At 39.7% G+C, this 57671-nt stretch carries 56 protein-coding genes, 2 tRNA genes and 3 rRNA genes (1 of these 61 cut by a window edge); 5 read left to right on the top strand and 56 right to left on the bottom strand.

Translation table 11 applies throughout. The features are described 5' to 3' along the window. Window positions 1-35: 35 nt before the first annotated feature. The 18 genes from MHH44_RS01130 to MHH44_RS01045 all read right to left on the bottom strand — a co-directional run bounded on the left by MHH44_RS01130 (window position 36) and on the right by MHH44_RS01045 (window position 20387). Window positions 36-1592 (bottom strand): 16S ribosomal RNA (locus tag MHH44_RS01130). Between the two features lie 567 nt (window positions 1593-2159). After that, window positions 2160-3662, bottom strand: a complete 1503-nt coding sequence (gene lysS / locus MHH44_RS01125; protein WP_173364511.1) for a lysine--tRNA ligase — start codon at window positions 3660-3662, stop codon at window positions 2160-2162. A gap of 174 nt (window positions 3663-3836) precedes the next feature. Continuing rightward, window positions 3837-4847, bottom strand: a complete 1011-nt coding sequence (gene dusB, locus MHH44_RS01120) for a tRNA dihydrouridine synthase DusB (RefSeq protein WP_008408243.1) — start codon at window positions 4845-4847, stop codon at window positions 3837-3839. A 22-nt stretch (window positions 4848-4869) separates the two neighbouring features. After that, a complete protein-coding gene (locus MHH44_RS01115; protein ID WP_008408244.1) occupies window positions 4870-5073 on the bottom strand; it encodes a helix-turn-helix domain-containing protein in 204 nt (67 codons plus the stop codon). Then, entirely contained in the window at window positions 5025-5549 is a 525-nt protein-coding gene (folK, locus tag MHH44_RS01110) for a 2-amino-4-hydroxy-6-hydroxymethyldihydropteridine diphosphokinase (protein WP_340797563.1), read from the bottom strand. The genes MHH44_RS01115 and folK overlap by 49 nt, the downstream gene beginning before the upstream one ends. After that, a complete protein-coding gene (gene folB, locus MHH44_RS01105; protein ID WP_008408246.1) occupies window positions 5546-5914 on the bottom strand; it encodes a dihydroneopterin aldolase in 369 nt (122 codons plus the stop codon). Before folB ends, folK begins: the two co-directional genes overlap by 4 nt. 10 nt (window positions 5915-5924) lie before the next feature. Continuing rightward, window positions 5925-6785: a dihydropteroate synthase gene (gene folP / locus MHH44_RS01100; protein ID WP_340797562.1), complete on the bottom strand. Its 861-nt coding sequence runs from the start codon at window positions 6783-6785 to the stop codon at window positions 5925-5927. After that, window positions 6769-7632, bottom strand: coding sequence for an aminodeoxychorismate lyase (gene pabC / locus MHH44_RS01095; protein ID WP_008408248.1), 864 nt, complete (start codon window positions 7630-7632; stop codon window positions 6769-6771). Before pabC ends, folP begins: the two co-directional genes overlap by 17 nt. Before the next feature lie 11 nt (window positions 7633-7643). Beyond that, a complete protein-coding gene (pabA, locus tag MHH44_RS01090) occupies window positions 7644-8213 on the bottom strand; it encodes an aminodeoxychorismate/anthranilate synthase component II (protein WP_340797561.1) in 570 nt (189 codons plus the stop codon). Beyond that, window positions 8210-9619: an anthranilate synthase component I family protein gene (locus MHH44_RS01085; protein WP_340797560.1), complete on the bottom strand. Its 1410-nt coding sequence runs from the start codon at window positions 9617-9619 to the stop codon at window positions 8210-8212. Before MHH44_RS01085 ends, pabA begins: the two co-directional genes overlap by 4 nt. Before the next feature lie 147 nt (window positions 9620-9766). Continuing rightward, window positions 9767-10702, bottom strand: coding sequence for a cysteine synthase A (cysK, locus tag MHH44_RS01080; protein ID WP_008408251.1), 936 nt, complete (start codon window positions 10700-10702; stop codon window positions 9767-9769). A gap of 219 nt (window positions 10703-10921) precedes the next feature. After that, entirely contained in the window at window positions 10922-11896 is a 975-nt protein-coding gene (locus MHH44_RS01075) for a peptidyl-prolyl cis-trans isomerase (protein ID WP_008408252.1), read from the bottom strand. Further along, complete coding sequence (hslO, locus tag MHH44_RS01070) at window positions 11880-12761, bottom strand: Hsp33 family molecular chaperone HslO (RefSeq protein ID WP_008408253.1); 882 nt, start codon at window positions 12759-12761, stop codon at window positions 11880-11882. The genes MHH44_RS01075 and hslO overlap by 17 nt, the downstream gene beginning before the upstream one ends. 17 nt (window positions 12762-12778) lie before the next feature. After that, the gene (locus MHH44_RS01065) at window positions 12779-13546 is read right to left on the bottom strand and encodes a type III pantothenate kinase (RefSeq protein ID WP_340797559.1); all 768 of its coding nucleotides are present in this window, start codon (window positions 13544-13546) and stop codon (window positions 12779-12781) included. 258 nt (window positions 13547-13804) lie between these two features. Then, a complete protein-coding gene (gene ftsH, locus MHH44_RS01060; RefSeq protein WP_008408256.1) occupies window positions 13805-15844 on the bottom strand; it encodes an ATP-dependent zinc metalloprotease FtsH in 2040 nt (679 codons plus the stop codon). Between the two features lie 185 nt (window positions 15845-16029). Beyond that, window positions 16030-16572, bottom strand: coding sequence for a hypoxanthine phosphoribosyltransferase (gene hpt, locus MHH44_RS01055; protein WP_008408259.1), 543 nt, complete (start codon window positions 16570-16572; stop codon window positions 16030-16032). 32 nt (window positions 16573-16604) lie between these two features. Then, entirely contained in the window at window positions 16605-18011 is a 1407-nt protein-coding gene (gene tilS, locus MHH44_RS01050) for a tRNA lysidine(34) synthetase TilS (protein WP_340797558.1), read from the bottom strand. A gap of 21 nt (window positions 18012-18032) precedes the next feature. Next, entirely contained in the window at window positions 18033-20387 is a 2355-nt protein-coding gene (locus tag MHH44_RS01045; RefSeq protein ID WP_339263462.1) for a SpoIIE family protein phosphatase, read from the bottom strand. Window positions 20388-20642: 255 nt separating this feature from the next. Here MHH44_RS01045 and MHH44_RS01040 point away from each other — a divergent pair. The 3 genes from MHH44_RS01040 (at window position 20643) to MHH44_RS01030 (ending at window position 21119) form a co-directional block, all read left to right on the top strand. Next, window positions 20643-20719, top strand: a tRNA-Met gene (locus tag MHH44_RS01040). A 6-nt stretch (window positions 20720-20725) separates the two neighbouring features. Continuing rightward, window positions 20726-20797, top strand: a tRNA-Glu gene (locus MHH44_RS01035). Window positions 20798-20927: 130 nt separating this feature from the next. After that, entirely contained in the window at window positions 20928-21119 is a 192-nt protein-coding gene (locus MHH44_RS01030) for a hypothetical protein (RefSeq protein WP_008408263.1), read from the top strand. A 127-nt stretch (window positions 21120-21246) separates the two neighbouring features. Here the strand turns inward: MHH44_RS01030 and MHH44_RS01025 are convergent, their stop codons facing one another. The 8 genes from MHH44_RS01025 to spoVT all read right to left on the bottom strand — a co-directional run bounded on the left by MHH44_RS01025 (window position 21247) and on the right by spoVT (window position 27262). Further along, entirely contained in the window at window positions 21247-21675 is a 429-nt protein-coding gene (locus MHH44_RS01025; RefSeq protein ID WP_008408265.1) for a S1 domain-containing RNA-binding protein, read from the bottom strand. Window positions 21676-21915: 240 nt separating this feature from the next. Then, a complete protein-coding gene (locus tag MHH44_RS01020) occupies window positions 21916-22350 on the bottom strand; it encodes an FtsB family cell division protein (RefSeq protein ID WP_008408267.1) in 435 nt (144 codons plus the stop codon). Between the two features lie 47 nt (window positions 22351-22397). Further along, on the bottom strand, window positions 22398-22853 hold the full coding sequence (gene yabQ, locus MHH44_RS01015) for a spore cortex biosynthesis protein YabQ (RefSeq protein ID WP_051127965.1): 456 nt from the start codon (window positions 22851-22853) through the stop codon (window positions 22398-22400). Window positions 22854-22855: 2 nt separating this feature from the next. Then, window positions 22856-23197: a sporulation protein YabP gene (gene yabP / locus MHH44_RS01010; RefSeq protein ID WP_051032350.1), complete on the bottom strand. Its 342-nt coding sequence runs from the start codon at window positions 23195-23197 to the stop codon at window positions 22856-22858. A 37-nt stretch (window positions 23198-23234) separates the two neighbouring features. Next, a complete protein-coding gene (locus tag MHH44_RS01005; protein ID WP_014822291.1) occupies window positions 23235-23525 on the bottom strand; it encodes an RNA-binding S4 domain-containing protein in 291 nt (96 codons plus the stop codon). A gap of 5 nt (window positions 23526-23530) precedes the next feature. Continuing rightward, the gene (gene mazG, locus MHH44_RS01000) at window positions 23531-24997 is read right to left on the bottom strand and encodes a nucleoside triphosphate pyrophosphohydrolase (protein WP_340797557.1); all 1467 of its coding nucleotides are present in this window, start codon (window positions 24995-24997) and stop codon (window positions 23531-23533) included. Window positions 24998-25006: 9 nt separating this feature from the next. Next, window positions 25007-26611 (bottom strand): putative polysaccharide biosynthesis protein, encoded by a 1605-nt coding sequence (locus tag MHH44_RS00995; protein WP_039967423.1) that lies wholly within the window; start codon window positions 26609-26611, stop codon window positions 25007-25009. A 114-nt stretch (window positions 26612-26725) separates the two neighbouring features. Further along, window positions 26726-27262 carry a stage V sporulation protein T gene (gene spoVT / locus MHH44_RS00990; RefSeq protein WP_008408278.1) on the bottom strand — a complete coding sequence of 179 codons (537 nt, stop codon included), beginning with the start codon at window positions 27260-27262 and terminating at the stop codon, window positions 26726-26728. Window positions 27263-27498: 236 nt separating this feature from the next. Here spoVT and MHH44_RS00985 point away from each other — a divergent pair, with 236 nt between their 5' ends. Continuing rightward, entirely contained in the window at window positions 27499-27810 is a 312-nt protein-coding gene (locus MHH44_RS00985) for a hypothetical protein (protein ID WP_008408280.1), read from the top strand. 73 nt (window positions 27811-27883) lie between these two features. Here the strand turns inward: MHH44_RS00985 and mfd are convergent, their stop codons facing one another. The 18 genes from mfd to metG all read right to left on the bottom strand — a co-directional run bounded on the left by mfd (window position 27884) and on the right by metG (window position 47316). After that, complete coding sequence (gene mfd / locus MHH44_RS00980) at window positions 27884-31396, bottom strand: transcription-repair coupling factor (RefSeq protein WP_340797556.1); 3513 nt, start codon at window positions 31394-31396, stop codon at window positions 27884-27886. Window positions 31397-31480: 84 nt separating this feature from the next. Further along, entirely contained in the window at window positions 31481-31708 is a 228-nt protein-coding gene (locus tag MHH44_RS00975; protein WP_008408283.1) for an anti-sigma-F factor Fin family protein, read from the bottom strand. A 59-nt stretch (window positions 31709-31767) separates the two neighbouring features. Next, window positions 31768-32331: an aminoacyl-tRNA hydrolase gene (gene pth / locus MHH44_RS00970; protein WP_340797555.1), complete on the bottom strand. Its 564-nt coding sequence runs from the start codon at window positions 32329-32331 to the stop codon at window positions 31768-31770. Between the two features lie 72 nt (window positions 32332-32403). Next, window positions 32404-33615 carry an MFS transporter gene (locus MHH44_RS00965; protein WP_008408285.1) on the bottom strand — a complete coding sequence of 404 codons (1212 nt, stop codon included), beginning with the start codon at window positions 33613-33615 and terminating at the stop codon, window positions 32404-32406. A 127-nt stretch (window positions 33616-33742) separates the two neighbouring features. After that, complete coding sequence (locus MHH44_RS00960; RefSeq protein ID WP_008408286.1) at window positions 33743-34396, bottom strand: 50S ribosomal protein L25/general stress protein Ctc; 654 nt, start codon at window positions 34394-34396, stop codon at window positions 33743-33745. 432 nt (window positions 34397-34828) lie between these two features. Next, complete coding sequence (locus MHH44_RS00955; RefSeq protein WP_008408287.1) at window positions 34829-35788, bottom strand: ribose-phosphate diphosphokinase; 960 nt, start codon at window positions 35786-35788, stop codon at window positions 34829-34831. Window positions 35789-35814: 26 nt separating this feature from the next. Continuing rightward, window positions 35815-37185, bottom strand: coding sequence for a bifunctional UDP-N-acetylglucosamine diphosphorylase/glucosamine-1-phosphate N-acetyltransferase GlmU (gene glmU, locus MHH44_RS00950; protein WP_014822299.1), 1371 nt, complete (start codon window positions 37183-37185; stop codon window positions 35815-35817). A 285-nt stretch (window positions 37186-37470) separates the two neighbouring features. Then, window positions 37471-37770, bottom strand: coding sequence for a septation regulator SpoVG (gene spoVG, locus MHH44_RS00945; RefSeq protein ID WP_008408289.1), 300 nt, complete (start codon window positions 37768-37770; stop codon window positions 37471-37473). Window positions 37771-38093: 323 nt separating this feature from the next. Next, window positions 38094-38468 carry a RidA family protein gene (locus tag MHH44_RS00940; protein ID WP_008408291.1) on the bottom strand — a complete coding sequence of 125 codons (375 nt, stop codon included), beginning with the start codon at window positions 38466-38468 and terminating at the stop codon, window positions 38094-38096. Beyond that, complete coding sequence (gene purR, locus MHH44_RS00935) at window positions 38465-39298, bottom strand: pur operon repressor (protein WP_008408293.1); 834 nt, start codon at window positions 39296-39298, stop codon at window positions 38465-38467. The genes MHH44_RS00940 and purR overlap by 4 nt, the downstream gene beginning before the upstream one ends. Window positions 39299-39369: 71 nt before the next feature. Further along, window positions 39370-40236: a 4-(cytidine 5'-diphospho)-2-C-methyl-D-erythritol kinase gene (ispE, locus tag MHH44_RS00930; RefSeq protein WP_340797554.1), complete on the bottom strand. Its 867-nt coding sequence runs from the start codon at window positions 40234-40236 to the stop codon at window positions 39370-39372. 257 nt (window positions 40237-40493) lie between these two features. Then, window positions 40494-40682: a small, acid-soluble spore protein, alpha/beta type gene (locus tag MHH44_RS00925; RefSeq protein WP_008408295.1), complete on the bottom strand. Its 189-nt coding sequence runs from the start codon at window positions 40680-40682 to the stop codon at window positions 40494-40496. A gap of 108 nt (window positions 40683-40790) precedes the next feature. After that, window positions 40791-41048, bottom strand: coding sequence for a biofilm formation stimulator Veg (veg, locus tag MHH44_RS00920; protein ID WP_008408296.1), 258 nt, complete (start codon window positions 41046-41048; stop codon window positions 40791-40793). A 138-nt stretch (window positions 41049-41186) separates the two neighbouring features. After that, a complete protein-coding gene (gene rsmA, locus MHH44_RS00915) occupies window positions 41187-42074 on the bottom strand; it encodes a 16S rRNA (adenine(1518)-N(6)/adenine(1519)-N(6))-dimethyltransferase RsmA (RefSeq protein WP_340734493.1) in 888 nt (295 codons plus the stop codon). Then, window positions 42067-42630 (bottom strand): ribonuclease M5, encoded by a 564-nt coding sequence (gene rnmV / locus MHH44_RS00910; RefSeq protein WP_340799473.1) that lies wholly within the window; start codon window positions 42628-42630, stop codon window positions 42067-42069. The genes rsmA and rnmV overlap by 8 nt, the downstream gene beginning before the upstream one ends. A 285-nt stretch (window positions 42631-42915) precedes the next feature. After that, the gene (locus tag MHH44_RS00905) at window positions 42916-44115 is read right to left on the bottom strand and encodes a ubiquitin-like domain-containing protein (protein ID WP_340797553.1); all 1200 of its coding nucleotides are present in this window, start codon (window positions 44113-44115) and stop codon (window positions 42916-42918) included. 213 nt (window positions 44116-44328) lie between these two features. Further along, window positions 44329-45102: a TatD family hydrolase gene (locus MHH44_RS00900; RefSeq protein ID WP_340797552.1), complete on the bottom strand. Its 774-nt coding sequence runs from the start codon at window positions 45100-45102 to the stop codon at window positions 44329-44331. A 252-nt stretch (window positions 45103-45354) separates the two neighbouring features. Continuing rightward, a complete protein-coding gene (gene metG, locus MHH44_RS00895; RefSeq protein WP_340797551.1) occupies window positions 45355-47316 on the bottom strand; it encodes a methionine--tRNA ligase in 1962 nt (653 codons plus the stop codon). A 344-nt stretch (window positions 47317-47660) separates the two neighbouring features. Between metG and MHH44_RS00890 the strand changes: the two genes are divergently transcribed. After that, entirely contained in the window at window positions 47661-47939 is a 279-nt protein-coding gene (locus tag MHH44_RS00890) for an AbrB/MazE/SpoVT family DNA-binding domain-containing protein (protein WP_008408305.1), read from the top strand. Between the two features lie 226 nt (window positions 47940-48165). On the opposite strand, the gene rsmI is transcribed toward MHH44_RS00890, so the two are convergent. The 12 genes from rsmI to MHH44_RS00830 form a co-directional block, all read right to left on the bottom strand. After that, window positions 48166-49038: a 16S rRNA (cytidine(1402)-2'-O)-methyltransferase gene (gene rsmI / locus MHH44_RS00885; RefSeq protein ID WP_008408306.1), complete on the bottom strand. Its 873-nt coding sequence runs from the start codon at window positions 49036-49038 to the stop codon at window positions 48166-48168. Further along, the gene (locus tag MHH44_RS00880; RefSeq protein ID WP_014822307.1) at window positions 49019-49297 is read right to left on the bottom strand and encodes a GIY-YIG nuclease family protein; all 279 of its coding nucleotides are present in this window, start codon (window positions 49295-49297) and stop codon (window positions 49019-49021) included. The genes rsmI and MHH44_RS00880 overlap by 20 nt, the downstream gene beginning before the upstream one ends. Beyond that, the gene (locus MHH44_RS00875) at window positions 49281-50030 is read right to left on the bottom strand and encodes a tRNA1(Val) (adenine(37)-N6)-methyltransferase (protein ID WP_340797550.1); all 750 of its coding nucleotides are present in this window, start codon (window positions 50028-50030) and stop codon (window positions 49281-49283) included. The genes MHH44_RS00880 and MHH44_RS00875 overlap by 17 nt, the downstream gene beginning before the upstream one ends. Window positions 50031-50118: 88 nt before the next feature. Next, window positions 50119-50478, bottom strand: coding sequence for a DNA replication initiation control protein YabA (yabA, locus tag MHH44_RS00870; protein WP_008408310.1), 360 nt, complete (start codon window positions 50476-50478; stop codon window positions 50119-50121). A gap of 24 nt (window positions 50479-50502) precedes the next feature. Continuing rightward, complete coding sequence (locus MHH44_RS00865) at window positions 50503-51318, bottom strand: PSP1 domain-containing protein (RefSeq protein ID WP_008408311.1); 816 nt, start codon at window positions 51316-51318, stop codon at window positions 50503-50505. Continuing rightward, a complete protein-coding gene (gene holB, locus MHH44_RS00860; RefSeq protein ID WP_430289941.1) occupies window positions 51311-52333 on the bottom strand; it encodes a DNA polymerase III subunit delta' in 1023 nt (340 codons plus the stop codon). The genes MHH44_RS00865 and holB overlap by 8 nt, the downstream gene beginning before the upstream one ends. Window positions 52334-52437: 104 nt before the next feature. Further along, on the bottom strand, window positions 52438-52878 hold the full coding sequence (locus tag MHH44_RS00855) for a YaaR family protein (RefSeq protein ID WP_008408313.1): 441 nt from the start codon (window positions 52876-52878) through the stop codon (window positions 52438-52440). A 136-nt stretch (window positions 52879-53014) separates the two neighbouring features. Further along, window positions 53015-53344: a cyclic-di-AMP receptor gene (locus tag MHH44_RS00850; protein WP_008408314.1), complete on the bottom strand. Its 330-nt coding sequence runs from the start codon at window positions 53342-53344 to the stop codon at window positions 53015-53017. A gap of 199 nt (window positions 53345-53543) precedes the next feature. Then, the gene (tmk, locus tag MHH44_RS00845) at window positions 53544-54173 is read right to left on the bottom strand and encodes a dTMP kinase (protein ID WP_340797549.1); all 630 of its coding nucleotides are present in this window, start codon (window positions 54171-54173) and stop codon (window positions 53544-53546) included. A gap of 19 nt (window positions 54174-54192) precedes the next feature. Next, complete coding sequence (locus MHH44_RS00840) at window positions 54193-55617, bottom strand: aminotransferase class I/II-fold pyridoxal phosphate-dependent enzyme (protein ID WP_340797548.1); 1425 nt, start codon at window positions 55615-55617, stop codon at window positions 54193-54195. Window positions 55618-55958: 341 nt separating this feature from the next. Further along, window positions 55959-56074, bottom strand: a 5S ribosomal RNA gene (gene rrf / locus MHH44_RS00835). 184 nt (window positions 56075-56258) lie between these two features. Continuing rightward, window positions 56259-57671, bottom strand: a 23S ribosomal RNA gene (locus MHH44_RS00830); it runs 1516 nt beyond the window's last position.

Genomic DNA, 57671 nt, shown 5'->3' with positions numbered 1-57671 from the left:
CATTCCCCGAAGGAATGATTCCGAAAAATCCTTAGAAAGGAGGTGATCCAGCCGCACCTTCCGATACGGCTACCTTGTTACGACTTCACCCCAATCATCTATCCCACCTTCGGCGGCTGGCTCCATAAAGGTTACCTCACCGACTTCGGGTGTTACAAACTCTCGTGGTGTGACGGGCGGTGTGTACAAGGCCCGGGAACGTATTCACCGCGGCATGCTGATCCGCGATTACTAGCGATTCCGGCTTCATGTAGGCGAGTTGCAGCCTACAATCCGAACTGAGAACGGTTTTATCGGATTAGCTCCCCCTCGCGGGTTGGCAACCGTTTGTACCGTCCATTGTAGCACGTGTGTAGCCCAGGTCATAAGGGGCATGATGATTTGACGTCATCCCCACCTTCCTCCGGTTTATCACCGGCAGTCTCCTTAGAGTGCCCAACTGAATGATGGCAACTAAGAATAAGGGTTGCGCTCGTTGCGGGACTTAACCCAACATCTCACGACACGAGCTGACGACAACCATGCACCACCTGTCACCGTTGCCCCCGAAGGGGAAACTATGTCTCCATAGTGGTCACCGGGATGTCAAGACCTGGTAAGGTTCTTCGCGTTGCTTCGAATTAAACCACATGCTCCACCGCTTGTGCGGGCCCCCGTCAATTCCTTTGAGTTTCAGTCTTGCGACCGTACTCCCCAGGCGGAGTGCTTAATGCGTTAGCTGCAGCACTGAGGGGCGGAAACCCCCCAACACTTAGCACTCATCGTTTACGGCGTGGACTACCAGGGTATCTAATCCTGTTTGCTCCCCACGCTTTCGCGCCTCAGTGTCAGTTACAGACCAGACAGTCGCCTTCGCCACTGGTGTTCCTCCAAATCTCTACGCATTTCACCGCTACACTTGGAATTCCACTATCCTCTTCTGCACTCAAGTTCCCCAGTTTCCAATGACCCTCCCCGGTTGAGCCGGGGGCTTTCACATCAGACTTAAGGAACCACCTGCGCGCGCTTTACGCCCAATAATTCCGGACAACGCTTGCCACCTACGTATTACCGCGGCTGCTGGCACGTAGTTAGCCGTGGCTTTCTAACAAGGTACCGTCAAGGTAGCGCCAGTTACTACGCTACTTGTTCTTCCCTTGCAACAGAGTTTTACGAACCGAAATCCTTCTTCACTCACGCGGCGTTGCTCCATCAGACTTTCGTCCATTGTGGAAGATTCCCTACTGCTGCCTCCCGTAGGAGTCTGGGCCGTGTCTCAGTCCCAGTGTGGCCGATCACCCTCTCAGGTCGGCTACGCATCGTTGCCTTGGTGAGCCGTTACCTCACCAACTAGCTAATGCGCCGCGGGTCCATCTTATAGTGACAGCCGAAACCGTCTTTCAACTTTCAAACATGTGTTAAAAAGTATTATTCGGTATTAGCCCCGGTTTCCCGGAGTTATCCCAATCTATAAGGTAGGTTACCCACGTGTTACTCACCCGTCCGCCGCTAAAATTTTAAAGGTGCAAGCACCAATAAAATTTCCGCTCGACTTGCATGTATTAGGCACGCCGCCAGCGTTCGTCCTGAGCCAGGATCAAACTCTCCATAAAAGTAGTTTGAAAGCTCATTTGCTTTGCTAGCGATCCAACTTCGTTAGAAGTTGAAATCTATTGTTTGCTTCATTTAAGAAGCTTGTTTCATTAACGTTGCTTGTTCAGTTTTCAAGGTTCATTGCGTTGTCGTTGTGACAACTTTTATATCTTACCATTTTCACGAATCATTTGTCAACAACTTTTTCAAAAAAAGTTTCAAACTCATAATCACTGTAAATTCGGTAACTCTTATACTTTACCACTCTAAAGTCGAAAAGTAAAGAACTTTGTAGTTTAGTGCGCCGCGTTTTAGCGACAAGAGATAATATACCACCCCTACAATTATATTGCAATAGTTATTTTAAAAAATATTATATTTTTTTATAATGTTTATTGTTTCTCCTATATCCACTCCAATATATAGAAAGGAATGACCATTCTTCCCACAATACATCTGTATAATCCCCCAGGAATAATTTATACGCCGAGACTCCCATCGTTCACCTCTGCCAAGCAGCCACTCTCATCTTCCTATAATAAAGAAAAGAGCCTTGCGAATAGCGCAAGGCCCTAATTAAACTAAACTTATTTTGTTGTATGGCGCATTGTCGGGAATAACAATACATCACGAATTGATGGTGAGTTCGTTAATAACATTACTAAGCGGTCGATACCGATACCTAAACCACCTGTTGGCGGCATACCGTATTCTAATGCTTCAATGAAGTCATTATCCATTTCATGTGCTTCGTCATTTCCTGCCTCTTTTTCGGCCATTTGAGCTTCAAAGCGCTCGCGTTGATCGATTGGATCATTTAATTCTGTAAATGCATTAGCGTGCTCACGGCGAACAATGAATAGCTCAAAACGATCTGTGAAGCGTGGATCTTCAGGATTTTTCTTCGCTAACGGAGAAATTTCCACAGGGTGACCTGTTACGAATGTAGGTTGTACTAATGTTTCTTCTACTTTTTGCTCAAAGAATTCATTGATGATGTGACCTACTTCATGTGCATCTTTAATTTCCACGCCGTGTTCAGCAGCAAGTTTACGTGCTTCTTCTACAGTCATCGGAGCCCAGAAGTCTACACCCGTTGCTTCTTTAACTGCATCTACCATATGCACACGTTTCCAGCCAACACCTAGTTCAATTGTATCTTCACCATATTGTACAGATGTCGTACCAAGAACATCTTGGGCTACATGTGCAATAAGGTTTTCTGTTAAGTCCATAATATCGTTGTAGTCTGCATACGCTTCATATAATTCAATCATTGTGAATTCCGGGTTGTGACGAGTTGAAATTCCTTCATTACGGAATACACGGCCGATTTCATATACTTTTTCCAAGCCACCAACGATTAAACGTTTTAAATGCAGCTCGATTGCGATACGCATATATAATTCCATATCCAATGCATTGTGGTGTGTAATGAACGGGCGAGCCGCAGCACCACCTGCAATTGTATGCAGCATTGGTGTTTCCACTTCCAAATAACCATTGTTATCTAAATAGTTGCGGATTGCTCGGATGATTTTTGAACGTTGGATAAATGTTGTTTTTGATTCGTCGTTTGTCATTAAGTCTACATAGCGTTGACGGTAACGTTGTTCTACGTCTGTCAGACCGTGGAATTTATCAGGTAACGGGCGTAATGCTTTTGTTAGGAAAGTGAACTCTGTCGCTTTAACAGACAGCTCTCCAACTTGCGTACGGAATACGTTTCCTTTTACCCCTACGATATCACCAAGATCTGCTTTGTTGAACAATTCATATGCTTCTTCACCAATTGCATCTTTACGTACATAAATTTGGATTTGGCCTGCTAAGTCCTGGATATGCGCAAAACCTGCTTTACCTTTACCGCGCTTTGTCATAATACGTCCGGCGATTACTACTTCACGTGGATTTTCTTCTAACTGTTCTTTATTAAATTGCTCATTTTCTGCAATAACTTCGTTCGATAAATGTGTGCGTTCAAAACGGCTGCCGAATGGGTCCATACCGTTTTCACGAATATCTGTCATCTTCTGGCGTCTCACCAAAAGTTGGTCGTTTAATTCTTCGATATTTGACACGTATTTCACTCCTTAATGTTTTTGCGCTCCAAAACGGCACAATAGTCCATAATGTTTCTATTGTACAGTATTTCTTTTGTTGATTCACCTGTTTCGAATTAATTTTAAATATCAGATAATTATGACAAGTGATTTTTCTTTACATAAGAAAAAGGCACCATCGTCTGATGCCTTCAATGATTTTTATACAATTACTGCTTCTTCTTCGTATTCATCTGCAACACTGTTTAGAAGAATACGTAATTCTTGCTCGGTCTCCGTTAAATTGATGGCATTACGGATCTTTCCGTTTCCACGAATACCTTTTAAGTACCATGATGCATGTTTACGCATTTCTCTAACCGCCACTTTTTCACCTTTAAGTGCTTTTAGACGTTCAAAATGCAATAAACAAACATCCATTTTTTCACGAACTGAAGGCTCTGGAATTTGAACACCTGATTCCAAGTATTTTACCGTTTGATAGATCATCCATGGATTTCCTAAAGCAGCACGACCAATCATGACCCCATCTGCCTTTGTATGTTCCAGAATGCGCTTAGCATCTTCCGGTGTTTCCACATCCCCATTTGCGATAAACGGGATGCTAATATTTTTCTTCACTTCGGCTAAAACGTCCCAGTTTGCTTTACCTTCATACATTTGCACACGAGTTCGGCCATGCATCGCGATAGCGGCTGCGCCTGCACGTTCTGCTGCCTGGGCATTTTCCACAGCGAATACACGCTCTTCATCCCAACCGATACGCATTTTTACCGAAACGGGTTTATCAACTGCATCGACAACTGCTGAAACCATTTCGTAAATTTTATTCGGATCAAGAAGCCATTTTGCGCCAGCTTCACATTTAATAATTTTGTTTACAGGACATCCCATATTGATATCGATAATGTCGGCTGTTGTATGTTTGTCTACAAATTTCGCTGCCTCTACTAAATTTTCTTTGTCTCCTCCAAAAATTTGCAGCGTCATCGGGTTCTCCCGCTCGTCAATATAAAGCATGTCCAATGTTTTTTTGTTGCGGGTGTTCAACGCTTTATCGCTGATCATTTCCGCATAGACTAACCCCGCTCCAAACTCTTTTACCGTTAACCGGAAAGCAGAGTTGCAAATTCCTGCCATCGGAGCAAGAACGACCCGGTTATCCATAATAATATCGCCTATTTGGAATGGCTTTTGGTCGATGTTTGACACCTTTTTTGTTCCCTCCACTCGGTTACTCACCTTTTAATTCTTTTATATCTATTTGTAATACATCTGCAATTGTTTGAAGTTGTTCTTCAGAGGGTTTCTTCTCGCCTCGTTCAATTCGCCCTAAAATTGTTACAGATATACCAATATGTTTTGCAAATTCGGTTTGCTGAATTCGTTTTAGTTTTCGAAAGGCACGAATTCTGCGACCGTATTGATTTTCTTCCACAGATTGACGCCTTCTTTCTCTATATCAAGTGCATGTAACGCTTTTTGCACGCCTACAAGCATATCATAATTTTGCGTCATAATCTCCTCTAACGGTACAAGCACAAATGCACGCTCGTACATACGAGGATGTGGAATTATTAATTTTTCGGTTTCATACTGTTGTTGACCATACAACAAAATATCCAAATCGATTATTCGTGGTCCCCACCGAAATTCACGGACACGGCCAAGATTATTTTCGATTTTTTGGCACTCCGCAAGAAGCTCATAGGCATCGAGTTCCGTTTCAAGAGCAACGGCGATATTCAAAAAATCTGCCTGATCTGTATAGCCTACTGCTGCTGTTTCATAAATTGAAGAAATCGCTGTTACAGATATTGTCTTATGTGTGGTGAGCAACTTTACCGCGTCTTGCAAGTTTTGCTCACGCTCACCTATATTTGTACCGATCGATAAGTACGCTGTCGTCATCATACGAATTGTCCTCTTGTAATTTCAACCGCGACTTCTTTGTAATGTCCCGGAATTGGAGGGTCAGGCTTAATAATTTCGACGCGGCACCCAAAAATCTGACCTTCATATTGCGTTAAAATGCTTGAAGCAACTTTTTCCGCTACTGCTTCAATCAATTTAAACGGCTTCCCTTCAATTACTTCTTTACAAATATCATAAACGCCCACATAGCTAACCGTCTGATCCAGCTCATCCGTCTCACCTGCACGTTTCATATCAACAGCAAGCGAAACATTAGCCCGAAAGCGTTGTCCTAATACGTTTTCTTCCGGTAATACACCGTGATAACCAAAAAACTGCATTTCTTTTAAATGAATATAATCCATTGCAAACTCCTTAATGTCTCGGTGCCAATTCACCTTGTACTTCAAATTTCCCTACAAGCGCATCCATCATCTTCACTGTACGCGCCACTTCCTTTACATCATGAACACGCATCATATGGCAGCCCTTTTGGACACCAAATGCACAAGTAGCGGCTGTCCCTTCCACTCGGTCATCTACGGGTAGTTCCAAAATCGATCCGATCATACGCTTGCGTGATGTCGCAAGCAATACTGGATAGCCTAATGCAACAAGCTCATCAAGGCGCTGCATCGTTTCAATACTTTCACTTAAACTTTTCACAAAACCGATACCAGGATCAAGGAAAATATGCTCGTCACGTACACCTGCTGCTTTTACAATTGCAATACTTTCCTGCATATCGGCCATATAATCGTTGAAGTAGTTATCGTACTGATCTGACAGGCGGTTATGCATTAAAATAATCGGCACATCGAGTTCTGCCGCGACACTTGCCATTTCCGGATCCGCCTTTGCGCCCCATATATCATTAATAATATGTGCCCCTGCTTCAATTGCAGCACGCGCAACATTCGATTTATACGTATCAATTGAAATAATCACAGGTACTTCTTTTAAAAGCGCCCGAATTACCGGTACAACACGTGCAATTTCTTCCTCATCTGAAATCCGTGTATAGCCAGGGCGTGTTGATTCCCCGCCAACATCGATAATTTTTGCGCCATCTGCCACCATTTTTTTTGCCTGTGCAACTGCTTTTTCAACTGAATTGAACCTGCCGCCATCCGAAAATGAGTCCGGTGTTACATTTAAAATGCCCATCACGAATGTTTCTTTACGAAAATCCAGTTCGATCCCATTTATTGTGAGTACTTTATAGTTTTCTAACATGACGGTCTCCTAAACACATAACAATTTTTTGTAAATATTTTTGATGCAACTTTTTATAAAGTCTGCCTTCACTGCCCGCAAAGCGTACCTCCCCAATACGGGAAATCGGTACGAGCTCCTGTACAGCTGTTGTAATAAAGCATTCATCCGCCTGTTCCAATTCCCATGCCATAAAGCGGCCTTCTCGTACCGGAATTTGGAGTTCTTCAGCGAGTTGAATGACTTTTTTACGTGTAATACCCGGTAAAATACCTAAATTAGTAGAAGGCGTATACAGTATACCATCTTTTATCCAAAAGACATTTGACGTAATGCCTTCTGCGATAACACCGTTCTGATCGGTAAAGAAACCTTCTTGAGAAGCTAAACTCGGTAACTCTAACCGCGCTCGTACATTATTGCCGTAGTGATGGCTTTTATAGCGGGTCTGCTGTTCCGGAGAGTTACGGGCTGTTTTCAGCCACACCGCTTCTTTTTCTGTCCCGCGTACCATTTCTGGCAGTTCTTTACGAAACAGAATAACGGTCGGTTCGGTATACTCGGAGGGTGCAAGTCCAATTGGATGCACACCGGCTGATACATTTAAACGAAAATACCCTTCTTTGCCGTCCTGTGCATTGAGCTTTTCAATGACCTCTTCTATGTTCTGTAACGTATACGGAAAATGAATACGGTATTCTTTTAATGCTTCAAGCAGACGGCTGAAATGTTCATGCAAATAGACAGCCTTTCCCTCATATGTACGAAATGTTTCAAAAAAACCGAGTCCATATAAAAAACCGTGATCAAACGGAGAAATTTTCAAATCTTGTTCATCGATATACTGTCCATTCATCCAACATAGCATTGCCTTTCCCCCTAACAATACGACTCAATAAATGTGCGTAACAGCTGCTTGCCGTCTTCGGTCATAATTGATTCCGGGTGATATTGAACCCCTTCAATCGGATATTCTTTATGTCGCAGCCCCATAATTTCGCCTTCCGCTGTCCAAGCTGTCACTTCCAGACAATCCGGTAAAGTTGTCGGTTCTACAATCAGTGAATGGTAGCGTGTTGCCAAAAATGGGTTCTCATTTTTTCTATGCAGACCAATCCCCTTATGAAGAACAGGGGAAGTTTTCCCGTGCATCAATCTCTCAGCACGCACAACATCGCCGCCAAATACTTGTGCAATCGCCTGATGACCTAAGCACACACCTAAAATCGGAAGCTTGCCTGTGAAATGTTCGATGATACGGAGACTTTCTCCGGCATCGTTTGGTGTACACGGCCCTGGTGAGATGACAAGCATCATTGGCCGAAGTTTTTCAATTTCCTCGACCGTAATCTCATCATTGCGCTTTACGACCAATTCATGACCGAATTCACCGAAGTATTGCACTAAGTTATATGTAAACGAATCATAGTTATCAATCATTAAAATCATTTGCTCACCTCTTCTGCCATGGCTTTTGCCTGCCACATTGCCTTCGCTTTATTCATCGATTCAATATACTCGTTTTCCGGAATGGAATCGATGACAATACCGGCACCCGCCTGAATGTACGCAATACCATCTTGAATATACGCTGTACGGATAACGATATTTAGCTCTAAGTCACCTGTGTAGCCAATCCAGCCGATTGATCCTGTGTAAAGACCACGGCGTACCGGCTCCAGCTCTTCAATAATTTCCATCGTACGGATTTTCGGTGCCCCTGTAATCGTACCACCGGGGAACATTGCCCGAATGACATCCGCATTTGTTTTTCCTTGTGCAATTTCCCCGCGCACATTCGAAACAATATGCATCACATGCGAGTAATGCTCGATAACCATAAACTCATTTACTTCTACCGTTCCGTATTTGCTTACTCTTCCTAAATCATTGCGCTCTAGATCAACTAACATGACATGTTCTGCACGCTCTTTTTCATGCTCAATCAGTTCATTGGCTAAAGCCACATCCTGTTCTTCCGAAGCTCCGCGCGGACGTGTTCCTGCAATTGGTCTTGTTGACAGCTCATTGTTTTTACGTTTTACAAGCAATTCCGGCGAGCCGCTAACAACCGCAAAATCCTCACTTTCAATATAAGCCATATACGGTGAAGGATTAAACGAACGAACTGCCTCATACATTGCAATCGGTGCTGCAGAAAGTTTTTTCGCCTGGCGCACCGACAAGTTGACCTGGAACACATCACCTTGTTCAATATAGTGCTGAATTTTATGTATAGCAGATTCAAATGCATCCCCACTGAAGGAAACTTGTAATTCCGCTTCATCCTGCTGCATGTTTTTAGCTGTTTCCTGATTAAAATGACGCTTTTCCAACCCGGATTCGGCATGCTGTTGCCAATCCGATTGCCATGAAAGTAAATCGACTTCACTAGTAGACAACTTCATCAATGTTACTTCTCCTGTTTGGACATTCCGGACTGCCCAATGATCAAACAAATAAAAATAAAGATCCGGTACGTGTAAGTCATCTTCGGCATTATTTGGAAGAACTTCAATCGTGCGAGCATAGTCATACGAAATAAATCCAATTGCTCCACCTTGGAAATCAGGCAGATTCGGATTCGCTTCAAGCTTATACTCTGCGATTACTTTTTCTAATTCCGCCAGTGCCTCACCTGTTTTCAGTTCTGTCTCTCCATTTTTCCACTTCAGTTCCAGACCGTGTGCCACTGACTTTGCTGTTGCAATTGGCTGCCATGCAGCAATTGAAAAATGCCCGCCCCTGCCGCTTTCCAGAAACGCACGCTGTTTTTCCATTGCCGTCTGTTCCTGGAAACTATAATAAAACTCATCTTTTGTCATGTAAAATGTATGTGTTTCTAGTTGTTGCATCAATTTACACCTGCTTTACCTTTTTCTTAATTAAACTCGATAACGCTTTAAAAATCCATTTTTAACTTAGCAGTTTCTAAGAAAAAAAGCTATTTTACGAGGTTAAACTCGCAAAATAGCTTTTAAAATCACTTAGGTAAAATTTAATTAGTCTTCAAATTGGTATAAAGGCGTTGATAAGTAGCGCTCACCGTTTGATGGGATAATTGCTAATACGTTTTTGCCTTTGCCTAAACGTTTTGCTGTTTCGATTGCTGCATAAATTGCTGCACCTGAAGAAATACCAGCTAAAATGCCTTCTTCACGCGCTACTTTACGAGCATATTCGAATGCCGTTTCGTTTTCAACCGGTAATACAGAATCATATACTTCTGTGTTTAATACGTCCGGAATGAAACCTGCACCAATACCTTGAATTTTATGTGGACCAGGGTTACCGCCTGAAAGAATTGGAGAATCTTTAGGTTCAACCGCAATAATTTCAATTTCAGGGAATTTGCTTTTCAGTACTTCACCTGCACCAGTAATTGTACCGCCAGTACCTACACCAGCAACAAATGCATCTAATTTTAAGCCTTCTTGTTCGAATGCTTCCGCAATTTCAGGACCTGTTGTTAAACGGTGAATTTCTGCGTTTGCTTCGTTTTTGAATTGTTGTGGCAAGAAGTAGCCTTCTGATTTTGATAATTCTTCTGCTTTTGCAATTGCACCTTTCATACCTTCTGGACCTGGTGTTAATACTAAATCAGCACCATAAGCACGTAAAAGGTTGCGACGCTCTAGTGACATAGTTTCTGGCATTACTAAAATCGCTTTATAGCCTTTTGCTGCAGCAATCATCGCTAAACCGATCCCTGTGTTACCAGAAGTTGGCTCGATGATTGTACCGCCTGGCTTTAATGTGCCGTCTTTTTCTGCTGCTTCAACCATCGCTAAAGCTAAACGGTCTTTTACTGAAGAACCTGGGTTAAAGTATTCAAGCTTTACGTAAACTGTACCTTCATTTTCACTTGTTGCATTGTTTAATTTTACGATTGGTGTGCGCCCTACTAAGTCCGCCACTGAATTTGCTAATTTACTCATTTTATCCATTCCTCTCCAAATCCCTACCAAATCAATAGGTTTTACTTAATTTGTATCTTATCAATTTTTCATAGTACTTGTCAATTAATTGAAACGAAATTTTTGTAAAATTTCTGACTATTTAGTTTTACTTATTAAATAGGAAAAAGGGCAAAGACAGTTAAAAGTTCCTCTTTCACTTAAACTTTAACTTCTGTCCTGGCCCATATAAATCTGGTGTTAATTTTTAGATTCTCCGTAGATCCATGTTGCATTAAATTCTGCCCAGAAAGCTTCCGGTGTAATGGAAGGCGACAGCTGTTCCAAAGCGAGCTGACGTTTCACATGCCCTTCTACTTCATCAAAGCTGAATGACTGCCCTTCCATGTTCTCAGTAACCTTGACGATTGCATAGCGCCCATCGCTTAATACAAAAGGTTTGGAAGTTTCCTTTTCCTTCAGCTTTTCCACTTCTGGTAAAATGGCAGGATCCACTGCCGATTGACTTGATGAAATAAAGCCAATGTCGCCACCTAAACTTGCCGATGCTGTATCCAATGAATGCTCGCGTGCCAGAACCGCAAAATCAGAGCCGTCCTTCAGCTCTTTTTCCACCCGTTCCGCATCCTCTTTTGAATTCACGATAATGATACTTGTTCGGTGTGTAGTTGGAATATTATAGATCGACTTATTATCTTCGTAATACTTTTTAGCTTCATTCTCTTTTACTACAATATCATTTGTCAGTACTTTATCTAAGATGAGCTGAGCCCGCATTTTTTGACGCAGTTGCTCTGGGGATAAACTATGTAGAGTTGAATCATTTGAATCTTGTGCCGAACGTAATAAGGCTATTTCTAAATCAATCTCTTCCTCTTTTACATCGAGTTTATATTTTTCCGCCGCTTTTTCCATAACAGCTTCATTTACTAAACTCTGCAATGTTTCTTTTCCGTAACGGTTTTCCATTTCAGCAAGCCATTGTTGGCGTGTAATTGGATCTCCCTCGACGGCAGCAATTTTTTCGCCGCCGTCTTCTTTCTCTGATGTTGTTTCATCAGATGGGAGTAACCATAACACAAACCAAAATAGATTTCCGATTAACAATAGCAGTAATAACAGCAACGTAGGTTTTGTTTTTAAGCGTCGTTGTGTATACGGTAAATTATTTTGCGGTGGTTGTGGTGTTTTGTGTAAATTACGATTGGATTTCATTCACAAAGCCTTCAAGTTCACTTTTATCGAAGTGATAAGTTTCTAAACAGAAGTGGCATTGCGCTTCTGCTTGGCCATCTTCGTCAATCATTTCCTGAATTTCACCGACACCTAAACCGATAATTGCCGCACCGAAACGCTCTTTTGAACATTGACATTGGAACTGTACAGGCATTGTTGAAAGAATTTGAACATTGCCTTCGCCTAATACTGCTTCTAAAATTTGCTCAGGTGTATATCCTTTTTCAATCATTTTAGAAACAGGCTCAATTGATGATAAATGCTTTTCAATTGCTTCGATTGTTTCTTCTTCACAGCCTGGCATTAATTGAATAATAAAGCCGCCCGCTGCTAAAATTGTATTATCCGGATTTACTAACACACCTAAACCTACTGATGAAGGTACTTGTTCAGATGTAGCGAAGTAATATGTGAAGTCCTCAGCAATTTCTCCTGAGACGATCGGTGTTTGACCTGAGAACATATCACGTAAACCTAAGTCTTTAACAACTGTCAAAGCACCTTCAGAACCGACACCAGCACGTACATCCAGTTTTCCTTGTTCATTTAATTCAAAGTGAACATGTGGATTTGTAACGAAGCCACGCACATCTCCTTTGGCATCTGCATCGATAACCATTGGACCGATTGGACCGTTCCCTTCGATTTTTACGGTAATTTTGTCGTCACCTTTTAACATCGCACCCATCATTACAGATGCTGTCATTGAACGGCCTAACGCAGCAGATACAACAGGCCATGTATTATGACGGCGTTGTGCTTCTCCTACAGTTGCAGTTGTATTTGTTGCAAACGCACGTACCTGTCCGTCATATGCAATTCCTCTTACTAAGTAGTCTTTCATGTTGAAATTCCTCTTTTCTATTGATTTCTTTTATAAATCGTTGCTAGTCCCTTGAGCGTCAAAAACGGATCGACGACATCAATCATCTGGGTTTCATTCGCAATCAATTTTGCTAGTCCCCCAGTTGCAATTACGAGGGGCTCTTCTTTACTTTGCGCTTTCATACGACTGACGATGCCTTCTACTTGTCCTAAAAACCCGTAAAAAACCCCTGCCTGCATAGCAGCTACCGTATTCTTTGCCACAACTTGCGATGTATGGGCAATTTCAATTCGAGGTAGCTTTGCTGCACGTGTATAGAGCGCCTCTGTTGATATGGCAATACCGGGTGCAATGGCGCCCCCTAAATAATCGCCTCGTTCATTAATAAAGCAATACGTAATCGCTGTACCAAAATCGATAATAATCAGTGGTCTCCCACTATATTGCTGTAAAGCGGCAACCGCATTTACAATACGGTCTGCGCCTACTTCACGCGGATTTTCATACTTTATATTCAAGCCTGTTTTTACACCGGGTCCCACAATCAAAGGCTGGATATTGAAATACTTTTTACACATTAATTCAAGTGCAAACATAATAGGTGGCACAACTGAGGATATAATAATCCCTTTTACTTGTTCAAATAAAATGCCTTCATGAGAAAAAAACGCCTTAAATTGCATCGCATATTCATCTTCAGTTTTTCGTATATTTGTCTCTGTCCGCCAATGATGGATAAGTTTATCTTGATCATAAATACCTAAAATGATATTGGAGTTACCCGCATTCATTACTAAAATCACAAGTGGCACCTACTTTTCTTATACTGAAAAAAATCATACCATATTTGGCCATCTACTATACAGTATTCAGTATTTTTAGTCGGCAATCATTCCCTTTCAACTAAAACCTGTTGATCTCCATAGGGGTAAAGGCTTTCCGCTAGAGTCTACCACCCTCCTTTTCAACCAACTCACCAAATCGCGTTATATTTAAGGCAAGATTTTAAGAAGAAAAAACTGACTATCTCCTTTTCCCAGGAAATAGTCAGTTGTGTTGTATTATTTTGGACGGTCTTCATCGATGCCTTGCGGGCGATCATCTGACACGTCTTTCGGTAAATCTTCAACTGTTGGTGATTTCTTTTCACCTTGAACATCTTCATTAATCGATGCATTACCAGCCGTTTCAATTGTTGGTGTTGCTTCTTTTTGATCTTTTTGTTGAAGCTCCGATTCTACTACCGCCTCTTCAGGAGGTAATATACCGTGGTCGCGTAAATGTTCGATTTGCTGTGCATTTAACGTTTCTTTATCAATTAACGTATTTGCGATTAAATCTAGTAAGTCACGACGCTCTGTTAAAATACGTTTCGTACGAGCATATTGCTCATCAACGATACGCTGAACTTCTTTATCGATTTCATATGCTACTGTATCAGAGTAGTTTTGATCTGAACCGAAGTCACGACCTAGGAATGGATTACCGCCTTGGTTTGAACCGTATTGAACAGCACCAAGACTATTGCTCATTCCGTATTCTGTAACCATTGCACGCGCAATGCTCGTTACTTTCTGGAAGTCATTATGTGCACCAGTAGATACTTCACCAAGTACAATTTCTTCCGCAACACGTCCGCCTAGTAATCCGGCGATACGGTCTAGTAACTCTTGCTTCGTTGTGAAGAAACGCTCTTCTTTCGGTAACATGATGGCATAACCACCTGCTTGACCACGAGGGACAATCGTTACTTTATGAACAGTATCAGCTTCATCCAATTCAAGACCGACAACTACGTGACCGGCTTCATGGAATGCAACAAGCTTTTTCTCTTTTGGAGAATACACACGGCTTGCTTTTGCAGGACCGGCAATTACGCGGTCAGATGCTTCATCAATATCAGCCATGTTTATTGATTTTTTGTTTTTACGAGCTGCAACTAAAGCTGCTTCGTTTAACAAGTTTTCTAAATCTGCACCTGAGAATCCTGGTGTACGTTGTGCAACAGCAGCTAAATCAACTGTATCTGATAATGGCTTATTGCGAGCATGTACTTTAAGGATTGCTTCACGGCCTTTTACGTCTGGGTGACCAACCGTAATTTGACGGTCAAAACGACCAGGACGTAATAATGCTTTATCTAGAATATCAGGGCGGTTTGTTGCAGCGATGATAATAATACCTTCGTTTGCACCGAAACCATCCATTTCAACTAGTAATTGGTTTAATGTTTGTTCACGCTCATCGTGACCACCACCAAGACCCGCACCACGTTGACGACCTACCGCATCAATCTCATCGATGAAAATGATACATGGGGCATTTTTCTTAGCGTTTTCAAATAAGTCACGAACACGAGATGCACCGACACCGACAAACATCTCTACGAAATCAGAACCTGAAATCGAGAAGAATGGTACGCCCGCTTCACCGGCAACAGCACGTGCAAGTAATGTTTTACCTGTACCAGGAGGACCTACTAATAGAATCCCCTTCGGAATACGTGCACCGATATCAGTGAATTTACGGTGATCTTTTAAGAAATCTACTACTTCAACAAGTTCTTGTTTCTCTTCGTCGGCACCTGCCACGTCATTGAAACGAACTTTTTTCTTCGTGTCATCAAATAGCTTAGCTTTTGACTTCCCGAAGTTCATCACCTTATTACCGCCACCTTGCGATTGGCTTAGTAAGAAGAAGAATAAAATAATAATGATGACAAATGGAATGATGCTCGTAAGGAATGTTACGAACCCACTTGTTTGTGGTTGTTCTAAAATTTCCACTCCTGGATATTCACCGTTTGCAACTTGTTCTTCAATTTGCAGAATACGGTCTACAGTAGTTTGGTCATTTTGTAAAACGTTTACTGTGAAAGTTTCGCCCTCTTCAGCGCCTTTCATCTGACCTACAATTTTATACACGCCTCTTTCAGGCTGTATATCCATAGAAGCAATCTCATTGCTCTCTAAAGCCTCAAAAAACGCATAGTAATCAAGGTTTTCAGTTGTCTTTTTTCCACCATTAAATGTTCCAAAAATCCCGATAATCACGAGAAATATTAGTAAATAAAATATGGTGTATCGAAATATTCGATTCATCCCCAGCCTCCTCACAACGTTACAGAAAAACTATAAGTAAAATCTTAACATACGTTGAAATTTTCATACAATAAAAAGCACCACACATTTTAAACGTTGAAACGAATTATGACAAAATCCGCTCAATTACTGCTTATGCCTAAATGCTCACCTCAAAATTGAAGGTTTGTACAGTCTAGGAAATATTAAAATGAGTATACTTCGCGTTTTAAAATTCCGATGTAAGGTAAGTTACGATATTTCTCTGCATAATCTAATCCGTAGCCCACAACAAAACCGTCCGGTACTTCGAAGCCTACAACATCTGCATTCAATTCCACTTTACGGCCAGATGGCTTATCCAGTAATGTTACGATTTTAATCGATTTAGCTTTACGGTATTTAAATAAATCCACCAAATAGCTTAATGTTAAACCACTGTCGATAATGTCTTCAATAATAATGACATCGCGACCTTCCACACTTGTATTTAAGTCTTTAAGTATTTTTACTTCCCCAGATGAAACAGTTGCATTTCCATATGAAGTAACATCCATAAAGTCCAGTTCCACATATGAATCGAAACGTTTCATCAGATCCGTCATAAATGGCATTGCACCTTTTAACACTCCGACAGCTAATGGGAACATTTCTTTATATTCCTCTGTCAGTTGAGCGCCAAGCTCTTTAATACGTTCCTGGATTTGTTCTTCTGTAATCATTATTTTTTCGATGTCATTTTGAATCATGAGTAGATTCCTCCTTTTATTGTTCAAACTTTCTAAAGACGTTCATTGCTATCGACAAGAAGCACCATTTCATGCTCCGCCGACTTTACATTAGAAAATTTATTGTTAACGCGTACAGCTACTATCGCTAAAAGGTCATCATTAGCATCGACTAACAACGGCCAGCTAGCTCTTTTGGTGAAAGGAATCTTGTCATCAATAAAAATGCGAGATACTTTTTTCTGATGCTGCATACCTTGTAGCAAAATACGATCCCCTTGTTTGGGAGCCCTTACGAATAAAGGAAACGAAACAGATGATGCGGCGAAAAAGTGATGCGGATACTTTTGAAGTAAGTCCTCATCACATTGTGCAAGTTCCCCAATATATATGCGCATCGTTCCAAGCACACACCACTCATTCAAAGCGATTTGTTGTTTTGATGTTCGCAAGTTTTGCTGCTTATATTCAAATACAACTTCATCGTATTGTTGACGCGCAATAAAATTCTCCGGTAAATCAAGTGCACGACTTCCATCCGACATTGAGAATAACGTCAAAATCGTCGTGCAAAGTGCGTAGCTTTGAATCGTATTTGAATCGTTATAAAGATAACTTAATAGTATTAAAATGAGCCTTCTTTGTAAAGCAAGTGGCTCTTTTTGTAATTCTGAAACCTTGACTTTATAACAATTTTTATCAACTTTCAGAAAAAGCTTTGAAAAACGCTCTTCTGCAAGCTCCATTAAATACGTATCATCCTCTAAAAGCTGCTGGGCAATGTGGACTGCGTGTCGGGAAACAAGGGGGTTTTCTTCCTTTAAAACTGGTACGACATTGTGACGGAAACGATTGCGGGTATAATCATTCTTTGCATTGCTCGGATCTTCACGGTACAAATGACCTTTACTATGTAAATATTCCCCAATTTCGTCTTTTGTAACCATCAAAAAAGGACGAATTACAGTAAATTGTTGAAATTTACGGGAAGGTAATATGCCTTTTAATCCGTTTAGTGAACTCGCTTTCGTCATGGCCATTAACATTGATTCGAGCTGATCGTCCGCATGATGGGCAGTTACTAATTTTGTAAACTTATGTGTATGCATGACGGTTTCAAAGAAATGATAGCGTTCCTTCCGGCAAATCGCCTGCATGTTTCCGCCTTCTTTTTTTTGGATTTCCGCAATCGGAATCGCACAGCTATAAAAAGGAATAGCCCAGTCTTCACATGCCTGCTCAACAAATTGGCGGTCTTGAGCAGATTGTTCGCCGCGAAGCATATGGTCAACATGCGCAACGGCGAGCTCAATATTAAAATAGTGCTGAAAATGATAAAAAAAAGAAAGAAGCGCCATTGAATCAACGCCTCCTGAACAAGCAATTAATAGTTTATCTCCGCTTTTAATAAGCTGCTGCTCTTTTATATACGCTAAAACTTGATGCTCTAAAGTGTGCATTTACTCACCTCATATTACATTTCAATGTGTGATTGCTGGTCTGAATACTTGCCACGGTTTTATGACATGCTGCAAACGGAATAACATCACAGTGCAGTCGTCTGCAATCGGGTATTTTTGTTTGAATTGCGTCATGACATCAAATAGTACAACCTGGATGGAAGCACCATTTTCCAGCCCTTGACGAATCAGCCGGATAAATAATTGTTCCTGTGCATCCCATTGTGCAGATGGTGAAAATAACCCGTCGGAAATCATTAAAATAACGTCCTCTGACAATAATTGTGTCATTTCTGTATCGATTGCGAAGTTAGGCAAAAAGCCAATTGGAGCACTTGTACTTTCTATTTTGAATAAATCATTCCCTCTTAATACATATGTCGTCATGCCTCCCGCTTTCCAACACCATAAATGGCCGAACTGTAAATCGACAAGTGCAAAATCCATTGTCGCATACATGTCCGAATCATTTTTAAGCGACATGACATAATGCATTGTGTGCATCGCTGTTTCAGGATCCATGTTGTACGTAAGACAATCCTGCATCATTTGAATTAAGCGTTCACTTTCACGATTTGCTCTCACATTCGTCCCCATACCATCCGACAGCATGATCGCCATAAGTCCTGGATGAATCGGAAATACCCGGTAAGAATCTCCGGAAATTGCATGGTTTGCATGGGAATACGTATATATATCATACTCCAACTGATAACGAATTGCTGAAGTAAACTTAATTTGGCGATAAAAAATTGGCGAGTGCTGCTCGTAAATCTGTTCACCTTTCAATGGTTCATGCAAAAATTCAAACAGTTGCTGTTCTAATTGCTGGATAACGACATGTGCATCACGATGATCTGCGACATAACAAACGAACTCTCGATTCCCTATTTCATTTTTTATCCACTGAATATGCAAACAATGAATATCATGTTCCTTTAAAAACTGCTGCATCTCCCCATCCATTTCCGATGTGCCGATTTCTAATCGCTGGCTGTTTAACAGCTTTTCAAAGTGGCTGCTTAAATCCCGAAGCTGTAAGGCAATCATTTTTTTACCATGATAGAACTGTCTCTCCATATGCTCTTTGTGTAAAGCCGACTCTAGTTCTTCCAGCAATTTAGAAGATTTAATGCATTTCCCTTTCAGCTGCTCTTCTACCCGAATCCAGCTGACTGGTTTCGTACTTCTTTTCGCTAACCGCCAAGAATCAATAATTCCTTCCATCTCCCCGTTTCTCCCCCAGCACTCTTCATATTTGAAACAGCTGGAGCAAATTAGAAACGGTTCTGCAGTTGTCTTACTTTTAGTTTTATTTTGTGTAAAATGATCAAACACAAGCTCCTTCATAAAAGATACAAATTGCTGAAATTGCTTGAGCTGCACTTCCACTACTTCATTGCGGTTCACCTGGATTATACTAACCGTATTTTGTTTGTAATACATTTTGCAATACTCAAGTATATTTTTCGGCATAAGCAGGAAAATAATTGCGCCTGTAAGCATCGACATAAAATAAACGCTATCGATCGGTAATGTTGCATCATAAAAGAAGAAAAAAATACTCGGCAGAAAACTAAAAAGCGCAACGGCATAACGTCCCTGGTTTTGTACAAAAGCGGCGACCAGCCCTGTACATGCATATAGGATCATCATACCTGTGAATGATAAATTAGCTAAGCCTATAAAAAAGCCAAGAGATAATGAAAAAATAACCGTAGCTCCAACTGTCGAGGCATAGGCTACAAGGCAGATGAGGAAATGAAGAACGATCAGTGACATTGAAAAGTAAAATAGAGTCAAGCTTTCCATGCCGATTAGCATACCGGCCAAAACGACAATAATTGCCGTTATTTTTTCTCTTGTCCATTCAATGGTTCCGTTTTCTTTACTTGGAAATGTCAAAATACGCATAAAGAATAAAATCGAAACTGCAAAAAGACATTCATATACGATATAAAATAATGTCATGACAGATGGCATACCACTATGAAGCAGCATTTGCCATGCTAGCTGAATAGCGATAATTGTACTTCCTAGTAAAAAGTACGGTGATAGTTTTATAAACTTAAAACGGACGAGACATTCCATGAAGAGTAACTGCACTAACACAACGGCTGCCTGTCCAAACCCAATAAAGAGCGTTCCGAGGATTCCCCCTAGTAAAGCACTCTTTTGAAATGAGGCAAATCTCGTTCGAATAACAAGCCAAAAAGGTAAAAACAACGGAGTAACAGCTTCAAAGAATACCGCCTGAGCAAAACAGAAAGCTGCAAACGCTATAACACTTGCTATTATTATTCTCGATTTTTCTTTATATAAGAATAAGTCTAAGTTTAGTGTTTGAAACTCATTTTGATTATTTAATGTCACCATTTTTACTATCACCTTTTCTTTTTAACGCTATTATATAAAGCTGAAAAAGTGAATTTTGTCTGTTTGTAGGATTGACACCGAAAAATTGTTCGACGGTTTTTTTACGGTAATATGCGCGTTTTTACGCTTTTTTTATCAGTAATTACAAAAAATAATACGCAGTAATTTCCTGCATATTATGATAGAGGAAATAATTAAAAAATAGTATTGACACTATATAGACTGCAATGTATTATTAGTTCTGTTGTTAAATTTGGCGGTGTAGCTCAGTTGGCTAGAGCACTCGGTTCATACCCGAAAGGTCGTGGGTTCGACTCCCTCTGCCGCCACCATTTATAGGCCCGTTGGTCAAGTGGTTAAGACACCGCCCTTTCACGGCGGTAACACGGGTTCGAATCCCGTACGGGTCATCTCAAAAGCTGTTTAGGAACTTAGTGTTCCTAGGCGGCTTTTATTTTGTTCTTTTTTCTATTCTGTAAATTCCTGACACACTTTCTCCCTTATCCATTATACTTGTAACTATAAGAGGAGGCGTTTTTTTTGGTCCAAAACTTTACATATTTAGCTTTTCTTTGCGGTATTAGCATGCTTCTAGTCGTTGGAGGCGTCATCTTGACAAACTTGCCGCTCGCATTGCAGATTCTTATGATTACAATCGGATTAATCGGAGGTATTTTTTGTTTTATTACCCTTATCCGTGTACTCATAAGGCATAATACTGAAAAAGAATAATTTGATTTCCCACTCCAACACAACATTTTATTAATGAAAAAAAGCGATGGATTGTAAGATATACACTTACAATCCATCGCTTTATCATCTATTTGACACTTTTTCTACGTTCAAACAGCCAGCAAAATTATCCTCTGCGAGCTCCACGGCCACCGCGCTTAGACTCAGTTGCACGCTTTAATGTAGTTAAACGCTCATCGCTATCTTTTAAGAAACGCGCCATCTTCTGTTCAAAGTTCTCTTTTGGTTGACGATCATTACGATCGTTAGAACGGTTGTTTTCGCGACGAGGACGCTGTGGACGCTCTGGTCGCTCAGCTTGAGGCTTTGCTTTACGAATTGAAAGACCAATCTTTCCATCCGCTTCAACATTCATCACTTTAACTTCGACTTCATCGCCTACTTTAAGATGCTCGTTAATATCTTTTACGTAGTTATCTGCCACTTCACTAATGTGAACTAAACCTGTTTTCCCATCTGGAAGCTCAACGAATGCACCGAAATTTGTGATTCCTGTTACCTTACCTTGTACTTTGCTGCCTACTTCAATTGACATAAAAAAAATGCTCCTCCTTAAATTTTAAGAGACTCTTCGATTGAAAAGCCATTTATCAATTATAATGAAACTTTTGTTCAATAGCTTCTTCTCTAATTATAGCTAACATAAAAAGAGTGTCAACAAGACACTCTACCTAAAGGCAATTAATACCAAAATTTTTATCACGAAATTACCATGCTTACTGGTTTTTTATTATTTTTTAAAGTCACATTTTTTTCTTTTATTATCGGATTAAAATTATTCTTTGTCATCTTCAGGCTTGTCTTTATTTTCTTTATCCGATTTATTCGGTATTGTAAAAATAATTTCGCCCTCTTCAGAAAGGAAAAATTCTTTTCTTGCCAGCTTCGCAATATACTCATCATCTTCCAGCTTCGCAATCTGCAAATTTAGTAGCTCTTGTCTGTGAAGCGCTTCTTCCAATCGTTCTTCCACCGCCGCTTTCGTTTCTTCCTTTGCGGCGAGGCGTTCACTTTGGACCATGTTAGCTTTTACTAATCCTGCTATTACTACAGTTGCTAAAATGAAAAATACTGCTAATCTTCTGCGACGACGTACTGCAATTTTTGCTTTTATTTGAGCTTTTGCTTGCGGATTTGAGCGGACATAATCGTTATTCAACGACTGGACATTTTGGTTATGTAGCTCTTCTTGCACATTTCTTCTTCCCATTTTCCGTCTCCTCCCTCACAATCAATAGTTGTAATCATTATACGAGTTCACTGCTGTGTTTTAAAGTTTTTTAACAAATATTTCTTGAAAAACTTAATAAAGGGACGACAGATAAATAATACAATCCCTACCAATAATTTTATAATACTTTTGACCATTTTAACTACTACATGTCCAATGAAAAAAACCGGCTTCACAAATAAATTTATACATACTCTTCCAACAAAGCGGATAATTTTTTGGAACAGCAATTCATATGTTGCAATTCCGGCGATTTGGGCAAGTGGATCAACTACCCGCCATTGCCCTCCTTTTACTAAAAATAATAAATAAAACGTAGTAACCCCTAATATTAACCAGACAATCCATTCTAAAATCCATGTAATACGTCGAATATTTTTTAAAGGGATACGATTTACATTAATTCGGATACAATCGATTATTGCACCTACAGCAACTCCGCTTATAAACATGACAAGAATGCTTATAAGCTGCGCACTCATCATCATCCAAACAATTTATGAAGGAAACTTTTCGATAAGCCACTCTCGCTTTCATCGTATTGGAATTGCTTCACTTCCCCTTCTAACGTCAGTAATCCCTTGTCCACATCTAAATGAACAATACGCAGTTCCTCACCACGAATCAATAAATGACCCTGTGATGTGTTCACATAAAATTCTTCCTGATCGAACCGTTCGATACTTTTAACAGATGTCATGTCCATCCGTTTACGATTACGTACCGTTACTAAGTGATCCCCAGACGAAATGGTATAGCGTGCGCTTTCTTGATGAATAGTCAATGCAAGTCCCCCTTTGAGCTTATAGTTGTACACTATATGCATCAACGGAAGGAAGCATGACTCAAAAGTTGGTCATGCCCTAATCTTCATCATCAATAAATTCTGGTTCAACTTTCTCTAAACGCTCTTCTTTTATAATTGTAAACATTTTTAAAGCATCTTCTTTTTTCACATTTTCACGAATTTCTTCGACACGTGCCGTTACAATTTTTTGACCGAAACGAATTGCCAGCTCATCGCCAACTTTTACAGTACTGCTGGCTTTTGCCACTTTATCATTAATCGTTATACGGCCCTGCACCGCCACTTCCTTCGCTAATGTACGACGTTTAATTAAACGTGAAACTTTTAAAAACTTATCTAAGCGCATCCCATTTACTCCCCTTTTTCTATTTGTTTTGCTTCATTCCAAAATGAATCTAACTGCTCTAATGTAAAATCACTGAATGCCTTGCCGCTCTTTGCTACACTTTGCTCAACGTAATGAAAGCGACGTGCAAATTTTTCATTGGCATGTAGCATCGCTTCTTCCGGTGAAATTTTATAAAATCGTGCGATGTTCACAAGGGTGAATAATACATCCCCGAATTCATCGGTACGGCTTAATTCGTTACCTTGCTTTATTTCATCCTGAAACTCTTGCCATTCTTCCGTAAACTTCTTCCACGCTTCGTCAGCATTCGGCCAATCAAAACCTACTGTCGCTGCTTTTTTCTGGTAATTGTACGATGTTTGAAGCGATGAGTAAGGACTATATTCGTTCTTTAATAGTGGTTCGCCATCTACATTGCCTTTTTCCTGCTTTTTAATTGCTTCCCAGTTAGCTACAACCGTTTCTGCATCTTCTGCAGTCACATCCCCAAAAACATGCGGGTGGCGGCGAATCATTTTTTCGCTAATCGATGCAAGCACTTCTTCCAATGTGAAATAACCATTATCTTCCCCGATTTGCGCATGCAAAAACACCTGTAAAAGGACATCGCCGAGCTCTTCAACCATAGCAAAATCATCTTCGGCATCAACCGCTGCTAAAAACTCATGTGCTTCTTCCAATAAGTACTTTTTCAATGATTCATGTGTTTGCTTCTGATCCCAAGGACAGCCATCTGGACCTCGCAATGTCGCTATGATTTGACGGAATGTTGTCCAATCACGCAATGCTTCCTCATCAGATTCAACAGGCGGTACATAGACAGTCGTTAAATTGTTGATTTCTGCTGCTTGATCAAGCTCATAAAGCGGAACAGTACGCAATGATTCCTGTGAGGAACCTGCTGCTGTCACAATTGTTACCGGGTAATCATCACGGTATTTTTCCATTAGCGTGAGCTTTACTTCTGACGCACTGAACGAATCATAGACTTGGGCTATTAAAATGTGCTGACGCATATTCATATCATGGATGGACATGCTCGTACCGTCCAACAGCTGAAACCCTTCAATCGGGTCAATTTTTAAGGCGCCGAAAATCGGATCCAAAAAGCTTTGCCCGCCTTCAATTACAAGCTTAATCTGCCCGTTCTGGTCCGCTTCAATTAAGTGCTGGACGGTCTGCTCTGCTACGAGCGGATGTCCCGGCACAGCATACATAACATCTTCCTGTGAAACGGCTTCAATAAGACGCTGTGCAATTTCTTCATAAACAGGACCGAACGAACCATGCTTAATATACACATCATCAAAGCTCGTAAACTCGATACCTTCCAGTTTTAAGTCTTGAATGACAGGATGGTCCTCTGTTCGGACATATATTTTTTTGGCTGCTTTAATTTTTTTATAAACACCCATTTGCATTTGTTCAAAATCGGCTGCTCCTAAGCCAATAACGGTTAATTGATTCAAGTTATACACCTACTTCTTTCGATTTAACATTAGTTGATATGCAGCCATTCTCCTGCCGAGTGGGATTAAAAACCAATCCTTTTCTGTCAATACTCGCATTTTTGCGACTGCTGTTATAAAAGCACCTGCGCCAAGCATGACGAGCACCCCACTGTAAATGAGTGCATCAAAACGACTAAACAGGCCGGTAAACAGACTGTTTAAACTGTAAACAGCGCCTTGTACAACGACTATCATAATGAGACAGGCGATGGACAGTTTTTTATAAAACGTACGATTCGCCAGGCTGATAGACGTCAGTTTTTTTAAATAAACGATAAGGGCAGCTGCTGTAAAAATCAGCCCGATATTACTCGCAATTGCCGCACCCATCACATCATAACGCGGAATAAAAATAATGTTCCCTATATATTTTAATACGATTCCGACCCCTAAAAATACGGCAGGTCCTTTTAATTTACTATAGCCTTGTAAAATAGCTGTAAACGTTAAAATTATCGATAATGGAACAATCTGAAACGAATAAAGCTTCAGCACATTCGAATAGGCATCTGTCTTAAACAGCATTTGATTTACATATGGCATAACAAGTATTAATCCGAGTGCCGCAGCTACTCCGAATATGAGGGAGCTCCGGAATGTTAATTGAATAAACGGCTTTGCACCACGACCGTTTGGCTGATTTGCCTTTAATGCAACGAGCGGTACAATAGCCAGCGATAAAGAAGTTGCAATTACAATTCCGAGCTGCACAAGCGGTTGGCCGCGGTCATAAATCCCCTTCACTTCCATCGCTTCAAGCGTATTCATCCCTGAATGGACAAGCATTTTGTAAATCGTAAAGGAATCCACAAGCTGGAAGCATAATAATAGCAGTGCACTCATACTGATCGCGATACTGTATATTGTGACCTCTTTTAAGATTGGCCAGACTTTTACATTGGCTATTTCTCCAGTTGGCTGATACTGCCGTTTCAAAAAGTAAAGCAGTAGTACAATCCCTGCTATTTCCCCTACAACTGTACCGAGCATCGCCATTTTCCCGGCTGCGTAAACAGATTGTGTATATTGCAGCAACACAATTGTTCCGACTAATATAATCGCTACCCGAACCATTTGTTCGAACACTTGCGCATAAGCAACCGGCTGCATCTTACTTTCCGATTGAAAATTACCCTTTAAAACAGCAAGCAGCGGCATACATAACGTAATGAATGAGCCTACTTTTAATAGCCCCGCAAGCTGGGGATCTTCCATCAAATTAGCTAATGGCTGTGCACCAAAGAATAAAAGACAGAAAAAGATAAGGGCTAATGCTGTTAAGTAATAAAAGATGATGCGCGATACAGATCGTTTTTCTCCATATGTACCACCACGCCCTTCAATATCCGCGAGCATTTTGGAAATGGCAACTGCAAATCCGCTTGATGTCCATACGACAAAAAACGAGATAAACGGGTAAACCTGCTGATATACATAAAATCCTTGGTCACCTACTAAGTTTTGATAAGGGACACGGTAGATTGCACTTAATATTTTTACTAATAGCGCCGCAACTGTCAGGAGGAGGGCACCCTTCATATAATTTTTCATACCAAAACTTTGCGAAGTCATTCTATTTCCTTCCTCTATTTCATACAATAAACTAATTATATCATGAAAACCATTTGCTAATTTTACTCGAGGAATTAAAAAAACGCCCATTAATATGGACGTTTTAAAGTGATTTTAGTTTTCCATTTGCTTTGCTAAAAAATTGGCTGCTGTTTCAGCAGTTTTTTGTTCAACTTCACCGATAAAATGGGCCCGTGATATTAAATAAATAGCACCAATCGGATCTCCATTCGAAACGATCGGTACGATGCAATATGATTTCACTTGTTCATACTGTCCTGCTACAAGTTCAATCGACATCTCCAGCTTCTCACTTACAAGTGACCTGTTTTTAATAATATCTTCTGCAAAAACTGTTAAACGTCTCGCCACATAATCTTTTTTCGAAACGCCTGCAACGGCTATTACTTCATCTCGGTCACTTATTAATGTTGGAGTACCTAATGTTTCAAATAATGATTCCGCATATTGTTGTGCAAATTCGCCTAAATCATTAATTGGCGAATACTTTTTTAAAATCACTTCTCCTTCGCGGTCCGTATAAATTTCAAGGGGATCCCCTTCACGGATACGAAGTGTTCTTCTGATTTCTTTTGGGATAACAACACGACCTAAATCATCGATGCGGCGAACTATTCCTGTTGCTTTCATCGTTCATGTTCCCTCACTTTCCATCAATTCACAGCATGATGCTCCTAGTATGGAAAGAAATACATGAAACTATGCATTGTTCGAAAAGGATAAAATAATATTTCGTATATTTATGATGAAGTACCTATTTTCCCTCAACATGATATAGGAAATTACAACGTTTTCGGTCATTTTATGTTTTGTTTTTATGAAAGAGGCAATAGACAAAATAAAACAATCTTTTTGGAGGTGCAGTAATGGTAAGAGTCGATCGTATTACGTCAACACCAGATGCATATCGCCAGCATCAATATTATGCTGGTACTCATTTAGCCTATTACCCGGATTTATCGAAAGAGCGTTCTACTGTTATTTCAAAATTTGAAAACGGTATTTTCAAACGTTATTTAGAAAAGCCAAATGGTCAGCGCGATTTAGTTTCTGCTTCCACTACAAGAGAGAAACAGCTATTGGCAAAGCGTGAAGAACACCGTAACCGCGAAGAATTGCTCCAACGTTTAAATTATTCGAACGGAGTACATTATAGTGTGCAACAATCTTTCTTATAATTCATATGTTGTATCCAATCGAAAAGAGAGGAAATATTAAAAGCCCAAAACTTTTAATATTTCCTCTCTTTTTTTATGAGTCTTTTTTTGCAGATGCGATAATTTGCATCATTTTTTCTACTACCTCAAATGGCAGGTGATTTCCGCATTTGTTGTAATCTATTGTTATTACAAGCTGTGTCCCTTCCATTCCAAAGCCGACCGCCCGACCAAACTCCATCGACTGCTCGACAATCTGTGCACCATTTGTATTGGCCGTTCCTTCTTCTGAAAGAATAATAGATACAACTTGCTGCTTTTCTTTTATTGAAAGCACATTCGCTTCCTTCGCCCAAACTTTCATACGGGCCACACGCATCAGACGCTCTGTTTCAACTGGTAAATCTCCAAAGCGGTCTTGCAGTTCATCGATAATTTCCGAATAATCTTCGATGCGTTCCATTGCCTTAATCCGTTTATACATCTGGATTTTTTGGTAGCCATCGGGAATATACGCATCCGGAATATACGCATCAACATGCAGCATAATCTCGACATCCTGCTTCTCTTCTCTCTTCACACCTGTTCGACGTTCTTCCACTGCTTCTTCCAGCATTTGCGAATACAAATCAAAACCGATTGAATCGATAAAGCCATGCTGCTGAGCACCAAGTAAATTCCCGGCACCACGGATCGATAAATCCCGCATCGCAATTTTAAAACCTGAACCTAATTCCGTAAATTCTTTTACGGCCTGCAAACGCTGCTCTGCGACTTCAGTAAGAACTTTATCACGTTCATACATGAAATATGCATAGGCAATTCGATTTGAACGCCCTACGCGTCCCCGCAGCTGATACAGTTGAGAAAGTCCCATACGATCTGCATCATGAACAATTAATGTATTTACATTTGGAATATCTACACCGGTTTCAATAATCGTTGTCGTGACAAGCACATCGTACTCACCTTCAATAAACGATAAAATAACCGATTCCAGCTTCGCCTCCGTCATTTTACCATGTGCAAAAGCGACTCGTGCATCCGGAACAAGCATCTGAATTTCTTCTACTCTTCTTGTAATATCCTCTACACGATTATATAAATAAAATACTTGTCCACCGCGCGCCATTTCACGCTCGATTGCTTCACGTACAAGTGCTCCGTTATGCTCCATTACATACGTTTGGACAGGGAAACGGTTTTGTGGCGGTGTTTCGATGACCGATAAATCACGCACTCCAACCATCGACATATGAAGGGTACGCGGAATTGGTGTTGCCGTTAATGTCAGCACATCGACATTCGTTCGAAGCTGCTTAATTTTCTCTTTATGCGTAACACCGAAACGTTGCTCCTCATCGACGATAAGTAATCCTAAGTCTTGATACACTACATCTTTCGATAAAATACGGTGTGTACCGATCACTATATCTACTGTTCCTTCTTTTAGACCTTTTAACGTCTCTGTTTGCTGCTTTTTGGAGCGGAACCTACTGAGCAGACCTACATTGATTGCATAGTCTTCAAAGCGCTTCGAGATCGTTTCATAGTGCTGCTGCGCCAAAATAGTAGTCGGCACTAAAAAGGCAACCTGTTTGCCGTCTAAAATGGCCTTAAATGCTGCACGAATTGCAACTTCTGTTTTTCCGTATCCTACATCCCCGCAAACGAGGCGATCCATTGGACGTTCTCGTTCCATATCTTTTTTCACTTCGGCGATTGTGCGTAACTGATCTTCTGTTTCTTCGTACGGGAAAGCAGCCTCAAAGCCCCGTTGCTCATCGGAATCCGGAGAAAAGGCATAACCTTTTTCTGCTTCGCGCTTTGCATAAAGTTTGATTAAATCGTCCGCAATATCCTGTACCGCATTCGAAACTTTCTTATGTGTTTTCTTCCATTCCGTACCACCGAGTTTATGAAGTTTCGGTTCCTTTTCGCCTGAAGGCACGTAACGTTGAATCAGTTCAATTTGATCCACAGGTACATATAACTTATCGTCCTCACGGTAACGTACATGCAAATAATCTTGATGTGTACCATTCACAACAAGTGTTTCGATGCCAATATATTTCCCGATCCCATGATGCACGTGTACAACATAGTCGCCTGATTTAATTTCTGTATAAGACTTAATACGCTCAGCATTAGTCATCTGCTGTGGTCGTGATTTTTTCTTGGCCTGTTGTTTAAAGAGTTCATCATCTGTAACAACCGCTATTTTTTGTAATGGTAGCTCAAAGCCAGAAGACAATGCCGTATTGACCAGATAAATACCCGGTGCATCGGCATAGCCGATTGTTGACGCAATATGGTAGTCATCCAGTAAATTTTGCATGGCCTTTATCCGGCTATCTGAATTAGCCGTAAATAACACGACAAATTTTTCATGCGTCCAACGCTCAATTTCATTTTGCAGTAAAGCAATTTGTCCGTGGAATTGCTGCATCGGCTTACAGGAAATGTTAACTGTCTTTTTAAGAGTGACACCTGCAAATGTTCTTGTAAATAATGCGAAATACATTTTCTGCTGTTTCAGCATTGAAAGCACTTCTTTTAATGAATGGGAGGGCTTTACATCATGAAGCATTTTGCCCCCCTCAATCAATGAAATAAACCATTCATTTTCTTCGCGTTCCCAAGCTTCCATCACTTCCTGAATGCGACCTAGCTCATCAAATAGGACAAGGCCGTCCTCCTTGAAGTAATCACCTAAAAAATACGGCTGATCAAATAATAACGAGCCATATTTTGCAATATGATCCGGTAGATGACCAAGACGCAGCAGCTCAATATCGTGCTGAATGTTTTGCATGAGCAATTCCTGTGTTTCCTGTTTACGGACCTTTTTTAAACTCACTGCCAATGATGCTTCAAGGCGTTCCGCAAGTTTTATGCGCTCTTCTTTTGTTAAAAGAAGCTCTGTCGCAGGGAAAATTTTGATGTCCTTTAACTTTTCAATCGAGCGCTGATTATCGGCAGAAAACGTACGAATCGAATCCACTTCCGTATCAAATAATTCAATACGGATCGGATCTTGTGCATATGGCGGATAAATATCCAAAATTCCGCCGCGCATTGCAAACTCACCTGGTGTTGTAACCATTTCACTTCTCGTATAGCCCATTTCAACAAGCTTATCTAGCCAAGTATTGATGTCGACATCTTGACCTAAAGAAGTAGAAAGTTCATATCCAAGCCACTTTTGAGGCGCATTTAGCATACTGCGCATTCCTGCTACCGGAATAATGTAGATTCCGCGTTCCTGATTAACTAAGCGCCCTAAAGTTGCAATACGCTGTGCACGCAGCTCATGGGAAGAAGTCGTCATATTTGCAGCGATAAATTCCTCGGCCGGGTAATAATGGACATGCCCATCACCAACTAACGCAGTCAGATCATCTACTAATTTTTGTGCCTGCAATAGGTTTGAGGACATAATATAAATCGATTTATTTGTCTCTTGATAGATTGTATGGATCAGCGCAGGTCTTGCACTTCCCGTTAACCCTGTAATAAGGTGATCGTTTGCTTGATTTTTTCGAATTTGCTCTATCATATTATCAATCTGTTTATCTTTTATAAATATTTGATGTATCGTATCCACGTCTAGTCCCCCTTCTCTTTTTCGATAAATGAAAACGAAAATGGAAAAAGCCTTGGCGCATTTTATGCGACCAAAGCAACTCCTCTACTGTAACCATCTTTTTAACGCATAGTAATCGGGAAACTGACGCAATGATTCTTCACAATGCTCACAAATGCTGTAAACGGTCGTTTCTCCCCGTTCATTTTTTTTAATGAATTCATCGATTTCACCTATTTCAAACAAGTGAAGCTTTTGAACCGTTTCTTCTGCATCGAAAGGCAAAGTACCAATCTCTACCTCACAATGTCTACAGCGGTAGCGTACAGGCATCTCCCATGGCCTCCTTTAAACACTTATGTATATTAAAGTCTAACCATTTTTTGATTAATTTATGCGCCGTTAAATTTGTTCATCACTTCTAAAAACGGCTTTGTTAAAGCTGTTTCTACAGCATCACAGCTCTTTTCAACAGCTTCTTTTACGATGGGCTGATCCTCTTTTGAAAACTTTGCCAATACATAATCCGCAACTTTCATACCTGCTGGCGGGCGACTTACTCCAACACGGATTCGGTTAAATTCCTGTGTCCCTAAGTGCTGAATTAATGATTTAATCCCGTTATGTCCACCAGCACTTCCTTTGCTGCGTAATCTTAACTTACCCGTTTCCAGATCTAAATCATCATAAATAACAATAATATCTTCAATTTCTATATCAAAATAATCCATTAGAGGTCTAACACATTCTCCTGATAAATTCATATATGTTAGTGGCTTCAATAAAATGACTTTTCCCTCAGGACGATGAACCGTTGCATACATACCATTAAATTTAGTTTGGTTTAATGGCGCATTCCATCGATTGGCTAATTCATCAATTACATCAAAACCTATATTGTGGCGTGTATGTTCATATGGTTTTCCCGGATTTCCTAAACCAATAATTAATTTCACTAGTAATCGCATCCTTTTTCTCTAATCGCCTTTATTTTATCATATATCCTCATGAAAAGTATGTATCGTCCACTAGTATGACGCCAATGATTTCTCGCGCATTTTCCTTACAATATAAAGTACTAAAAAGCCTACTGCAGCAGAAAATCGAACTGCTGTCGATAAATACATCGCTGTTTCCATCGAGTAAGTTTCGAGCAGCCATATTCCTATTTGCGGAGAAGAAAAAGCAATGACTGCAAGCAGCACATTATAAGTCGTAATACAATAAGTGCGCACTTCCTGCGGTGAATTTTCAAGCAATAAATTAAATAATATTAAAACCGTTCCTGAAACAAACAACCCTGAAATAAAGGACATCGCGACTAAATAATAAAGATTCGTCGATAAAACCATCAGTAATGGTGCTGTTGACATCCCAAAGGCAACCCAGACAAATACACTCATATTGCCATATTTTTGCGACCATTTACGCCAAAATGAAAATGATAAAATTTGAGCAATCATATTTGCCACATTGAACATACTAATCCAAAAGATCGTCGCTTCCGCATACCGGACATTATAAATATTAAAAATCCCCCACGCCATTTGCCAGCCAAAGTTAAAAACAAGTGCAACAATTAAAAACAGGACATATTTATTGTTTTTAAAAATTGACCAATCCATTGCACGTTTATTTTCTATATTCCGTTCACGTACCGGTTCATCATGCTTTAATAGAAAATACAGCTCAACAACCCCGACGACAAAAGTAAACATGAATAGTATTTGATAAGCAATTCGATTGGCGGTTATATCTTTCATGACAATACCAATCGTTAATGTAACGAATAAGCCTACCACTGTCAGCAAGCGATTACGGTCACTAAAAAATTGGGCCCGACGTGTTTCCTCAATAATATTACCGATAAAAGATTGCCAGCCCATGTTCGCCATCGTATTCGGCACACTCATTGCAGCGATCAGTGCCAGCAGCAACCAAGAACCAAAACTTCCTGGTACATAACTAATAAAGGCAATTAATAGGAATACAAAGCGTGCTGCCAAGACTGAAAAAGCAACGAGCCTTTTTTGTTCGAATGCTCGATTTAGTAAAATAGCAGCCGGTAATGTCATTAGCAATGTAATTAACGGTGGCAAAGAACTGATTAACCCGACCTGATAATTTGTTGCACCAAGAATCGTCATCGCAAAAATCGGAATGTAGCTGTTTGATGTATTTTGTGCAACAGCAGATGCCATCCCGTGGTAAATACTCATTTTTTCATTATGTGTTCTCATAAAGACCTCTAATTTTTCTTAATATTTACTCATCTCCATATTATTATACTGATTTCCTTTCGGATGTCGAAGTATTTTTTTACACTAAAAAAACCGCCCTAATAAATAGGGCGGCCCGTCCAATTTCTTAATCTTCTCTACCTGGTTTTTCAGGCGATAATTTTTCTCCCGTTGCATCAAGATCATCGGCTGTTACATTTTCTGCATTTGCATCGACATCTTCAACTGGTGCTGCTGGCGGTGTTACCGTTGCTAATGTATAGTCGTCATTATCTACAATCGTAAACGCTGTAAATTGATCACGAACATTACCCACAGATAACGATTCACCAACTGCTAAATCGGATACATCGATTTCAATTGTGTCTGGAATTTTGCTTGGATTCACTTTAATCTTCAATGTATGGTTAGGTTGAGTAATTACTCCACCTTCTTTTACACCAACTGAAGTTCCGATAAATGCAATTGGAACATCCACTTCAAGTTCTTCTTTCATATTGATAGCAAGGAAGTCAACGTGCTTCACATGTCCTTTTAGTGCATCACGTTGGATATCAGTAAGTACTGCATTTACTCTTTTCCCGCCTACTTCAATTTTAAACACGCTAGTTGTACCATATGTTTGAACTGCTTTAGCGGTATCTCTATAATCCAACGATATTGGTGTTGTTTCTGTTTCATAGCCATACAGCACACCTGCCAGTTGGCCTTCGTTCCTAAGTTGGGATAGTATCGAACGTTTCCCAGTTTCTCGCTTTGTTGCTTGTAATACTGTAGTCATATTCCATCGTCCCCCTTAAATAGTTATACAAAGATACATTTACCCTACCTTAGTCCACACTAAACATAAAAATTGTCAGATTTTTTTGCAAATATCCGCATATAGAAATACGAGGAATGAAAATTTAGTTGCGACAGCCGTAGAGATTTCATGAGAGAGGTTATAAAAAAGGGGCTGGGACAGAAGTAGAAATTTCATAAGCTAAGGAGAAAAACCTTATTAAGAAACGGATATTTTATAAAATTGATTGGAATGGAGGGCGACTCCTGCGGGAATAGCGTGACGCCTGAGACTACAGGCTCTGGCCACGCCCGCGGAAAGCGTCCCGAAATGGAAATCAATTTTTACGCTCAGCAAAAAAATGCCATTTTTCTCTAAGAGAAAAATGGCATTTTTGGGTTATGTCCCACCCTCTTGCTTTTTTGCAATGGATTAGTCGAATAATGTACTAACAGATTTATTTTCATAAATACGAGAGATTGCATCTGCCATTAATTTCGCAACTGATAATTGCTGAATTTTTGGAGAAAGTTTTTCTTCAGATAATTGAATAGTGTTTGTTACAACTAATTCCTTAATTGGAGAATTTTCAATACGCTCAATTGCTGGACCTGATAATACAGGGTGTGAACAACATGCGTAAACTTCTTTAGCACCGCTCTTAATCAATGCCTCTGCACCAATCGTAATCGTACCTGCCGTATCGATAATATCATCAATTAAGATACAGATTTTGCCATCTACATTACCAACAATGTTCATTACTTCTGCCACGTTTGGTTTTGGACGACGCTTATCAATAATAGCAATCGGAGCTTTTAAGCGCTCTGCTAATTTACGCGCACGAGTTACACCACCATGGTCTGGAGAAACAATAACTAGTTCCTCTTCATTGAATCCTTTTGTCCCGAAATGTTCAGCAAGTAGTGGTACAGCCACTAAATGGTCGATTAAAATATCAAAGAAACCTTGGATTTGAGGTGCATGTAGATCTAATACGATTACACGAGTTGCACCGGCAGTTTCAAGTAAGTTTGCTACTAATTTAGCAGTGATTGGTTCACGCGCTTTTGCTTTACGGTCTTGACGTGCATAGCCATAGTAAGGCATAACAACGTTTACTGTACGAGCAGATGCACGTTTAACAGCATCAATCATAATTAAAAGTTCCATTAAATGCTCATTAACAGGCGCAGAAGTAGATTGAACGATAAATACATCCATTCCTCGAATACTTTCTTCAATGCTAATTTGGACTTCTCCATCACTGAAGTGTTTAACGGATGATTTCCCTAGTTCTAAACCCATTTCATCAGCAATCTCTTTGGCAAGTGGATTGTTAGAATTTAATGAGAAGATTTTTAATTTTGAGTCAGCGTATTGATACGGCATGATGGCCTCCTGTATTTTAGTTAATTTTATTTTGAATTTAATTTACTCACATAGCCTAATTTGTTTTCCTGACGAGCACGCGCAATCGCCAATGCATCTTCAGGAACTTCTTTAGTAATTGTCGATCCTGCTGCAATAAAGGAACCTTTTTTTAATGTTACCGGTGCAACTAAATTTGAATTACACCCAATGAATACATCGTCTTCAATAGTTGTTTTATATTTGTTTTTACCGTCATAGTTAACAGTGATTGAACCGCAGCCAATATTTACGTTCTTGCCGACTTCTGCATCGCCAATATAGCTTAAATGAGAAACTTTCGTATCATCACCTAATGTACTCTTCTTCACTTCAACGAAATTACCGATTTTTACATGGTTTCCTAATGAAGATTCCGGACGTAAATGTGCAAACGGACCTACTGCTGTTTCATTGCCCACTTGGCTGTTTAGCACGACTGAACTATGAATCGTAGTTGCATTGCCAATTTGACTGTCCACAATATGACTATTCGGACCAATTTTACAATCTTCGCCAATAACCGTTTTACCTTCAATAATCACTCCAGGTAAAATAACCGTATCACTGCCGATTACTGCGTCTGCACTAATATGTGTAGAAATTGGATTAATAATCGTTACACCATTACGCATATGACGTTCGTTAATACGTGCACGCATTAGTTCCTCTGCTTGAGATAGAGCAAAGCGATCATTTACGCCAAGCGTTTCATCAAAGTTTTCTGTTACATAGGCTGCAACTGTTTCACCTTGCTTCTGTAAAATTTCAATAACATCCGGCAAATAGAATTCACCTTGTGCATTTTCATTTTTAACGAGCTTAAGTGCCTCAAACAGTGCTTCATTATCGAAGCAGTATGTTCCTGTATTAATCTCTTTCACAAGCTGTTGTTCAGATGTTGCATCTTTTTGTTCAACAATTTGCGAAACTTGACCATGTTCGTCACGTAAAATACGACCATAGCCTGTCGGATCATCTGTAACCGCTGTCAAAATAGTTGCTTTTGCATTTTGAGAAGCATGCTGATCCAGCAGTGCCTGCATTGTTTCAGGGCGAATTAAAGGGGTATCTCCACATACGACAAGCGTAGTTCCGCTAAGTCCGCTTAAAATCGGCTCTGCCTGTTGAACCGCATGCGCTGTGCCTAATTGCTCTTCTTGTAAAACATATTCACTCTTATTTCCAAGTGTTTCTTTTACCAGCTCTGCACCATGTCCTACAACAGTTACGACACGTTCAACATTTAATGAACTGATATGATCAATTACATGTTCCACCATTGGCTTTCCGCATACTGGGTGGAGCACTTTATATAATTTGGACTTCATTCGTGTACCTTGACCAGCCGCTAACACGACCGCAAAAATATTCGTCATATTACAAGTCCTCCAATTTAGCTCATTTTCTCTTATGACTATAAAGCAATTTCACAATCTTTTCAAGGTATTCAGACTTGACAAATCTTTGAATTTAAAATATCTATAATAGTTTGACACATTTTCTTTTGTGTACTAATTCAGCAAATTTTAACGATAAAAAGTAAATAATCAGTATTTTTCCGACCATATTCTCATTTTTCCTTTTCTGTTATAGAACATTTCTGCCTATAAAAAAAATTCATAAAAAAAAGAGCCTCCTCATATGAGTGACCCTAATTTATATTAAACATTCACTTCTTCTAATTCCAAAGTTTCCTCTGTATTTTCCTCAGCAGATGCATGGAAAGCTTCCAAAACGATTTCCTGAATTTTGTTGCGCGTATTTGAATTAATCGGATGCGCAATATCGCGGAATTCGCCATCTGGTGTTCTTTTGCTAGGCATTGCTACAAATAAACCAGTATTTCCATCAATTACACGAATATCATGGATAACAAATTCATCATCTAGCGTAATTGAGGCAATCGCACGCATACGCCCTTCTGTTTGAACACGTCGTAATCTTACGTCAGTTACTTCCATTATTTATACCCCCTGTAGTTTGATGTGTTATTTTTAGTATTCGGGATGAAAGTATAGATTCCTTCTATCATCCAGTAAATTTCTAAAAATTCATCATTTATCAATAGAATACAATATAATGTAATTTTTTTCTATCTACAATTTTTATAATTATTAAAATAAACTAAATATTCTACTTATTTATGAGGATTTTCTTAATAATTGCTGTAAATAGAGTCAAAATATTTTTTTAATAAAAAAAATCCACGCCTTTTCTAAAGTCCGAAAGCCGTGGATTTAAGCTATAACTAATATAAATCAAAATAATTATTCCTAATAAAATATTATTTCACTAATGCAATGACTTCAATTTCAACTTTTACATCTTTTGGTAAACGAGCAACTTCCACTGCTGAACGAGCTGGCTTGTGCTCACCAAAATGACTTGCATACACTTCATTCATTATAGCGAAATCATTCATATCTTTCATAAATACTGTTGTTTTAACAACTTGGCTTAAAGAAGAACCGGCTGCTGCTAAAACTGCCTTTAAGTTTTCGAAAACTTGGTGAGTCTGTACTTCAATATCGCCTTCTACAAGTTCCCCTGAAGCTGTCAGTGGAATTTGGCCAGAAGAATAAAACATATTATTTACTACAATACCTTGTGCATATGGACCGATTGCTGCTGGTGCATTTGTTGTTGAAACAGTTTTCATTTTAATTTCTCTCCTTTTGAAAAAAAGTTACCTTCACTTAATGCAATTGTGCGATCTTTCTCATTTACTTCTTGTAGTTTTACTAAAGAATAGTAATCATCTACTAATGTTACATCAGCATGCTGTGCTTCTACTAATACAGCAATACCTGCCAACTCACATTCGAATTCTTCCAATAAGTTCTTCATACCATTCATTGTGCCTCCGACTTTCATGAAATCGTCGGTAATTAATACACGCTGGCCACTTTTCATACTACGTTTTGATAAAACCATCGTTTGAATACGACGAGAAGATCCTGATACATAATTAATACTCACCGTTGAACCTTCAGTCACTTTACTGTCACGACGCACAACTACAACCGGGACATTCAAATGTCTTGCAATCGCATGTGCTATTGAAATCCCTTTTGTTGCAACAGTCATAATGACATCAATTTGCCGATCTGCGAACACGCTTGCAAATACTTTACCTACACGATTCATTAATTCCGGATTTCCTAAAAGATCCGTCATAAACAAATAGCCACCAGGTAACAGTCGATCGGATTGACTAAGTTCTCCCATAAATTCCCTAATTATATCACGAACTTCTTGTTCCGCCATTTTAGGGATATATTTAACACCGCCTGCTGCCCCAGGTACAGTAATTAAAAGCCCAATTCCTTTTTCTTCGAATGTTTCCTTTACAATTGTTAAATCTTCACTAATTGAAGATTTTGCAGAACTGTAAAGCTCAGAAAAATAAGTTAGCGGGATCAACTGATGTGGATGCTCAAGTAGATAATAAGTCATATCCACAAGGCGTTCACTGCGCTTCCATTTCATGCGACCCTCTCCTAAACATTAATTATTAAAATACGAATATTTAATAGTCAAATTACCATAATTATACGTATTTATGCAAGTGGATTTCGTTCCCCTAACATACGTACTACATAAACTTCCTCACAAAAACCACGTAATCCATTGTAGATTCTGCTGACACGTGCTTCATTTTCCACCAGCCCAAATACTGTCGGACCACTGCCGCTCATAAGTACTGCGTCAGCACCAAAACGTTGCATTTGCTCTTTAATGGTAATAACTTCCGGATGAAGATTAAATGTTACAGTTTCCAAAACATTTCCAAGAGAATTGCACATTAGCTCATAATTTTCTGTTTCAATCGCCTTTATCATTTCACTCGTGTTTGGATGTTGTAGCCCTTCAATATTCAGCCCACCATATACATCAGCTGTCGATACGCCAATTTTCGGCTTGGCCAAAACAACCCAACAAGTTGGAGGTGCGGATAGTTCTTTAATCTTTTCTCCGCGCCCAGTAGCCAATGCTGTACCGCCATAAACGCAGAAAGATACATCAGAACCAATTTTCGCTCCATGTTCCGCCAACTCGTCCAACGTTAAATTTAGATTCCAAAGCTCATTTAAACCGCGCAATGTAGCCGCTGCATCACTGCTTCCACCCGCTAGACCCGCCGCTATAGGAATTTGCTTCTCAATTGAAATAGTTACGCCTTCTTTAATACCGTATGTATTTTTTAAAAGCTCTGCTGCCTGGTAAGCAAAATTCCGCTGATCATCCGGAACAAAATTATCTGTCGAAACAATTTTAATTTGGCCATCTACTCGTGATTCTAGTCCAATTCGATCGGCCAAGTCGACCGTTGTCATAATCATTTCCACTTCATGATATTGATCTGGACGTTTATAAAGCACATCGAGTGTTAAGTTAATTTTTGCGGGTGCTTTTACGTATAACATTGAAAATTCCTCCTACTGTATAAGGCACGCATAATATGTAATACGCGATTAAAATTCTATTGCCCCTATTTTACCATATGAAAGCGTTGTATTATGCACGAAAACATTCACTTTTCTTTGCAATTTATTGTTAAAATATGCATGCTGCACAATCCAGTAGTTAGACTTTTTAAGTAAGCTGAGTAAATCGCTTTACCTGCAAGCAAAATAACACCACCGTAAGCGAGAACCTACGATGGTGCCATCTTTGTGTCAACTTATTTTTGGTTGTTCTGCGATTGTTTAGCTAAGTTTTCCTGAGCCATTTCAACCGCACGTCTTACCATGTTTCCTGCATCACGGGCTTTAATACCGCCCCAACCCTCACGTTGAACAACGTCGTAAAATCCAAGTTCTTTTGCAATCTCTTCCTTTAGACGACTCGACATGATTTTTTGTCTTGCCATGCAAAAAACCTCCTTTTTGTTGACGCTTTTAGCATGTGCAAAAAAGAAAAAAACACTCACTTTAAATGAGCGCTTTTTTTAAAAATATTAAAATAAGTACTAGAAAAACTATTTGATGGTAGCTACAGCATCATCTAAAAAAGTAATCTCTACTGCTTCAGTAAGTATATCTGTGTAACTGTAAGATACGCGTTTACACGCATTATCTTCCTGCTTTAGTTCAATGACGAACACTGCATGGTAAGTGTCACTTAAGACGCCTTCGCATTCAATTGTTTTCTTGCGACCACCATTTGCTTTTAATTGCAAACGTTTACCCAAATGACTATCCAATGATTTTTTAATGTCTGCTAACGTTTTTGGCATTTTTGCATACACCTCACTATAAAACAGTATACCATGATGTAGTTAAAATGTCAATAAAATATAATATTTTATCACCGCAATACAAAGTCGTCAACTTTTTTCTTAAGATTTCTTAAAATTTTTTAATGGAAATTCACTTTATTGTCGTACACAAAAGTGTGGATATAAGCAGTCCGCTAATTTCCCAAATTCTTGAATTGACAATGTTTCGCCGCGGCGTGAGGGCTCAATTCCGGCTTCTTCTAATGCTTTAAGGATCAGCTCTTTGTTTTGCTTTCCGTTTACAAGTCCGTTTTGTAAATTGTTTAAAATTGTTTTACGTCGTTGCGCAAAAGAAGCACGGGATACTTCAAATAAAAAGTCCTCGTCAATTACTTTCACCGGCGGGTTTTCATGTTTGATCAAACGGATTACTGCTGAATCTACATTTGGCTGTGGCATAAATACCGTTTTCGGTACAACCATCGCGATTTCCGCTGTTACGTAATACTGAATAGCAATTGATAAGGAGCCATATGCCTTCGTACCCGGTTTTGCCGTAATACGATCCGCTACTTCCTTCTGCATCATAACGACAAAACCGCGAATCGGTAAACGATCATTTAAAAGCTTCATTAAGATCGGCGTTGTTACGTAATAAGGTAAGTTAGCTACAACCATAATATCTTCAATACCTGGCATTTCTTCTTCAATTACTTGCGCAACATCCGCTTTTAAAATATCCGAATGGACTATCTTTACATTGTCATAAGGGCTTAACGTATCCTCGAGTACAGGTAAAAGCCTTTGATCAATTTCAAACGATACGACTTTTTTTGCCTCGCGGGCTAAATGCTCTGTCAATGCACCAATCCCAGGTCCAACTTCAATTGCTCCGCTGTTTTCCGTCAAATTGGCGTGGCTGACGATATTACGTAAAATATTCGGGTCGATTAAAAAGTTTTGCCCTAAGCTCTTTTTAAATGAAAATCCGTATTTTTCTAAAATTTCTTTTGTACGTACCGGTGTAGCAATGTCTTTATGCATGCGTATCCTCCTGATCTAATTGCGAAATTGCCTCTGCAAACTGCTCGATTGTAATTTGAAACATCATCAACCGTTTATGAAGCTGTTTACCATTTGTCATGCCAATATTTAAAATTTCACCTAACTGGTCACGACGTTTTTTGGATTGCGGGTGTCCTATCAGTTTGGCTGTCATTAAATCTTCCAGTGTAATTTTTTCTTCAATTTGTGAATCCGCCAATGTATAAACATTGCTTAATGCTTCACGGATATCCTTATCGTTTGCGTGTTCAATCCCTAAACCTTTACCGTTTTTGGCGATTGTTTTCGCCTTTGCTAAAAACGCATGCTTCACACCTGGTATCCGTTCTTCTATAATCGCACGAATACGGCGGCCTGGGTAATCAGGGTCAGTGAATACAATGACGCCTCTTTTTTTCTGGGCATGTGCGATACGGCGCAGTACTTCGTCTGAAATGGCAGAGCCGTTTGTTTCAATAGTATCTGCTCCTGTTGCACGCTTAATCGCTGTTGTATCGTCTTTTCCTTCAACAACAATAATCTCTTGTATATCCAAGAAACGTTCCTCATTTCCAACATAGTCTTTCGCTATTTTACCATAGATTGCACTTTCTTTCCGCTGTGCTAACTTCAATGAAAAAAGCTCCCTCGCCATCAGTCAAAAAGCGAGAAAGCCATTATACATTTTGGATTGTTGATCTTATATAAAACAACTAAATAATCAATTACGCTGAAGTTGAAACGAACAAAGGCACTCTTCACCCACCTACAGAGGTGAGTGTTTTTTGTACCTGCCGCTACTCTTTCGACACAAAAACAATTTGCTGAATAAAGGTAAATTTTATTTCAGTACTTTAATACGCACTTTTTTACGTCCCCAGCTTTTTGCCTTGGACGTTGTTGGTACTAAAACATCGATTTTATTACCTTTTATAGCACCGCCAGTGTCAGCAGCTACAGCATTCCCGTAGCCTTCAACCCATACTTTTGTTCCTAATGGAATAACGTTAGGGTCAACTGCAATGACTTTCATATCCGGATTTGCGCGCAGGTTAAGACCTGCTGCTGAAATACCCGAGCAGCCTGCACAATTTGGTGTATATGCTGTTGCAGTTACATAAAACTCTTTCCCAGAACTCGGTTCACTAGAACGGGAAACATTGGCAGTAACAACTTTTGTCCCTACAGATACAACTTTTGTTTTCGGTTTTTTAATGACTTTTTCAGAAGCAAGTTTTTTCGAGACAACTTTTCCGTTCTCTTTTACGATAGAGTATGTACGCTCTACCTTACCTTTTTTACCTTCTGAAACAACCTTTTCTTTGCCCTTTAATAAAGAAGAATCATTTTTCTTTTCAATTGCGAAATCTACAGATTCTTCCACTACATCGGTAACCTTTTCTACGCGAACAACTGCGATTTTATCATTTGGAGTGATAACTTCCTCCAAACCTCTGTCGACACGATCCGATTCACCTAATTGAACCTCTTGTTGTTTTAAAAAGTTAGCGACCGTAGTCGAAGTGGACCATACTTGTCTCTCTTTTTTGCCATCGACAAGCGTTAACTGAAACGCTTTTTGAATATCGATTTTGTTATCGGCTCCTACTTCTGTATCTAAGCTTTGTGATACAAGATCATGCTCTGTTACTTCAATATTTGCTTCTTCCAAAATGTTCTTCACTACATTTTCAGTTGTCCAAACTTTAGACTGATTTCCATCAACTGAAATTACTACTTCTTTTGCCTGTTCCCATTCTATTGACATTCCACTATCAATACTGGTACTCAGTGAGGGTGATACTTTATCGTATTTTGTATAATCTATATTTTGAGCTGTCAGAAGCTCATCAACCGTAGTTGCGTGTGTATAAATTTTTGTGGTCTCCCCGTCTGCTGTCAACATAACGGGAGTCTTAGTTCCGTGGTATAGAACAAATGCAATTACAGATACAAACAGGATTACAGAAACAATTCGGACCCCTGTTTGCTTACTCCTCAATGAATCTAAGAACTGGCTTTTCATGGATTGATTTGACATGAAAATAACGCCTCCTTAATACAAAGTTGGATTATACGTACTAGTTTTCTTACTGTCAATAAAAAAGAATTTATCAAAAATTGGGCATTTTGCTTGAACTCGTACTGCAACTAGTATTGGAGGCGACTTATCATGGTAAAGTTTTTGCACTTTAAAAAACTAACCTAACGAAAAAATCCCGAATCTATTTCTACGGTTATTTTAATAGTTTCATTATTGAATTTTAAAAAAGCGTTTTGCATTTTCCGTCGTTTTATAGGCAACTTCTTCCACAGGTAATTCCTTTAGGCGAGCAATCTCCTCTGCTACCAAAGTAACGAATGCCGGTTCATTCCGTTTCCCTCGAAATGGATGCGGTGCTAAATACGGCGCATCGGTTTCAATCAGCAAATGCTCAAGTGGAATTTCTGCCGCGACTTCTTTTGGCTGACGTGCATTTTTAAATGTCACCGGTCCTCCAAGACTAATCATGAAGTTCATGTTTATGCATTCATAAGCTGTTTCAACACTCCCGCCGAAACAATGCATAATTCCGCCAACAGCAGCTGCGTTTTCTTCTTTTAAAATCCGTACGACATCCCCTGTCGCATCACGATTATGAATTATTATTGGTAATTCGAGTTTTTTTGCTAAATGAATCTGCTTACGGAACCAATACTGCTGAACATCTTTCGGAGACTTATCCCAGTAATAATCCAGTCCTGTCTCACCTATTCCGACAACTTTCGGGTGCTTTGCCAATTGTTCAATCCAGTTTAAATAGTCATCTGTGCAATCAACTGCATCTACCGGGTGCCAACCAATTACTGCATAAATAAAATCGTAATCCTCTATTAGCTGCATCGCACGCTCTATCGTTTTTTTATCAAAGCCGATTACAACCATCTTTTCTACATTGGCAGCAATAGCACGGTCAATTACTTCCTGTAAATCTTCATCATATTGATCTGCGTTTAAATGGACATGTGTATCTATTAATGTGCTCATCTTCATTTCTCCTATCGTGTATTGTACTCATAGATCATATTTCTTAGTTTTCAGTATTATTACATGTAGGTTACAAAATATTCATTTATTATTGTGTACTTGTTATAAAGTTAGTAACGAGGTACCATAAAACCACTTATCATCCTTTTTCAACCATTTATAAGTTATATTAGAATAGTTTTATTTTACTTTTATTTACAAAATAATGAAAAAGTCTGCTGAACTTTTCTGGTCCAACAGACTCTTTTCAAATTACTTCACTTGTGCACCGTTTGCTAATTTTGGATCAACAGTGGCCAACGTTAAAACTCCATCATGTGAACCTGCTAAAATCATCCCTTGAGATAATTCGCCGCGTAATGTAACAGGTTTTAAATTGGCAACGACTATTACTTTTTTACCGATAAGCTCTTCCGGTTTATAATGCTCGGCAATACCTGATACTACTTGACGTTGTTCATAACCTAAATCAACCTTAAGCTTTAATAATTTCTTTGCTTTTGCTACTGGTTCACATGCCATTACTGTTGCAACACGTAAATCTACATTCATGAAATCATCAATTGTAATTTCTTCTGTTTCAGGTGCTTCAACAGTTGTAGTTTCCTCTTCCTGCGGTGTTTTTACAGAACTTTGCATTTGTTCACGAATGTAAGCTACTTCCACTTCCGCATCAAGACGCGGGAAGATTGGAGTACCTTTTTCTGCAACTTTTATGTTTTTCGGAATAACATTCCCGAATGTTTCAATCGTGTCCCATTGTAATGATTTCTCATCAAGGCCTAATTGTTCAATAATTTGTTTTGGCGCATTAGTCATGAATGGCTGAATCATCACTGCGATATGGCGTAAGCTCTCTGCCAAATTATTCATAACAGCAGCAAGCTTGTTATGATCGGCTTCGTCTTTTGCCAATACCCATGGAGATGTTTCATCAATATACTTATTAGTGCGTGAAACTAAAGACCATAATTCAGAAAGTACGACACTAAACTGCATTTTATCCATACTTTCTTCATATCTAATACGTACACTTTCAGCATGTTCTTTTAATGCTTCATCAAATTGTGTAGCTTCCAAATTTTCAGTAGGAATTACCCCATCAAAATACTTGTTCATCATGGAAACTGTTCTGTTTAAAAGGTTTCCTAAATCGTTCGCTAAATCGAAGTTTGTACGCTCAACGAATGATTCAGGTGAAAATACGCCATCTTGACCAAACGGCAGCTCACGTAACAAGAAATAACGTGTCGCATCTAAACCGTAACGCTCAATTAACATTTCCGGATACACAACATTTCCTTTAGATTTCGACATTTTTCCATCTTTCATCATGATGAAACCGTGTGCAAAAATTTTCTTTGGTAATGGTAAATCCAATGCCATTAAGAAAATCGGCCAATAAATTGTATGGAAACGGACAATATCCTTCCCTACTACATGGACATCTGCCGGCCAATATTTATTGAACAGCTCTGCATTGTCAGAACCATATCCTAAAGAAGTAATATAGTTCGATAATGCATCTACCCATACGTAAATTACATGCTTCGGATTTCCAGGTACTTTAATTCCCCAGTCAAATGATGTACGGGATACAGACAAATCTTCCAGCCCCGGTTTTATGAAGTTATTGATCATTTCATTTTTGCGAGATTCCGGCTCGATAAACTCTGGATTATTTTCATAATAAGCAAGCAGGCGATCTGCGTATTTCTTCATATTAAAGAAGTATGACTCTTCTTTAACCTTTTGCACATCACGACCACAATCCGGGCACTTTCCATCGACTAATTGTGTCTCAGTATAATAAGACTCACAAGGTACACAATATAGTCCTTCATATTCGCCTTTGTAAATGTCACCATTGTCTAAAAATTTCTGGAAAATTTTCTCTACAGAATCTGTATGACGCGTTTCAGTGGTTTGAATAAAGTCATTATAGGAAATATCCATAGTATTCCATAATTTTTTAGCACCTTCTGCAATTTCATTTACATAATCTTGTGGATGCATATTGGCTTCTTGTGCTTTTTCCTGAATTTTTTGTCCGTGTTCATCCATGCCTGTTAAAAAGCGGACATCAAAGCCTTTTAAACGCTTATACCGCGCTATTGCATCAGATGCAACCGTCGTATATGCAGTACCGATATGGAATTTTCCACTCGGGTAATAAATAGGGGTTGTTATATAGAATGTTTGTTGTTCACTCACGAAAGTGCCTCCATTTGTTTGTTAAAGTATAATCCTTATTCTAACGAAGTACGAAAATTGTTTCAATGAAAGTTTATTGGAATTCAGTTTTGTCGAAAAATCGATAACTAAATGTTGGTAATTGGTTAAATCTTTCCGACTATTCTAAATATTAAATGATAAGTTTTTTTTATAATTTCCTTAAAAAGTACAAATATGACAAAAAAGTTTCTTAAATGAAGAAAATATGAATACTAATTTATTGACGTTTATGGTATTAATTGTTATGATTTTAACTAGATCAAGATGAATGTCGAATTTTGACGAATTTAAATAACTTTTATTATATAGGAGGAAGTATTAATATGAAATCAACAGGTATTGTACGTAAAGTAGACGAATTAGGACGTGTAGTAATTCCGATCGAATTACGCCGTACATTAGGTATTGCTGAAAAAGATGCTTTAGAAATTTATGTGGATGACGACAAAATCATCTTAAAAAAATACATGCCTAACATGACATGTGCAGTAACTGGTGAAGTTTCTGATGAAAACATGCGTTTAGTAGGCGGTAAATTAATCTTGTCTTCTGAAGGTGCAGAAGCATTAATGAAAGAAATTCAAGAAAACTTAAAAAAATAATATACTTATTTACACAAATAAAGTGGTTAGGGTTTACTAATTTATCCCGTATTAACGGGCAGTAGTTTATCTGCATCGAATGCATAGCGGCAGAGGCAAGAATCCCGCCTCTGGACTTAAGCATGGCGAAAACCCCGCAGTTTGAAGTTCCACTTTATGTAATGTAAAGTATTATTTTACCAAATATAAAAAGCGTTGAAAAGTATGTCGACTTTTCAACGCTTTTTTATTGGTGATATGCCTGGTAAACGTCACGTTTTGGTAAGTTTCGTAATTTGGCTACTTCTTTTATAGCTTCTTTTGAAGATAATTGAGTTTCTTCTATTATATAAGTAACATGCTCATCCAATGACATTGTCGTCCAATAAGCCTCTTCTTCTTCTTCGACTTCACCGGAAGTATTGCCTTCCAGTACGATGCAAAATTCACCGCGAATTTCATTTTCACTTGCCCAAATGATCGCTTCTTCTATTGTGCCTCGCAAAAACTCTTCAAACTTCTTCGTTAATTCGCGCGCCAATGTAATTTTACGGTCACCTAATACGAGCTGTAAGTCTTTTAATGTTTCCTTTAAACGATGTGGTGCTTCATAAAAAATCAGCGTCTCTTCTCTCTTTGACAATTTTTCCAGCTGTTCTCTGCGTTCTTTTTTGTTTCGTTTTAAAAAGCCGAAGAAATAAAATGGCTGCGGAGAAAGACCGGATGCAATTAAAGCAGTTAACGCTGCATTTGCTCCAGGAATCGGTACGACAGCAAATCCTTCAGCAATTGCTTTTACGACAATATCTGCACCTGGATCCGATATACAAGGCAAACCTGCATCACTTACTAATGCGATGGATTTTCCCTCTTGTAAATAGCCAAGCAGTTTTTCGCCGCCTACTTCAATATTATGTTCGTGATAACTAATGAGCGGTGTTTGAATATCGAAATAATTACATAGCTTTTTCGTATTGCGTGTATCTTCTGCAGCAATAATATCGACCTCTTTTAAAATACGCAGTGCACGCATCGTCATGTCTTCTAAATTGCCAATTGGTGTCGCTACTAAGTAAAGACAGCTCCCTTGTTCATGTTGGCTACTTTTTTGTGAGTTCATCTGTAGCACTCCTTATATACTTTATTTTTTGGGGACGCTTTAATTGTTTAAATGCATATTCAGCAGACATTGCCTGCTGTTTTGTTTCAAATGTTTCAAAATAAATACACGTTACCGGACCGCGTGCCCGTGTATACTTTGCCCCTTTACCTGCATTATGTGCCGCAATTCTCTTTTCTAAATTATTCGTATAGCCTGCATACAGTGTTGCATCACTACACTCTACCACATAAAAGTAATGTTTAGTTTCCTTCTCCATATAAAAGCGCCCTCACTTCTGGCGTATATTCATTATTATCCTCATATACGTATAATGGTGGCAATACTTTTAAATCCGGCTTGCCGTCTTTAATTGCTTCAATCAGTAATGTATTCGCTTCTTTCCCCCGTTTTGGATAAACAAACTGAATGCGCTTTGGCTCCAGCCGATTTGCGCGCATCGCACTTACAATGTCCAAAAGCCTGCCTGGTCTGTGCACAAAGGCCGCCTTTCCGCCTTGTTTTAATAGACGACTTGTTGCTTCGACTGCTTCATCCAGCGTTAAGTACAGCTCATGTCTTGCGATTGCATAATGCTCACTTGTATTTTTTTCGCTCAACTCATGTGCTAAAAAATAAGGAGGATTACATGTCACAACATCATATTTTTCAATACCAAGTTTTCCAGGTGCATCTTTCACATCACCAAGCTGCATGTCGATCTGTTGTGCCAAGTTATTGTATGCGATACTGCGTGTTGCCATATCATGCAACCGCGGCTGTAATTCAACACCTGTAATTTTTGCATTTGTCCGCGCACTCAAAAATAATGGGATTACCCCATTGCCTGAACATAAATCAATAATATGTCCTTTATTTTTCGGAACTTGTACAAATCGCGCCAATAATACTGCATCCAATGAAAACGAAAAGACGGACGGGCTTTGAATGATTCGTAAATCCTCCGCCAGTAAATAATCTAATCGCTCATCATCCTTCAACCATTGCTCCACTATTAAATCCTCCACTTAACTGCTATTATAATCAGTCTTTTCTAAACAAAAGACTGATATCTACTTTAGCAGATTCAGCCTTTTGTTTTTAACCATTTTGTTTATTTAAAAATGATAGACAGAACAAACAATCTTCACCTTTACGTGAGCTTCCAAAATGCACATGGCATACATGGAAGCCTTCATTATAAAGCCTTGCTAAATTATCGTACCCTTCACCAATATCTACTGGTTCTTTTTTCAGCTCTTCTACTCGTTTAATTGCAGTTGCTTCATTCGCTAATAGTTCTTCTAAGCGCGTACGTAGGTGAAGGTTTTCTGTTTGAAGCGTCTGGTGCTCCTCCATCATATGCGCAACAAATTGCTTAAGTGCGCTAAATTGCTGTTGCATTGATTCAAGCTGTTGTTCGAACTCCATAACAGTATCCAAAAAATTACGGTCCTTCACTCAAGCCACCCCATTAATTTCTATCTATATCAGATTTTTCTCATATTGCATAAGCTCTTCAAGCGTATATTCAACCATACGCTCCTGCTTCGTCAAATATACTTGAATGAGTCGCTCTAATACATTTAATCCGACGACTTTGCCTTCGCCTTCTGGTGTCATTGATAAATCACCGATGTCTGGCATACCTTCTTTTGCAATCTCATAATCATCATTTTCGTATTTTAGACAACACATTAAACGCCCGCATAACCCGGATATTTTTGTCGGATTCAGCGATAAATTCTGATCCTTTGCCATTTTAATCGACACAGGCTCAAAATCACCTAAAAATGTCGAACAGCAAAGCATTCTTCCACATGGACCAATTCCTCCAAGCAGTTTCGCTTCATCACGAACACCAATTTGACGTAGCTCTATTCGTGTACGGAAAACGCTAGCTAAATCTTTTACTAATTCCCGGAAATCTACACGCCCTTCTGCTGTAAAATAAAAAATAATTTTATTGCGATCAAATGTATATTCAACGTCAACGAGCTTCATATCCAACGAATGCTCAACAATTTTCGTATTCGCTAATTCAAAGGCACGTTTTGACTCAATAGTATTTTCTTCTACCTGGAAACGATCACGTTCATCGGCTGGTCGAACTACTTGTTTTAATGGTAAAACAACGTCATTCTCCCCGACTTGCCGCATCGGCACAACTACTTTGCCATATTCAATTCCCCGGGCTGTTTCTACGATTACATATTCGCCAACTTCCAAAATATAAGCGGCTGGATCAAAATAATATATTTTACCCGCTTTTTTAAAGCGAACTCCGACTACATTATACAAATGTATACCCCTCCTGAAGATTCAGCATAAGCTGTTCCATCAATAACGTACGATTCATATTACGATTTAAATTCGTGCGGGCCTGCAAAATAGATTGCATTTGGCGTGACAGTTTTTCATATGTCAATACGAGTGCCAGTTCATTAAATCGTTGATACATATCGGGATACGTGCACTTTGCTTGCTGGTTTGCTTTAATCGCTACTATATCACGGTATGCAAATAGCAACAAATCCAGTGCTAGCTCCATATCTTCTTTTTCTTTGAAGAGCGGGAGCCATTCTTCATGAATATATAATAGTGCTTCATGAACATTTTGATGAACAATCTCTACTAATTTTAACACTGTTTTTCGTGCAAGTACAAATTGCTCATCATTTGCAAGTGCAATAGCTGTTTCGAGATCATTTGTCACCATGCTTGTTGTCGATGCCATTGAATTTGTAATTCCCTGTTCTACCAGTTGCTCCATCATAGTAATACGGGGTGCTTTTGCAAATTTAATATGCTGACAACGAGAACGGATCGTCGGAATAATAGATTGAATTTGCTCGGTTAATAAAATCGCCACGACTTGTCCGTCAGGTTCTTCTAAAAACTTTAAGAGCATATTAGCAGAAGCAATATTTAATTTATCTGCATGATGAAGCACATAAATTTTCTTGCCCTTCTCTACACCTGTCATCTTCATTTCCGCAACTAAATCTCTTATTTGATCAATTTTAATAAATTGTCCATCAGGCTCTACTTGCCAAATATTCGGGTGATTTCCCGAATCAACTCGTCTGCAATTTCGACATGTTTCACATGGAACATTTTCTGACAAATTTCCGCAAAGAAGAAGTTTCATAAAAAAAGAGACGACATCTCGTTTACCCGTACCTTTTTCACCTTCGAATATATAGGCATGTGCTAAACGATCTTTATCTACAATTGTTTGTAGTTGCTTCATCACTACAGGTTGCAGCTTCGTAAGCTCTTCAATAGTTCGTGTCAATTCCCTCACCTTTTTCATTTCCTGCTTCTATTTATTTGAATGCCCTATGTACAATTCAAACAATATATATTCTGCTTGGAAAAATGCCCGTGTCTAGTGCACAACAAAGACACGGGCATTTTTCACATATACAGATTTATTAAAAGTCCCTTAATCTCGCCAATTTTCGCCAATAACTCAATAGACTCTTTTTCTTCATTTAGAATATCTTCTGCCAATTCGACAAGACGCTCATCAATTGTTTCGACAATTTTTAAGCGGCGCCCTTCTCCAAAACGGTTCCATGTATGTGATTGCTTCATCTCAAGCCCATAATCTACTGCTTCCTGTAAAAAACGTTTCACAAGCATTTTAAAGCGAGCTAATTCACGTAAATTCCGTGATCGTGCTACTCGGTCACCCGCTGTAGAAATATCACCCATTAATCTCGTGAGTTGCTCTGACTGCATTTTCGACTCTTGCTTTACAATCATGTCACCAAAGCGATTCCCGTTTTGATTTGCCGGACGCAAATCATTGCGATTCGCATTCAAATTTGTTCGGAGATCTTGATTAATCTTCATTTACCATTCGCCTCCAAAAAAATAACGCCCCACTATACTTACTATCGAACTCGGTTTTATACGCGCAATAATGATGGCTGCGTGAATTTAACATTACCGATTGGGGCTTTAATTTCCTTCAGTCTGTTGAAAGAAATTAAAAATGGTGGAATTGTTCGATTGGTAATACAAATACAATCGCTCCTCCAACTTCAACTTCTACAGGGTACGGGATGTAAGAATCTGCGTTCCCCCCCATTGGCGATACAGGAGCAACCATTTGCTCGCGTGATCGACAGTTTTCACGAATAATCTCTAATAACCTTGGAATTAAAGAATCATCCGTACCTATTAAAAATGTCGTGTTTCCCGATCGTAAAAATCCACCTGTACTCGCTAATTTTGTCGCACGATAGTTGTTTTTCGTTAATGCATTCGATAAGCGGTTGCTATCTTGATCTTGCACTACTGCTACTACTAACTTCATCCGTACTCACCCCTTCATTGAATTGGTTCCTCTATTATATCATCAATTACGCCTCGGTGTAATTGTGTCCAGATTTTTTTTGAGTTTACTCAAAAAATTTCCATTAAAAAATCTGTGACATCTGCCAGAGGCTTATTTTTATTCAGCGGGTGTTCTAGAAACCCGCTGAATAAAAATAAAAGGTACACTTCATTTACTTTTACCCTAATAACGGATTTAAAATCCCCCACACTTCTTCAATCACCTGTTCAAGAGCCTGGTCTGCATTCACCATTTTAAAGCGCTCCGGGTAACGTCTTATTGCTTCCTCGTACCCTTCATATACTTTTTGATGGAATGCCAAACCTTCAGCGTCTAATCGGTTAATTTCATCACTACGTGTCGCATGAATACGCGCTAACCCTCTTTCCGGTGCAATATTAAAGAAAATAGTTACATCCGGCAGACGCTTTCCTATCGCAAATTCATTAATAAAAAGTACATCATCGACTCCGATTTCCCGTGCATAGCCCTGATATGCCAATGAGGAATCAATAAACCGATCGCATAATACATGCTTTCCTTCTTCCAATGCAGGCACAATTTTTTCATAGAAATGCTGTGCACGTGCTGCAGCATATAATAATGCCTCTGTCCGCTCATGCATTTCTGTATGTGCCGGGTCTAAAATAATCGTCCGAATTTTCTCGGCGATTTCAATCCCGCCTGGTTCACGTGTTAGTAAAGCCTCAATACGCTCTTCTTTTAAACGCTCCCCAATTGCCTTTAGTACACTTGTTTTACCGGCACCTTCCCCGCCTTCAAACGAAATAAATAAATTCCTTTGCATTTTTATATTCTCCCTGCATCTATATTATGACTTGTATTAGTTTTTCCTGTAATCGGTGATCTCCCTGGAACAGTGCACCGATAGCGAGCAGCTCTTCCAACTGACCAATTTGTGCTTCCGTAATTTTCTCACCTTGGACCAGTAATGGAATTCCCGGTGGATACGGAATAATTGTATTAGCTGCAATTCGCCCGATAGTCAGCTTGTATGGAGTCCACTCTTTTTCTGCCTGCTCTATTTCCTCAAAGCTATATTCCGGTTGCGTAATTGCTATCGTCTCAAAGCTTTCTGTATCATCTATATATTCATTGCTTTCGCAGAGTTTTAAATGAGTATTTGCTTCTTTCATACGGTTACATAAATTCGTAATCGAATAACAATATCCTTGCTTCAATAACGGTAAAATTAAAAGCACTTGTTTTGCATCTGCCAACTCAACATACACATGCATTTTTTCCAATGCCTCTTTTAATTGAAAACCTGTGTAACCAGGGGCACGTACTAATAGTTTTAATGAATCATTCACTTCAATAACCTTTAAATCCGTTAAAGTTGTCAATGATTCAATAAATTGCAGACGCTTCTCCATAAGATACGCATAGTCAGCTGCCGTATAGTTGGCTACATAACTTCTTGCATCATCAAGGGAAGCTAAAAGTAAATACGATGGACTACTCGATTGTAACATACGTAAATAACGGTTTACTTTCTGTTCGCTTACTAATGATGATTTCATATGTAAAAAGGAAGCCATTGTCATAGCGGGTAATGTTTTATGGGCTGACTGGACGACAATGTCTGCACCTAGCTCAAGGGCCGAAGCGGGCAGATCCTCCGATACGGTTAAATGGGCCCCATGCGCCTCATCAACTAGAACAGGGATATGATACTCATGGCATAATTCAATTTGCTCTGCAAAATCAACTGCTGTCACCCCATAATAAGTCGGATACGTAAAGATAGCGGCCTTGGCATGCGGATAAGTTGCTATCGCTTGCTCTAATGTATCCAAATCAATACAACCCGCAGTCTGACTTTTTATATCCCACTTTGGTGAAACATATACAGGTTTCACCCCAACAAGTTCCAATGCATGAAAAATAGATTTGTGTGCATTTCTTTGAACAAGTACAGTATCTCCTTTTTCACAAGTTGCATAGATCATTGCTAAGTTCCCAACTGTGGAACCATTCACTAAAAAGAAACTCCGATTTGCCCCATATGTAGTTGCGAGGAGTTGCTCTGCCTGTTGAATGGCTTCTTCTGGATGATGAAAATCATCTAACCCTGTCAGTTCAGTTACATCATATTTTAATGCCTGTTTTATTTCATCAGGCAAATTCGACAGCAACCCATTTTTATGTCCAGGCACATGAAAGGATTGCGGCTCATCCGCAACAAACTTTTTTAATGCTTGAACAATTGGTCGATTACTATTCACCATATTCACCTCATTTTCCATTGTTCCTCTATTATAAGACGTCTCGACCGCTCAAACCACCATTGGCGTTAGAAATGAAAAACTAGCTAACATTGATCATTAGCTAGTCATAAAACATATATTGGTACTTAATAAATTTTTAAAAAACTACTATTTTTTCTATAACAATATCTACATTCGTCACTGCATTTAGACTTTGGCATTTCATATGTCTATGTTCAATTATCAAAATTTTCTTTGCTCTCGGTCTTTGTGCTTGCTTGAATTTGCATACTCATGGTTACAGCGCATACAGATTTTAAGTAAACAAAAAACCCACTGATTACTCAGCGGGTTTGCGTTGTGCGAAGCGACGTCCTACTCTCACAGGGGGAAGCCCCCAACTACCATCGGCGCTAAAGAGCTTAACTTCCGTGTTCGGTATGGGAACGGGTGTGACCTCTTTGCCATCATCACTTCACTATTTTCGGCTTCCAATACACGGCGCTATCCTTCGTCAACTTCCTTCGTTCTTTCAGTCACGTACTTAAGTACGCTCCTTCAATCACTCAGTCGTTTCCTCGACTAGCTTGTATCTTGAAACCCTTAGAAAGATCATTCTTTCAAAACTGGATAAACGTTTCATTGAATTTGTGCAATAAAATGTGGTTAAGTCCTCGACCGATTAGTATTCGTCAGCTACATGCGTCACCGCACTTCCACCTCGAACCTATCTACCTGATCGTCTTTCAGGGGTCTTACTTACTTGCGTAATGGGAAATCTCATCTTGAGGGGGGCTTCATGCTTAGATGCTTTCAGCACTTATCCCGTCCATACATAGCTACCCAGCGATGCCTTTGGCAAGACAACTGGTACACCAGCGGTATGTCCATCCCGGTCCTCTCGTACTAAGGACAGCTCCTCTCAAATTTCCTACGCCCACGACGGATAGGGACCGAACTGTCTCACGACGTTCTGAACCCAGCTCGCGTACCGCTTTAATGGGCGAACAGCCCAACCCTTGGGACCGACTACAGCCCCAGGATGCGATGAGCCGACATCGAGGTGCCAAACCTCCCCGTCGATGTGGACTCTTGGGGGAGATAAGCCTGTTATCCCCGGGGTAGCTTTTATCCGTTGAGCGATGGCCCTTCCATGCGGAACCACCGGATCACTAAGCCCGTCTTTCGACCCTGCTCGACTTGTAGGTCTCGCAGTCAAGCTCCCTTATGCCTTTACACTCTACGAATGATTTCCAACCATTCTGAGGGAACCTTTGGGCGCCTCCGTTACTCTTTAGGAGGCGACCGCCCCAGTCAAACTGTCCGCCTGACACTGTCTCCTACCCCGCTAAGGGGCATGGGTTAGAAGTTCAATACAACCAGGGTAGTATCCCACCGACGCCTCCTTCGAAGCTGGCGCTCCGAGATCTCTGGCTCCTACCTATCCTGTACAAGTTGTACCAAAATTCAATATCAGGCTACAGTAAAGCTCCACGGGGTCTTTCCGTCCTGTCGCGGGTAACCTGCATCTTCACAGGTACTATAATTTCACCGAGTCTCTCGTTGAGACAGTGCCCAGATCGTTACGCCTTTCGTGCGGGTCGGAACTTACCCGACAAGGAATTTCGCTACCTTAGGACCGTTATAGTTACGGCCGCCGTTTACTGGGGCTTCAATTCACAGCTTCGCTTGCGCTAACCGCTCCTCTTAACCTTCCAGCACCGGGCAGGCGTCAGCCCCTATACGTCACCTTACGGTTTTGCAGAGACCTGTGTTTTTGCTAAACAGTCGCCTGGGCCTATTCACTGCGGCTTCTCTAGGCTATGCACCCAAAGAAGCACCCCTTCTCCCGAAGTTACGGGGTCATTTTGCCGAGTTCCTTAACGAGAGTTCTCTCGCACACCTTAGGATTCTCTCCTCGACTACCTGTGTCGGTTTGCGGTACGGGCACCTCTCACCTCGATAGAGGCTTTTCTTGGCAGTGTGAAATCAGGAACTTCGCTCATACGAGCTCGTCATCACAGCTCAACGTTAAAGTATGCGGATTTGCCTACATACACGCCTTACTGCTTGAA

Origin of the sequence: Solibacillus sp. FSL K6-1126 (genome assembly GCF_038003445.1) — a bacterium.
Classification (GTDB): domain Bacteria; phylum Bacillota; class Bacilli; order Bacillales_A; family Planococcaceae; genus Solibacillus; species Solibacillus silvestris.
Note: the sequence above shows the minus strand (reverse complement) of the source record. Positions and strands in the feature narration are given on the sequence as shown.

What these genes read in the sequence shown, in the direction of transcription:
- folK (WP_340797563.1), bottom strand. Translation starts at nt 5,549, where the DNA reads ATGATGACGACAGCGTACTTATCGATCGGTACAAATATAGGTGAGCGT.
- folB (WP_008408246.1), bottom strand. Translation starts at nt 5,914, where the DNA reads ATGGATTATATTCATTTAAAAGAAATGCAGTTTTTTGGTTATCACGGT.
- folP (WP_340797562.1), bottom strand. Translation starts at nt 6,785, where the DNA reads ATGTTAGAAAACTATAAAGTACTCACAATAAATGGGATCGAACTGGAT.
- pabC (WP_008408248.1), bottom strand. Translation starts at nt 7,632, where the DNA reads ATGCTATGTTGGATGAATGGACAGTATATCGATGAACAAGATTTGAAA.
- pabA (WP_340797561.1), bottom strand. Translation starts at nt 8,213, where the DNA reads ATGATTTTAATGATTGATAACTATGATTCGTTTACATATAACTTAGTG.
- MHH44_RS01085 (WP_340797560.1), bottom strand. Translation starts at nt 9,619, where the DNA reads ATGCAACAACTAGAAACACATACATTTTACATGACAAAAGATGAGTTT.
- cysK (WP_008408251.1), bottom strand. Translation starts at nt 10,702, where the DNA reads ATGAGTAAATTAGCAAATTCAGTGGCGGACTTAGTAGGGCGCACACCA.
- MHH44_RS01075 (WP_008408252.1), bottom strand. Translation starts at nt 11,896, where the DNA reads ATGAAATCCAATCGTAATTTACACAAAACACCACAACCACCGCAAAAT.
- hslO (WP_008408253.1), bottom strand. Translation starts at nt 12,761, where the DNA reads ATGAAAGACTACTTAGTAAGAGGAATTGCATATGACGGACAGGTACGT.
- ftsH (WP_008408256.1), bottom strand. Translation starts at nt 15,844, where the DNA reads ATGAATCGAATATTTCGATACACCATATTTTATTTACTAATATTTCTC.
- hpt (WP_008408259.1), bottom strand. Translation starts at nt 16,572, where the DNA reads ATGATTCAAAATGACATCGAAAAAATAATGATTACAGAAGAACAAATC.
- tilS (WP_340797558.1), bottom strand. Translation starts at nt 18,011, where the DNA reads ATGCACACTTTAGAGCATCAAGTTTTAGCGTATATAAAAGAGCAGCAG.
- MHH44_RS01045 (WP_339263462.1), bottom strand. Translation starts at nt 20,387, where the DNA reads ATGGTGACATTAAATAATCAAAATGAGTTTCAAACACTAAACTTAGAC.
- MHH44_RS01025 (WP_008408265.1), bottom strand. Translation starts at nt 21,675, where the DNA reads ATGTCAATTGAAGTAGGCAGCAAAGTACAAGGTAAGGTAACAGGAATC.
- MHH44_RS01020 (WP_008408267.1), bottom strand. Translation starts at nt 22,350, where the DNA reads ATGGGAAGAAGAAATGTGCAAGAAGAGCTACATAACCAAAATGTCCAG.
- yabQ (WP_051127965.1), bottom strand. Translation starts at nt 22,853, where the DNA reads ATGAGTGCGCAGCTTATAAGCATTCTTGTCATGTTTATAAGCGGAGTT.
- yabP (WP_051032350.1), bottom strand. Translation starts at nt 23,197, where the DNA reads ATGCATATAGTGTACAACTATAAGCTCAAAGGGGGACTTGCATTGACT.
- MHH44_RS01005 (WP_014822291.1), bottom strand. Translation starts at nt 23,525, where the DNA reads ATGCGCTTAGATAAGTTTTTAAAAGTTTCACGTTTAATTAAACGTCGT.
- MHH44_RS00995 (WP_039967423.1), bottom strand. Translation starts at nt 26,611, where the DNA reads ATGACTTCGCAAAGTTTTGGTATGAAAAATTATATGAAGGGTGCCCTC.
- spoVT (WP_008408278.1), bottom strand. Translation starts at nt 27,262, where the DNA reads ATGAAAGCAACAGGAATAGTTCGCCGCATCGATGATTTAGGTCGTGTT.
- MHH44_RS00985 (WP_008408280.1), top strand. Translation starts at nt 27,499, where the DNA reads ATGGTAAGAGTCGATCGTATTACGTCAACACCAGATGCATATCGCCAG.
- MHH44_RS00975 (WP_008408283.1), bottom strand. Translation starts at nt 31,708, where the DNA reads ATGCCTGTACGCTACCGCTGTAGACATTGTGAGGTAGAGATTGGTACT.
- MHH44_RS00965 (WP_008408285.1), bottom strand. Translation starts at nt 33,615, where the DNA reads ATGAGAACACATAATGAAAAAATGAGTATTTACCACGGGATGGCATCT.
- MHH44_RS00960 (WP_008408286.1), bottom strand. Translation starts at nt 34,396, where the DNA reads ATGACTACAGTATTACAAGCAACAAAGCGAGAAACTGGGAAACGTTCG.
- MHH44_RS00955 (WP_008408287.1), bottom strand. Translation starts at nt 35,788, where the DNA reads ATGCCGTATCAATACGCTGACTCAAAATTAAAAATCTTCTCATTAAAT.
- glmU (WP_014822299.1), bottom strand. Translation starts at nt 37,185, where the DNA reads ATGACGAATATTTTTGCGGTCGTGTTAGCGGCTGGTCAAGGTACACGA.
- spoVG (WP_008408289.1), bottom strand. Translation starts at nt 37,770, where the DNA reads ATGGAAGTAACTGACGTAAGATTACGACGTGTTCAAACAGAAGGGCGT.
- MHH44_RS00940 (WP_008408291.1), bottom strand. Translation starts at nt 38,468, where the DNA reads ATGAAAACTGTTTCAACAACAAATGCACCAGCAGCAATCGGTCCATAT.
- purR (WP_008408293.1), bottom strand. Translation starts at nt 39,298, where the DNA reads ATGAAATGGAAGCGCAGTGAACGCCTTGTGGATATGACTTATTATCTA.
- ispE (WP_340797554.1), bottom strand. Translation starts at nt 40,236, where the DNA reads ATGTTATACGTAAAAGCACCCGCAAAAATTAACTTAACACTCGATGTG.
- MHH44_RS00925 (WP_008408295.1), bottom strand. Translation starts at nt 40,682, where the DNA reads ATGGCAAGACAAAAAATCATGTCGAGTCGTCTAAAGGAAGAGATTGCA.
- veg (WP_008408296.1), bottom strand. Translation starts at nt 41,048, where the DNA reads ATGCCAAAAACGTTAGCAGACATTAAAAAATCATTGGATAGTCATTTG.
- rsmA (WP_340734493.1), bottom strand. Translation starts at nt 42,074, where the DNA reads ATGCATAAAGACATTGCTACACCGGTACGTACAAAAGAAATTTTAGAA.
- MHH44_RS00905 (WP_340797553.1), bottom strand. Translation starts at nt 44,115, where the DNA reads ATGTCAAATCAATCCATGAAAAGCCAGTTCTTAGATTCATTGAGGAGT.
- MHH44_RS00900 (WP_340797552.1), bottom strand. Translation starts at nt 45,102, where the DNA reads ATGAGCACATTAATAGATACACATGTCCATTTAAACGCAGATCAATAT.
- MHH44_RS00890 (WP_008408305.1), top strand. Translation starts at nt 47,661, where the DNA reads ATGAAATCAACAGGTATTGTACGTAAAGTAGACGAATTAGGACGTGTA.
- rsmI (WP_008408306.1), bottom strand. Translation starts at nt 49,038, where the DNA reads ATGAACTCACAAAAAAGTAGCCAACATGAACAAGGGAGCTGTCTTTAC.
- MHH44_RS00880 (WP_014822307.1), bottom strand. Translation starts at nt 49,297, where the DNA reads ATGGAGAAGGAAACTAAACATTACTTTTATGTGGTAGAGTGTAGTGAT.
- holB (WP_430289941.1), bottom strand. Translation starts at nt 52,333, where the DNA reads ATGAAAAAGGTGAGGGAATTGACACGAACTATTGAAGAGCTTACGAAG.
- MHH44_RS00855 (WP_008408313.1), bottom strand. Translation starts at nt 52,878, where the DNA reads ATGAAGATTAATCAAGATCTCCGAACAAATTTGAATGCGAATCGCAAT.
- MHH44_RS00850 (WP_008408314.1), bottom strand. Translation starts at nt 53,344, where the DNA reads ATGAAGTTAGTAGTAGCAGTAGTGCAAGATCAAGATAGCAACCGCTTA.
- tmk (WP_340797549.1), bottom strand. Translation starts at nt 54,173, where the DNA reads ATGCAAAGGAATTTATTTATTTCGTTTGAAGGCGGGGAAGGTGCCGGT.
- MHH44_RS00840 (WP_340797548.1), bottom strand. Translation starts at nt 55,617, where the DNA reads ATGGTGAATAGTAATCGACCAATTGTTCAAGCATTAAAAAAGTTTGTT.